Origin of the sequence: Thiomicrorhabdus sp. zzn3 (assembly GCF_029767755.1) — a bacterium.
GTDB lineage: Bacteria > Pseudomonadota > Gammaproteobacteria > Thiomicrospirales > Thiomicrospiraceae > Thiomicrorhabdus.
The window spans coordinates 1,614,141-1,657,111 of the sequence record NZ_JARUQS010000001.1; the positions used below are offsets into that span (position 1 = coordinate 1,614,141).

Below are 42,971 nucleotides of genomic sequence, written 5' to 3' on the forward strand. Positions count from 1 at the left end.
GACTGTGCAACTCGTCGATCAATTCGTCGATATCCTGCGGACTTTGAACAAAAGAAAGACCGACCAAATCCGCTTCTTGACTAATCCAGTCGAGATATTCTCTGTCTTCTCTACTCAAACCGCGCAAATCGAGTTCGCTGCGGGGGAAATTCAATCCCTTATCCTCTTTCAGGCGCACCCCGCCCAGACCGGATTCAATAATTTTGAGGAGAACACCGTCAGAACGCATTCCAACAATCTGAGCACCCAGCTTTCCGTCATCGATCCATACCGGATCACCCAAAGCCAAATTTTGCAATGCTTCCGGGGTTTGACAACTGATTTTAGCGATTTGCTGCCACTGTCCGTTCAACTCGATCTGAGTCCAGCCTCCGGCCTCTTCACCGTGACTGAGCAGAAGGTAGTCGCCGCAAAATAGACGGATATCCACCTCTCTTCCCATCCACTCGGGCAGCATAAAACGTTTAATCAATTTATAACGCTTTTTCTTTTCCCGGCGCACCCAGTCCACTTCGGTCCCCGGCATAAGATAAGCGGGTTTAAAGCACAATGCTTTCCACTGAAAAGGGCCGTGATTCTCCACCAGGACAATCTCTCGGGCTTTGCCTCGACTGTCGGTAAACAACAGTTTGTCACCCGACTTGAAACCCCTTAATACCGCATAAGGCACCGGCAAAGGCTGATAATCTTTAACGTCGGACAGAGCACCCGGTTTGCCGTGCTGATCGCTGTAAAGCAAAATCTTCGCAGGTTCATGGGTCAAGCCCAGCAAATTTCGCTGCACTTTTAAATGCAATGCGGCGGACTCCCTCTCCAATGGCCCGGTTCTCAATTTTGGCCCACACAAATCCACCATAATACGGCACGGTTTGTTCAGATCTAAGGCGAGACGACGCACACGCTCGACCATTTCCTGCCACAGCTTCGGGTTATCATGAGCCGTGTTAATACGTGCCAAATTCATACCCTGCTGCAAAAGTAGCGTTACCAACTCATCACTCCATGCCGCCTCACTCGGCAGGGTCACCATAATGCTGACTTTGCGATTTTCAGAAGCCCCGCCAAACAGCGTACGCGCCCGCTCTTCAAGCAATTCGGCACTCTGTTGCGGATCGGGACGCGGGAAATCCGATTGAGATTCCGATGCGGGCGTATTTTCTGGCTGAGCCTTTTCCAAAATCTGAAGCATAGATTGCAAAGAACTCATCACTCCCGACTCGACACGGCTCAACGACGCTAAGCCGGCTTGCATTAAAGAGGGCTGCAGATCGCTTAAATCCTCTTCCCTGAGATGCAAATAATCCAGAAGATTGCTGCGACTCATCATCACCTTTGGGTTTTGCGTTTCGGGAAGCGTCTGCAAGACGGTTTGCGTGCGCACGTCGATTTTGTGTTGCAATTCACTCAAACGGCGATATAGCGTTTCTAAGTCATTCATGTTTACTGTCCCGATACCGAAGTGCTTTACTCTTTTATAGCGAAAAAAGCCGATGACAAAATGACAAATCGGTGAACATTTATGACGACTGAAAGTCAGCTAAATCCGTTCTGGGCCATCGAAATTTCGCTTGCACTTTTCAGAAACTTTGATTCTAATCAAACCTGATAGACACGACTTAATCTGCTGTGTTTAGTTGAGGTTGCACATCGGATCAGGCCTGCTCAAAACAGACTTGTCCAAGCACCTTTCGCTCCCTTGCTTTTAAGACGGATCGCGCCCGTGAACAGTGAACATGTGAACTTAGTTTCTATCTATCTCCCGCCGGACTACAGTCGTTTCGAGATCATGCAACGCCTCGGGATTCAGCTGAAAAAAGGCATCGAAGCCTGTTTTTATGTGGAACCGGAAGATAATCGATACCTGTTCTTTACCGAATTCGACGTCATCACCTTTGTCAATTGGCCGCGTGAACAGATCGTCGAAGCCCTGCATCAGCTTGATCTGCAACAGGCAGACCGCTATGAAGAACACTACCTGTTTCAGGATTACCCGATTCGCATTCGGCCCGACACCTTATCCCCTTATACCGTAGACAATGAATGTATTGAACTGAGCGAGCTGACCTTATGGCCATTGATGATTGTCGCCCTAGTGATTTCACAAAGCGTCGGTTTGGAAAAGTTTGAACAGGAAGTCGACCACTTTTTCAATCAAGGCCGACAGATGGTCGAAACATCGGGGCGTCTCGACTGGATGAAGCGCCAGAGTTTTGCTGCCTATGCCAAACAGATCACACTGCTGCGCCATGACATGGTGCTGGATCTGTTATTACTGGACAAGCCGAATATCCTGTGGGACAACCCCGACTATGAGCGACTTTATAACCGTCTGGCCGAACTTCTGGAGCTGCAGGAACGCTTTGAAGTGGTGACCTTTAAGCTCAATACGCTTAAAGAAGACATTGCGATGATGCTGGAACTTTATAACCACCAACACAGCTCGTTTTTAGAGTGGATCATCATCATCCTGATCCTGGTGGAAGTGGTCATGGGTTTTCTAGGTATTTTTGGCGTGATTGACCATTAAACACCAATCAAAAAACTCAACAGGCCTGTTCTCTGAGGCGGCACAAGGTGCCAACGACTCTGGATAAACGGGCTCCAAGCGGGGAGCCCTTGCGACCCAAGTCTGCTTTAACCCGCTTAATACGCAGGATCAATCTGTCCGGCAATACTGGCGTTACAGCGGAACCAGCCGGCAATACTGACTCGCGCCTGCCGGGTAGGCAGCACTTCATGCGGCACCTGCTCACTCATAAACACCGCCATTTTTCCCATTTCCGGGGTAATGACCGCCAGCCGTTGAGACGAATCTTCACTATAAACCACCAGCTCTCCCCCCCAATCCGGCTGCCAGTCCGGATTTAAATACAGTACCGTCGTCACCATGCGGTTGGCTCGACCACGAAAACTGTCTAGGTGTTTTTTATAAAAATCGCCTTTTTTATAGAGCGCAAAATGACATTCATATTCCAACAAGCCTAAAAACAGTGCGCGATTGAGTTGATATTGCAATTCCGCCATCTGCTGCAAATAAATCTGCTGCGTGGTGGTGTTACCATCGAGCCATTTGATCTTGTCGCGGCGCACGTCCTGGTTGAGTTGGTGTTTATCACCACGGCCAATACCGGCCCGCTTCAGCTCACCTTCTTCATCGTAACTTTCAACTTCGGCCAACAGTGCACTGCACAAATCATCCGTTACCGCATTGGGCCATTCATACCATCCCTGTTCCACCAGGGCATCCAATAGTTGTTCAACGTGATTCTTCGTTAAATCGAGCGCCATTTCGCATTCCTCATCCCCCTCAAAATTGAGGTGCGCGAATTATGCGCCCAACCTTTTGTTTTGGCAATAAAAATAACGCCTCAGCACAACTTAGAACTAACGCCAGCGAGGCAAAGGCATATCCACCGTTGCCGCCAGAGCGGTCACCAGTTCACGCTCCACCTCAGAAACCTTGCCGTCGTATTCGGCACAGGCCAGCATCGCCTGCAAAATCCGATCTTTCAATTCCGGCGAACAGAGCGCTAGTTTGTCGCTGGCTCGCGAAAAATCCTGATCCTGATAAACGCTTATCTCGGCCATATCACCTGGATGCAAACCCGCCGTTTCCATACCCAAAGCATAGGCACGATGCGCCACCTGTCGCTGATGCGGATCAGCCAGATCATGACCATAATAGGCCAGCATGGACAGCAGCAGCTGGACTTCCACACTGACAGCGGCAAGCTTGCGATAGCGGACCCGGTAAGGCTTGGCCAAACCAAAATGCACATCCAGAACCCGAGTCACCAATCGATAAAGCGTTTGCTCATAGAGATCGCGCTGGCCATCAAATTGCATGATGGCGTCTAATGCTTGTTTGAATTGCAAGTACTGGGTTTGTGACAGGTTTTTCAACGCCGGCATGGCCAATTCGACCACCAACAAGCTGTGATCTTCACGTAATTGGCTGAGTCGAGACGGCCACTTTTGCATAACAGGCTTTAAAGCGGCCAACCAAGACGCGTCGTCAATCTCGGCAAAGACGGCGTTTAACTCAATCAGGTTCTCTGGTTGACGCTGTACGAGCAGAGCTAAAATCAAAGCCACCACTTCGGTGGGCTCATCAATCGCTTGCCGCCAGTTTTCAGAATCGCTGGATGCGTCATCACCAAGCACGGTACCCAGCGTGGCCAGCATCGCTATTGCGGCTTCACTTTGGTCAGCACCCCCTTGGCTTTTCCGCTCCCCAGGTTGAGAAGAAGACTGGACTTCAATGGGCTTGGCCGGAGGCAAAAACTGGCCGTCCCACATCGGTTGCAATTCTCGAATCCTATCCTCTAAAGGCGGGTGGGTGGCGAACAACAAATTAAAGTGGGTTTTAAAAGTCTGCCCAAAAAACAGATGTGCCGCTTCTAAAGCGTCGGTATTTTTCAGCCGGCTGCCCTGCATTTCTCCGCCAATGACTTTGAGCGCATTGGCCACTGCGTCCGGGTTGCGGGTAAATTGCACCGCCGACGCATCGGCCAGATATTCCCTCTGACGACTCACCGCCGCTTGAATCAAACGACCAAACAGCACCCCAATCCAGCCGAGTAGCCTCAATACCAAGCCGGCTAACACCACCGCGCCGCCGCCTTTGCCGCGGGAGCGTCGTGAAGAGAAACGGCGCGAAGAGCGTGAACTTTGGGTAAAAATGCGCCCGATCACCCCGACAAATTCAATGCCGCTAATCAGCATCATCAAACGGATATTCAAGCGCATGTCGCCATTTAAGATATGACTGAATTCGTGCCCCACAACACCTTGCAATTGGGCTCGATTGAGTTTTTCAATGCAACCTTGGGTCAAACCGATCACCGCATCATTTGGAGTCAGCCCTGCCGCAAAAGCGTTAATCGCGGTTTCGTCGGGCAGCAAATACACTTCCGGAACGGGCATGCCGGAGGCAATGGCCATCTCTTCGACCACATTCTGCGCGCGGCGCTCATAAAAATTGCGGCTGTTCGGCTGAAGTTTGCGACCTCCCAACGCCGACGCCACCACTCGACCGCCTTTGGAGAGCTCCCGCGCCTTGAGATACGAACTGATCAGAGCGCCACCAACCACAAACACAGTCACACCGACAAACAACCAGAGATCCTCTGGAGTCAAGCGATAAAAGGCCTCTGAAGTCGGGCCATGAGCCAAGCCGATGACGCGCAACAGAATCAATAATACCCAACTACTGACACACGCCAACGCCGCCAAGGCAACCAAATAGCTGAGCACCAGCCAGCGCGTGGCTTTACGCGCCCGGTCCTGCGAAATATAAAAGTTCATACTGGCCCTGAAAAGAATTTACGCGACGTCGACTTGCCGTGCGCTGCATCAAAACTGTACTTTGGGGGCCTGCTGAATCTGTTCACTGTCGGCAAATTCCAGCAGTTTGGCATCCATAGGGTGGCCAAAAGTAGCGGCAAACAGAATCGGCGGGAAACTTTGGCGATAGCTGTTGTAGTTCATCACCGCATCATTGAACGCCTGGCGTGCAAAAGCCACTCGGTTTTCCGTGGTGCTCAACTCTTCGGTCAACTGCATCATATTCTGGTTGGTTTTCAGATCGGGATAGGCTTCCATCACCACATTAAGACGGGAGAGCGCGCCGTTGAGCAGGCCTTCGGCCTGAGCAAGGTGCTCAATCGCAGCCGGCTCGGACGGATTGGCGGCGGCGGCTTTTAAAAAGGTCGCGGCTTCATTACGCGCCTCTATCACCGCTTGCAGGGTTTCGCGCTCGTGCGTCATCGCCTTTTTGGCCACTTCGATCAGGTTGGGAATCAAATCGTGACGGCGTTTTAGCTGCACTTCTATCTGCGCAAACGCATTTTGAAAGCGATTCTTTAAACTCACCAAGTTATTGTAAATGCTGATTAAGTAGATCAACAAAATAACAAGCAATCCTAAAATAACAAGCAAAGCAGTTCCCATAAGCCCCCCAAGGTTTACCGCCGGTTCACGCGAATCAAAAATGTAACATAAAACTGAACAGGCCTGGTTAATTGAACCCGTACCCAAAGCAAGATGCAAGTCCGACAAAGGTATTTCTTTGACCAATCTCGCATTTGGATAGACACAGTCCAACCCAAAATGACTATAATGAGAAAATTAGTATAAGCACTCACAGACTCATCACGGTTCTGTGAGCCCTTACTCAGAGAAATCAAGAGACAAAGAGGTACTCACCATGTTACGAGCACGCACTGGTATTCACATTCTGTTTTTAAGCCTGTTGACCCTGTTTGGATTTATGGCCCCGGCCTACGCGGATTCTTACAACGATACGGTTCAACGTTTTCATAAGGCCAACCAGTCTAAAGACTTTTTTAAAGACGCCTACGGCTTTGCCGTCTTCCCTACCGTGGGTAAAGCTGGAATCGGGTTAGGCGGAGCCTACGGTGAAGGTCGTGTTTACCGCGGACTGAAACACGTTGGCGACACCACTTTGACCCAATTGAGTTTCGGCTTTCAGCTCGGAGGCCAAGCCTACAGCCAAATCATTTTCTTCAAGGACAAACGCGCCTTTGACGAGTTTACCAGCGGTAACTTCGAATTTTCGGCACAAGCCTCCGCTGCCGTAATTACCGCAGGTGCAACCGCCGAAGCCTCTACCAAAGGAGTCAGTGCATCGGGCGGACTAACCCAAGACAGTAATGAAACCGCAGGCCGTTATTACAAAGGCATGGCGACCTTTATTATTGTTAAAGGCGGCTTGATGTACGAAGTGGCCATTTCAGGTCAAAAATTCAGCTACACGCCAAAAGGCGAGTGATCGACGCTCGCTAATTCGATTAATTGTTGTGGAGTGAAACGATGGATTTAAGCTTTATCGCCGATTTTTTATCTGTGATTGCCGGCTGGATGAAACCCTATCTGGGTGAAATCGGACTTTCAATGGCAGCAACCCTATTGGTTATTTATGGCGACAACATCACGCAAATGGTCAAAACCCAGATCGGCTCATTGCAGATGTTTCTCAAAATCACTCTGTTTGTGTTGTTTTGCGCATTTGGCTTCGCGCTTATCACCTCGTTCATCACTCCGTTGCTGGTCAACGTGTTAGCCGGCGTTAATGACGCCTGGCTGCCGATCGTGATCATCGGTGGTTTTTATCTACTGGGCATGGGCGCACAGAAGAAAGGCATGATTTAACCTCCCCATAAACCGAACAGGCCTGCTCAATGGACAGGCCGTTCACCTCAAGTTTCTATCCCTAGCCTAGGGCAAATACTTAAGCTTTTCGGACCTCATTAAAGAATCAGGATTTTATATGGATCAATGGAGTAAACTCTTCTGGCAAGTCGGCGCAATCTTGAGCCTGATATTACTGGTCACTGCGATTATGGCTCTTTCAACCTCCGAAAACGGCCGCTTAACGGTGGACGGTTTGCAGGGCATGTCGGGCACCTTCACCCTGCTCTATGATGCCTTGCAATGGGTGGTCTATCCGTGGCTGGGGTTAGGACTCTATCTGCTGATTCGCTGGTTTCGCCGGCGTTAACCCTTTTGGTACCTTGAGTGAAGCCAATAAAAAAGCCCGAGTGCCATCAAGAGCTCTCGAGCTTTTGTCATACCAAGGCTCCCGAAGGCGCCTCTTTGTAAGGCTTAGCTTCGGCTCGTTACCTGCACCAGGTGGTAACCGAACTGGGTTTTCACCGGTCCTTCCACAGAGCCCACTTCGGCGCTGAAGACGACCTTGTCAAACTCGGGCACCATCATCCCTGGACCAAATTGCCCTAAATCGCCGCCATTGCGGGAAGAGGGGCATTGCGAATGTTCTTTGGCCACCTCAGCAAAATCCGCACCCTGTTCAATCTGTGCTTTCAATTCATTACATTTCTCTTCCGAGTCCACCAAAATATGACGTGCCGTAGCTAAGCTCATTGCGTTTCCTTTGTATATTGAAAATAGACGTCTCTTAATCGAGATGCCTCTTTTATAAAGTCCTTTTTACAAAATTCAACTTTTTAACCACTTTTTAGCCTTTTAAGTTCCGCTTAGATGCCCTTTTCGAGCGTCTACTCACTTAATTTATGACGGAACCTGTCCTGTCCTTTATAATAGCCGCTATGAAAAATAACACAGACGTTCAAACCACTTACGCCAGCATTCCAATGCAATCGGTTGGCCCGTTCAAGCTCATCGGTGACGTTGAAACCGACGACTTGATGGTGCCGATGGCGACCTATGAAACGCCATTATGGCCGTCAGTGGCACGCGGCGCCCGCGTGACCGCCCGCGCCGGAGGCATTCGCGTGACCGTCGTGGACGAACGCATGACCCGTTCTATTCTGCTCGAAGCGCCTAATGCCGGCATCGCCGCTCTGCGCCTGCGAGAAATTCAATTGCGTCATCCAGACTTGCAGGCCGTAGTGGCACAGAGCAGCCGCTTTGCCAAACTGATCGACACTCACTTTCAGGTGGTCGGCAACTTGATTTACCTGCGTCTGGAATTCACTACCGGCGATGCCTCCGGCCACAACATGGTCACCAACGCCGCCGACCGTTTGATTCCTTGGCTATTGGAACAGTATAGCGACCTGGAGTATGTCTCCATCTCGGCCAACTACTGTACCGACAAAAAAGTGTCCGCCGTCAACGGCATCCTCGGGCGCGGCAAATATGTGGTGTGCGAAACGACGATTCCGCGCAAACTGTGCCAACGCTACCTGAAAACCACACCGGAAGCGATTACCGACCTCCACATCAAAAAAGACCTGATCGGCAGCATTGTCTCCGGAGGACTGCGTTCGGCGAATGCGCATGTCGCCAATATGCTGCTGGGTTTCTATCTGGCAACCGGTCAGGACGCCGCCAATATTGTCGAAGGATCGCAAGCGATCAATCATGTTGAAGTCACTGCAGATGGCGACCTCTATTTTTCGACCACGCTGCCCAACCTGATTGTGGGTACAGTCGGTAATGGTAAAGGCCTTGATTTTGTCGTGGATAACCTGCAGCAGCTCGGCTGCGACGACAAGCAGGCTGAACCCGGTGCCAATGCTCGCCGTTTAGCCTGTATTGCCGGAGCCACCGCGCTGTGCGGCGAACTGTCGCTGCTGGCGGCCCAGACCAATCCCGGCGAATTGATGGCCGCTCATATCAAGCTGGAACGCGCGGCCCAGAGCTGACCGTCGGAGAGTGGAATGAGCCAAATTACCCAGCGTAAACAGGATCACATCGATGCGGTTCTAAACGATCCACAGGTGGAGCGCCAACAGAGCGAATTCGACTCAATTCGCCTGGTTCATCGCGCCCTACCGGAACTGGATTTTAACACGCTGGATACTTCCATTGAATTTCTGGACCGACGCATTGCGCTTCCATTTATGATCGCCTCGATGACCGGCGGAGCGGCCGACAATCTGCAACAGATTAACCGTCACCTGGCGGAAGCCGCCGAAGCATGTCAGGTGCCGATGGCGGTCGGGTCGCAGAGAACGATGATCTTAGATTCATCGGCGCAAAAGAGTTTTGATATTCGCCGCTATGCACCGAGCGTGCCTTTGATCGCCAACCTCGGTGCGGTACAACTCAATTACGGTTTTGACCTCGATGAAGCACGCCGCGCCGTCGATTTTCTGCAAGCCGATGCCCTGTATTTACACCTCAATCCACTGCAAGAACGTATTCAGCCGGAGGGCGACACCAATTTTGCCGGACTGGCAGAGAAAATCCATCGACTCACCTCTGAGCTTGAGGTTCCGGTGATTCTGAAAGAAGTCGGGTGCGGACTCTCCGCCGCCGACATTGAACTTGGCCTGCAAGCGGGCATCACGCACTTTGATGTTGCTGGCCGCGGCGGCACCTCTTGGAGCCGAATTGAAGCACACCGTGCCGACAACAACCTCGGCCTCCTGTTTCAGGACTGGGGATTAACCACACTGGAATCGTTACAGCAGGCCCGAGACTATCAATCTCAAGCGACTTTTATCGCCAGTGGCGGCATACGAAACGGGCTGGATATGATAAAAGCTGTTATAATGGGGGGTCGGTTGTGTGGTGTTGCTGCACCTTTGCTGGCCCCGGCCATGGATTCAACGCACAGCGTGATCACACTGATTGACCAATTTAAGCAGGAATTTGCGACGGCGCAATTCCTGTTAGGTATCGGACAAGCCGATGCCCTTCACCTAAACCATTCCTTGGTTCTATCCCAGAACACTGCAAGGTGAAACGGTGAAGCGTACGCGGAATGACGCCAGACAAAATACAATAGGCCCATTCGAAAACAGACCAAATTTAAGCGAATAACGGCTTTTTAAACAGCTTGAAATATGAACGTAGGCATAGACTTAATCCATTTTTCCACTTCAGACTACTACTTAGGCCTTGATGTCTTTGCTGAAGAAAAAAATATCGACGTTGATAAATTTTATATTGGAATCGGCCAGGAAAAAATGTCCATCGCCCCGCCGGACGAGGATGTCGTCAGTCTTGCCGCGAAAGCCGCCGCCCCGATCCTGCAACAGGTCGAAAAAGAACAGATCAGTGCCATTTTGTTTGCCACCGAATCCGGAGTGGATCAATCCAAATCCGCAGGCGTCTTCCTGCACGGTCTGCTGGGGTTGTCGCCACGTTGCCGAGTGGTTGAATTCAAACACGCCTGTTATTCCGGCGCGGCGGCTCTGCAAATGGCTACGGCTATGGTGCGCGCCAATCCGAAAGAAAAAATTCTCGTGATTGCGGCCGATATCGCCAAATACGATGTCGACACTTCAGGTGAAGCCACTCAAGGCTGTGGTGCCGTGGCCATGCTGATTACCGAATCGCCGCGAATCATTGCCATTGAACCCGGTTCAGGCTACCACACCGAGGACGTCATGGATTTTTGGCGGCCTAATCAGCGCAAAACCGCACTGGTAGATGGCAAGTATTCAACCAAAGTTTACCTGAACAGTCTCAAACAGGCGTGGCAACACTTTACCGAAGAGACTGGTCGCACCTTTGCCGACATCAATCATTTCTGCTACCACATTCCATTTACCAAAATGGCTGAAAAAGCCCACCAAACCCTGGCTAAAGTTGCAGGTGTCAAACTGACTCCGGAAACATTCAAGGCACAGACTCTGCCAAGCCAAGTTTATAACCGTGTCGTGGGCAACAGCTACAGTGCTTCGCTGTTTGTCGGTTTCTGCTCCTTGCTGGATAATCTCAAAGAGGACCTGGCGGACCGTCGAGTCAGCTTTTTCAGCTACGGTTCCGGATGTGTCGCCGAATTCTTTACCGGTTTGATGCAACCTGGTTATCAGACCGTATTGATGAGCAGCAGCCATCAAACACAGATTGAACAGCGTCAACCTTTAACCTATCAGCAGTATCTGGCGTTTTACCACCAGGTCGACGATAACGTGGACAATATTGAGTTTGAACACCTGAACAAGGGGCCTTACCGCTTGGCTGGAATCAAAGATCATAAACGCTACTATGAGGCGGTGTAGCGCCAATCAGCATAACAGGGTTCAGTACATAAAGCCTGCCCTGTGAAAACGTCAACAGGATGGACTACCGGGTATTCGTGAGGAAATTGGGCATGACAACACGCTGTACCGTTCCGGCCAAACTGATTCTCAGCGGTGAACACGCAGTACTCTACGGTGTGCCCGCTCTCAGCCTGGCGATCGATCTGCCTACACGCTGTACCATCGAACACCTGCCGACAACGGATGCCCAAACTACTCCGCTTTCCTTCACGGCCAATCTCACAGATTTCGCCCAATCCAAAACGCTTTCCGCGGAGCAATGGCTAACGCGTGTTGACGAGATTAAACATCGTTTCAAGCTGTTTAAACAGGGAAAGCTATCCATCGATCAGGTTTTAAAAACGCCTTTTGACCTTATCTGGGTCACTTTGGATGCGTTTTATCAACACCACCACCTGGCCTCTGGCACCTGGAAGATTCATATTGAATCCGATTCTTTGATCGGACGGGGCCTGGGGAGCTCTGCGGCGGTCATCGTCAGCTTGCTTTCAGCTCTTAAAACACAGCACGGTCTGGCATTATCCAAACAGCAATTGCTGTCGCTCTCTAAAGAGGTGGAGACTTACCAACACGGCCGTTCCAGCGGAGTGGATCCGGCCACCTTGATCTATGCTGGTCTGCTCAAATATCGCATGGATGCCGAACCGGTACCACTGGCACAGACCTCATCCCTTCCGCTACCAGCTTGGCTGATTGATACCGGCAGACCGCAAAGCGGCACCGGCGAGTGCGTCGAATTCGTAAAACGCTTTACTGACGATGCCAACCTATGGGGATCCTTTGCTCAGGTGGAGGAGCAAATTGAACAGGCCTGGTCAGAAAACAATGCTGCCGGATTAAAAGAAGGCATCCGTATGAATCAACGTTTGTTAAAGCAGGTTGGTGTCGTCCCGAACTCCATCGATGGTTTCATTCAACGCTTGGAAAACGACTATGATGCGGCAGTCAAAGTCTGCGGTGCCGGTGCCATCTATGGTGCCAGTGCCGGCATTCTGCTCTGTTTGAGCGACCAAGATCCGACAGAGCTTTGTCAGCAGAACCACTACCGCTGCTATCGGATTCAGTCTCAAAGCCACGGAGTGCAATGTGAAACCCTCAATTAAAGAACCGTTCGACAACTGGATCAGCCGCGCTCCCGCCAACCTCATGCTGCTCGGCGAACACAGCGTAGTCTACGGCCAACCCGCGTTGGCGTGCAGCGTGGACCGTTTTATTGAAATGGAGTGGCAACGCACGGACGACAGTATCATCTGCATCGATTCCGCTCTTGGGCAATACAGTTTTACCCTCACGGAACTGAAAAACGAGAGTAGCAAACTGGATCACCCCAAGCTACGCTTTGTGCTGCATGCGTTAAAAACCTTTGCCGGCGATCTTGAGCACGGTTTGCAAATTGAGATCCGCAGTGAATTTTCAGATACCATCGGGTTAGGCAGTTCCGCCGCAGTCCTCGCCGCGACGCTGGTCGGGCTAAACCAAATCACCCAACTGAATCATGACCTGGCCGCCCTGTTTGCGCTGGGGCACCAAATTATTCTGCAAATTCAAGGACGTGGTTCCGGCACGGATCTGGCGGCGAGCCTCAACGGCGGTGTGCTGTTTTTCGAACCTCAAAATTCGAACAGGCCTGCTCAATTTCACTCCATCGAACAACATCCGCTTGAACGGATCACGCTGATTTACAGCGGTTACAAGACCTCAACCGCCGAGGTATTGCAGCATGTCGCCGAACATTGGCAGTCACAGCCCGATTTACTGGAGCAACTTTATGCGTTGATGGGCAACACCACACGTCAAGCCATGCAGGCGTTGACTGAAGGGCAGTTCAAGGAGTTTTTTGCACTGTGCAACGTCTATCAAGGATTGATGGATGCTTTGGGGGTTAGCGACGCAACTCTGTCACAACTGGTTTATCAACTGCGCGCCAGAAATAACATTCAGGCCGCCAAAATTTCCGGTTCCGGGCTGGGTGACTGCGTCATCGGTTTCGGCAGCCTGGATACTCACAACGCGCCGAGCTCTCAATCTAATCCTCTTTTAAACGATTACTTACAGCTTGACGTTGGAGTCACGCCTGTTGGCGCCCACTGTGACCCTCTGACGACAAAACGTTCAGCTGACTAACTCATATAAATAATGGCTGCAAAATAACGACTATGAAAGACTTCTCTCAAAGCGCCTCACTTTCGCCACAAGCTTTTGTCAACCAGGTGATTGGTCACCGTAGCGGTGTGAATGCCTTCAGCCAAGCCAAAAGCCGCGGTTTTGGCGAAGCGCCGGTCAATATCGCTTTAAGCAAATACTGGGGAAAACGGGAAACCTCCCTCAACCTGCCGATTAATGGCAGCGTTTCCATCAGCTTACCGGGCCTGGGCACCCAGACAGAACTGGCGCTTTCCGAGGGAAAACACGACCAAATCGTGCTCAACGATCATACGCTTGAACCGCACGCAGCCTTTGCTCAGCGCTTGAGTCGTTTTTTGAACCTGTTTCGCCCGACAGAACACACCATTTTCCAGGTCGACACCCATAACACGGTACCCACGGCGGCCGGACTGGCATCCTCCGCCTCCGGCTACGCCGCCCTAGTACTGGCCCTGGACGACCTGTTCCAATGGCAATTGTCCACAGACAAGCTCTCTTTGCTGGCCCGACTTGGCAGTGGCAGCGCCTGCCGCTCACTCTATCCGGGGTTTGCTATTTGGCACCGCGGTGAGCGCAGTGATGGATTGGACAGCTATGCAGAAGCGATCGACACCACTTGGCCCGATCTGTGTATTGGCTTACTCAAAGTGGATATTGGCGAAAAAGCCGTAGGCTCTACCGTCGGCATGCAGCAAACCGTAGAAACCTGTGAACTCTACCAGGCCTGGCCGGAACAAGCGGAAAACGATCTGAAAAGCATCCAAGCCGCCATTCTTGAGCAGGATTTTGAACGTCTTGGACAAACGGCAGAACACAACGCCATGAGCATGCACGCGACCATGATGGCGACTTGGCCGCCTATCCTATACTGGCAACCGGAATCAGTAGCGGCCATGCAACAGGTTTGGCAACTTCGCCAGCAGGGAGTTGCGGTCTACTTCACCATGGATGCCGGACCGAACCTAAAACTGTTGTTCCTAAAACAAGAAAAGCCTGCAATTATGCAGGCTTTTGGAAAGATTGACGTCATTGAACCGTTTGCAATTTGATCACAAATAGGTTCTTCACTATCGGCTTGGCTACTTCACAATAGAAAGACTGGGCTTTTTGCCGTTTTTGCCGTTTTTCGTCGCCTTAGCGGTTTTGTCTGACGAAGAAGCGTCGCCCTCGGATGCCTTCTCCGCCGATTTGACCGCACTTAGGGTCGTGGCTCGAGAGGTCTCATGCTCACCTTCGATCTCATCGGGATAAGGCTCTGGAGGAAATGGCATCCCTTGACCGTTTTCACGCGCAAAAATCGCCAATACGGCTTCAGGTGGAAAACCGACTTCCTGCTCAATGCCCTGGAAACGGGCCTTGAATGAAAACCAATCATTATGCATCTGCAGGCCCACCACGGCCGAAGGCGAGACATTCAGCACAATCACGCCGTCCTGGGCGAACTGCTGCGGCACACGAATCCCCGGATAATTAGCATCCACCTGAACGTGCGGAGTCCATTCATTGTCCACCATCCACTCGTACATTGCGCGGATAATATAAGGACGATTGGAAATCATCAGATGACATCCCTCATATCCAACTCGTCGTCCGACAAGCTTTCGGAGAACATCTCTCTCTGCATCACTTTCTCGGCGTAATCCAGAATCGGCTTGGCTGATTTTGGCAAATCAATGCCCAATGACGGCAAACGCCATAGCAGCACCGCCATGCTGATATCCACCAAAGAATATTCATCGCTCATAAAGTACGGCTTGTGCTCAAACACAGGAATCAGTTGAATCAAACGCTCCAGCAAGTCACGGCGTGCTTTCTTAACGGCCTCTTCATCTTCGCTTTTGGTCACCGTCTCCACCAGCGGATACCACTCACGTTCAATTTGACGCAGCATTTGACGCGCACGGGCTTTGGAAATCGGGTCTACAGACATCAATGGGGGATGCGGGAAACGCTCATCTAAATATTCAATAATGACTTGCGGATCGTACAAGACCAGATCGCGATCCACTAGGGTTGGCAAAGTACCATAAGGATTCAACTCCAACAAATCTTCCGGAAGATTATCTTCTTCAACCGAAACAACTTCCAAAGGAATATCTTTCTCTTTGGCTACCAAACGCACGCGGTGCGAACTTGGGCTTTTAGGATCAGAAAACAGCACCATTACAGAACGTTTGGTAATTGGAATATCGGTCATGCAAGCACTCCTATGCAAAGCAAAAATTAGACAAAACAGTTCTTACTAGTATACACCCCTTGTCAAGTCCCTGATTTAGCCGAAAAAATCGCAACAGCTGATTCCGCATCATGATTTTGCTTTATCCCTAAATCCCCCCCTGTTTCTCCTCAATCCATCCGGAATGATTTGGCATTGATCGCAAATAAAGAACACTGTATTTCAGGATTGGAGGTTTTTCCCTATCGAAAAATTCAATAAAGTTTGCACTACTACACTCCAACGATAGGAAAACACCATGACAACACAGACCGATCACGCTTATACACTGCTTCGCATTGACGCCAGTGCACAAGCAAACGATGCATCACAATCCAAAAAGCTGGCCGACCGTTTTCAACAGGCCTGGTTAAAACAACATCCCGAAGGGCAAGTCATTCATCACAACCTGGCCGACATGTCCCTGAAACATATCAACTCGGACTTTATCGGCGCCATGTACACCCCCGAAGCACAACGCAATGATGCACAAAAACAGATCTTGGCCGAATCGGATCAGTGGGTAGCAGAACTGAAAAACGCCGATGCTCTGGTGATCAGTACACCGATGTATAACTTTTCCATTCCCTCTTATCTGAAAAGCTATCTGGATACGGTGACGCGAGTTGGAGAGACGTTCCGCTATGGTGAAAACGGACCAGAAGGATTACTTAATATTCCCAAAGTGGCAGTGATCATGACTTCAGGTGGTGACTACACCCAGCCACCCTTGGATGCGATGAACTTTGTCACCCCTTATCTGCAAACGGTCTTGAGCTTCAACGGCCTGGATAACGCCATAATGATTGAAGCCCCTGGCATGAATATGGGAGGCGAAAAACAATTGCAGGGACTGAAACACGCCGAAGAGCAGATTGATCAGCTGTTTAACGAACCGTTAAATTCGCGTCAGTCGGCTTAGGCTTGCTGTATGCCGAACGCCATGCCCTGTTGAATATTATTCAAAGCTTGCTGTAACGCGAACAATCGATCTACTCCCAAGGCGACGCCGCTGCAATCGGGCAGCGGTCGCGCCTCTAGCGCCTGCAGCAGATTTTCATCCAAAGGGACACTCGGCAATCCCAACTCGGCGCGCTGTGCCAGAGAGGCTTCAAAGCGCTGACGGTAGGTGTCGGCATCGGCTAACTCATGATAGCCGTTTGCCAACTCCATGCCATTGACAAACACCTCAAAACGCTCGGCCACTTGCGGGTCATCCTCACACAACTGTGCCAAAGCGGCATCACGTGCCGGATAGTGATAAAGCAACGTAATGCCCATCTTGCCCTCGACCAAGCCCAGATTGGGTTCAATCACCTCAGTCAGCACCAGCTGCTCCCATAACGCTTTGTCGTCGGCATCCACGCCGACCACATCCGCTACTTGGTGAGCCTTGAGTACCGCTCGACACGTCTCGGCCGAGGCGGTGAAAATATCTTCAACCCCTGCATAACGCCGAAAAGCGTCCTGATAAGAGATCGACTCCACCGCCAAATCGCCGAGAACGGTTTTCAACAGGCCCGCGACCTCTTCCATCAGATCAAACATGGAAAAACCAATTCGGTACCACTCGAGCATCGTAAATTCGATTTGATGGCGCGGACTCAAGTCCCCGTCCCGGAACACCTTGCCGAGATAAAAAATATCCCCGCTGCCGGCGCACAACAGGCGTTTCATCGGATATTCCGGCGAAGTGTGCAAGTAAAATCGCTGCCGTTGCGCCTCACCGGGAAGGCGCACCTCCGTCGACAGTGCATGCAGATGCACATCCGGCACCCCTGCAGCAGACAGAATCGGCGTATCCACCTCGGTCACACTCCGGGCATAAAAAAACGCCCGCAGCGTTTGCACCAGCTGCGAGCGTTTTTTAAGGCGATCCGCCAATGAATGGGTTGTTAGTCCCGCCTTATTTGGCACGCGACACGTACTCGCCTTTTTCAGTGTTGACGATAACTTTTTCACCGATCTGGACGAACAGTGGAACTTGAACCACCGCGCCCGTTGACAGAGTCGCTGGTTTACCGCCGGTTCCAGCCGTATCGCCTTTCAGCCCAGGATCGGTTTCGGTGACTTCCAACGTCACTTGCTTGGGTGGCGTCACCGAAATCGGCTGACCGTTAAACAACGTCACCGTGCACATATCCTGCTCGATCATCCACTTGCTGACATCGGCGACTGCCGCTTCAGAAGCTTGGTATTGGTCGAAAGTTTCAGGATCCATAAAGTGCCAGAATTCACCGTCATTGTAGAGATATTGCAATTCGGTATCGACGACGTCAGCGGCATCGACTTTCTCACCGGACTTAAAGGTGTTTTCCAATACGCGACCCGTCATCAGGTTGCGGTATTTTACCCGGTTGAACGCCTGGCCTTTTCCTGGCTGAACAATGGTGTTTTCAATAATTGAGCAAGGCTGACCGTCCATTAAGAACTTCAAACCGGCCTTAAATTCGTTGGTGCTGTAAGTTGCCATATCTTTACCTGAGGGTTTACCTTAAAATAATCATTTGCAAATCCAGTTATTTTAACCGAAAACCCCACAAACAGAAAACCAAACCGAAAACACACTGCAAGAACCGCCTAAACGATATCAAATCAGCGCTTAATCATAATGGATACCAAACTCAAGCAACTTTGCCAAACCCTGCAACTCGACCCCGCTTCCCTCGGACTGGTAAAAAGTAACTTTCCATTTAAGGCGCACGCGGATTTTATTGAGCAGATTGAAACCGGCCAGCCAGACGACCCGCTTCTAAAACAGGTTTTACCGATTGAGGCGGAGTCGCAGGTTCATCCTGAGTTTTCGCACGATCCGGTTGGCGACCTGAAGGCCAACCCTACACCGAGCTTAATCCACAAATATCACGGCCGGGTCTTGCTGATGGCCAGTCCGCGCTGTGACATTCATTGCCGCTACTGCTTTCGTCGCCACTTTCCGTATGAAGCCCAGATCAACCAACGCCACTGGGACAGCGCACTGCAAACCATTGCCGCTGATGAAACCATTCATGAAGTGATTTTAAGCGGCGGCGACCCGTTTACCTTGGGGGAAACCGCTTTAGTGACACTGATTGAAAAAATCGAAACCATTAAACATGTCCAAACGTTGCGCATCCATACGCGTACGCCGATCGTGGCACCAAGCAAAGCGCCGATAGACGCCTTTTTAAACTGGGCACAGCAGAGCCGGCTGAATAAAGTAATGGTGGTGCATTGCAACCACCCGCATGAACTCAGCAATAAAACTCAATATTGCCTTAACGCTTACCGTCAGGCCGGATTTCAACTGCTGAATCAGAGTGTGCTGCTCAACGGGGTAAACGATCGTGAAGATATCCTAATCGAATTGAGTCACAAGCTGTTTGCACAAGGGGTTTTGCCCTACTATCTACATCAACTTGACCGGGTTCAAGGAGCGGCACATTTTGAAGTGACGTTGCAACGCGCGCAGGCATTGATGGAAACACTCAGAAAGCAACTGCCAGGTTACCTGGTGCCTAAGCTGGTCCAGGAAATGGCCGGCGAGCCCTACAAAACCCCGCTTTGATATCAACTTTTTTCAACCAGCTGCTAGACAGGCCTATTCCAAACCGTATTTGGCTTTAAAACCGCAATTCCCCTGCGGCAACCAAGCCGGCCCCGTATAGTATTTTTCATACACCGGTTCGAGTATCTTTTCCCGATAATAAGCGTAGTTAAACTTCTGTCCTGTTACCAGATAATAGATCACGCTGGCATCGCCGCTTTTAAGCGGCTTCAATGCCGTTACGTTTAGAGATTCAAAAAACGGTTCGATTTTTTTCAGGTCTTTCTGACTCGTTACAAATAGAGTTAAGTCGGTGCCATCCAGAGCCTTGAAATCGGTCAACTTATCGTCTTCGCGGCCGTATTTGGAGCGACTCATAAACACATGAATATCGTCGTTACCGCAGTAGTAAGCCAAGGTGGATTGACTGCTGTAATCCAAGGTAAACAGCGTCTGTTGCGGCAGTTGCTCGCACACTTGTTCGGTCTGCAGATACAATGCCACCTGATGCTGCTGCGCCGGCGACACCACCCGTTCCACAAACGGCAACAGCCCCAGCAGCACCGCCGCGATCAGCAGCGACGACACCCCGTTAAACACCAGCAAGCCCTTAAGTCTGGCGGATGACAATCCGGCATACAACAGATACAGAATTGGGATGGAAAGCAGCGGCCAGTGCAAGCCGACCGGATTGGAGAGACTCACCACCAACAAGACCAACAATAGCGGCAAGGCAGCATAGAGTACCAGCGGCTGTAGCCAGGCCTGCTCACTTTTAGCAAAGCTGCGATACGCCTTTTCTTTGACCCAGTCATAAACGCCTTTTGGCGACAGCATCGCGATCAACATCGCAATCAAAACCGCGGTATTGGTCAAGTCAATCTCGCTGTCACGGGTGCGCGAAAAGAAGTTAAACAGAACATTGTTCCAGCAGTGCGTCCAGTTAAACCACAGGTTTTCGGCGACAAACGCGAGTACGATCAGCGCCATCACCAATGGGCGCTTCCAGCCGTAACGGCGCGCATAGACCACACTGAAAACCAACAGGCCTGCCAGCATAAAGGCGGCGAAGTACTTGGACAAAAACGCCAAGCCTAAAAATAGTCCGCCCCACAAAACCGGCCACAATGACGAACTGTGCAACGCGCGTGCAAAGAAGTAGAAACCGAGCATGGCGAACAGCGCCAGTACGGTGTCATTGGCATTAATGACAAACATCAAGGAGACCGGCGAAACAAAAAACGCCAGCGCCACGTAGAAAGCGCGTTTGGCGGTGGCATGACCCACGCCCGAATGGTTGTCTTGCGGAACAAAAACCAGCAGGCGATAAAGCAGCCAACTCATCAATACCGAAGCCGCAAAGGCAAAACCTCGGTAGACATAAAGATGATCGCCAAGCTGACTCAAGACGGCATTGACCCAGCCGACAGCCGGCGGATGATCGTAATGCCCCCAAGCGGGATTTTGCCCCCACCAGATAAAGTAGGCCTCGTCTCCGGTCAGCGGAATCCACACCAGCAATGCGACTTTCAAGACAATAAACGCCCCGATCAAACGCTTTTCAAAAACGGACAGGCCTGCCCAAAGTTGAGCCTTGGAAGGAGAGGCTAAGGAAGAATCGGAACGCACCACGATTCCTTAAAAAACCAGAATGTAAGAAACGCTGTTAAGCACAAGTGCACTGACAATGCCCACCGCAATGCCGGCGAGGATTTCCAGTTTGGAATGTCCCATACGTTCCCGCAGAATCGTATGCTCCACCCCCACATGCAGGTTCAGCGCATTGATGCGCTCGGCATGGCGGCCGATTTGACGGCGCAGACTGTTGGCATCCAGCATCACCACAAACGCCACCCCAACGGCAACGCCAAAGGCAGGATGATCCAGACCTTCGCGCAGTGCAACCATCGCCGCGACACTGCTGACAATCGCGCTGTGGTTGCTCGGCATGCCGCCGTAACCGATCAGATCAAACGCCAAACGGCGCTCGCGGATGCAGTTAACCGCAAATTTGGTGACGCCGGTGACCAGCCAGGCAAAAAACGGGGTCAACGCATAGGTTAAATCCATGTTCGCTTTACCTCTCCATCATGCGATTATGCGGCCGCAGGCCACAGGGCCCAGACGGATGCAATCACCCAGCCTAAAACCGTCAGCATCAATTGTTTATCCGCCAACAAGGCATCGGTCGGGGATTCGCCTTCGCCGATAAACTCCACAATGTACCAGTAACGGAACAGACCAAACAGCACAAACGGCACTGTCACCACCAGCTCGGGGCGCGCCGACATCACAAAAAAGCTGTAGAACAACAAGGCGCCGGTGGCGGAAATCTCTGCAAACTTATCGACAATCGACACCGAATACATTTTTAACACCTTGCGCGCGCCATCGCCGCTCTGCATTAACTCCTGGCGGCGTTTAATCGCCGCCAGAAACAGCGCCAAACTCAAGGTGGTGACAAACATCCAGGAAGAGACCGGGACCTCAATCGCCATGGCGCCGGCATACACCCGCAACACAAAGCCGATGGCGATGGTAAAAATATCCAGCACCGGCTGGTGTTTCAAAAAATAAGAGTACGCCAGATTGAGGAGCAGATAGGCGAGAATCACCGCCATCACTTGCGGCTGTAAAAACACCCCGCCGATCAACAGCGCATAAAGCCCTAACAATAATGTCACCGCTTGACCTGGCTTGACTTGACCGCTGGCCAGCGGGCGCTTCAGCGATTTAACCGGGTGCTTACGATCATCCTCAATGTCGCGCAGATCGTTGACAATATAGGTCGCCGACGACGCCAGACTGAACAGCACAAACGCCAGTACCGCCTGTGAAACCGCTTCCCACTGCAAAAACAGACCGGCAAAAATCAACGGCGCGAACACAAAACCGTTTTTAACCCATTGACGCGGTCGCATCAATTTGAAAAGACCGAAAAGCGCCGCGGACGAAACCGATTTATTCGCCGTGTGATCGGTGTTAGAATTCATGACAATTATTGAACCTTGGATAAACCGTGAACAGCCTCGTTCGCAGCGACTCTTTTCATGTATTGCCGCAAAATGCGCAAAGAGCCTGCAAAGAACCATCACTATGAAGATTGCGCTAATTTACACGATTTTTGCGGTCATCGCCACCGCCGCCAACATTCTCAGCCAGGATATCACCCTGCGACTTTACAGCGGTCTGTATACGATCACCCTCTCCATTCTCGTCGGAACTGCGGTCGGCCTGGTGGTAAAGTATGTCCTGGACAAAAAATACATCTTCCAATATCAAACCCAAAACCTGCAACACGACAGCCGCACGTTCATGCTCTATAGCTTGATGGGCGTGTTGACCACGGTCATTTTCTGGGGCTTTGAGTTCGGCTTCGACGCACTGTTTGCCACCAAAGAGATGCGCTACCTCGGCGGCGTCATCGGCTTGGCGATCGGCTACTTTATCAAATACCAGCTCGACAAACGTTTTGTATTTGTCCACAAGGAAGCCACCCCATGACGCCACTCTACAATCAGCTTCCTCAGCAGAGCGTCAGCGGCTGGGGACAGTATCCGAAAATGGAATCGGTACAGATTGCCGTGCACTCCAAACGCAAAATCCGCGAACTGTTTTCAGAGACGAAACGCAACGGCCTCGACCAATATGGCTTGATCACCCGCGGTCTTGGCCGCAGTTACGGTGACAGCGCTTTGGCCGAGCAGATTCTGCACACCGAACACCTCAACCATTTTATGCAATTTGATGCCGACAGCGGCGACTTGACCTGTGCCGCCGGCGTCACCTTGGCGGACATTCTGGACATTTTCGTGCCGCGCGGCTGGTTTCTGCCTGTCACCCCCGGCACCAAATTCGTTACCGTCGGCGGCGCCATTGCCAGCGACGTCCACGGCAAAAACCATCATCTTCACGGCTGCTTCAGCGAGCACGTTTCCTCCTTGAAACTGGTCGTTGCTTCCGGCGAAGTGATGTCCTGTTCACCGCAGGAAAACGCCCCGCTGTTTCATGCCACTTGCGGCGGCATGGGACTGACCGGGGTGATTGTTGAAGCCACCTTGAGGTTGATTCCGATTGCAAGTGCACTGATTGCCGAATCGAGCTATAAAACCGCCAATCTGGAAGAGACGCTGACGCTGTTTGAAGAACACGACAACGCCACCTATTCCGTGGCCTGGATCGACTGTCTGGCCACCGGCAAAAAACTGGGGCGTTCGCTGCTGATGCTGGGCGAGCATGAAAGCCGTGAAGAAGCGGTTAAAGAAGAACAATCTCAGGAATCAGCACTGCAAGCCCACAAAAACGGCAAAATGAACGTGCCCATAAATATGCCGTCGATGCTGCTAAACCGCTACTCCATCCAGGCGTTCAACACCCTCTACTACCACAAGCAGACGCGCACCCATCAAACCCGCAGCGTGCATTACGATCCCTACTTCTATCCGCTGGACGGTCTGCATAACTGGAACCGCCTCTATGGCAAAAACGGCTTTGTGCAATATCAGTTCGTCATTCCAAAGTCGGCAGGCCTGGTCGGTATGAGCCGCATTCTGGAAGCGATTACCCGCTCCAAACGTGGTTCGTTTCTGGCGGTACTCAAAGCCTTCGGCCCGCAAAATCAGAACTATTTGAGCTTCCCGGTGGAAGGCTATACTCTGGCACTCGACTTTAAAATCTCACCAGGCCTGTTTGAATTTCTGGACGAGCTGGACCGCATTGTGCTCGATTGCGGCGGACGCCTCTATTTGACCAAAGACGCTCGCATGTCCGAAGCCACCTTCAAACAGAGTTATCCGCAATGGGAAGTGTTTCAGGAAGTGCGCAGCCAATACGGTGCCGACCGTCTGTTCCGTTCACGGCAATCGCAACGTCTTGGACTGTAGCCTCGGACTGTAAAGAGACGGCCATTCAATAGCAAAGATTTCAGGAACCAATCATGCAAAAAATACTCATCATCGGCGCCACCTCCTCCATTGCCGAAGCGACCTTAAGACTCTATGCCCACCAGGGGGCAGAACTGTATCTGCTCGGGCGTGACGAGGAAAAATTAGAAACCCTAGCCAATGACGCGAAAATCCGCGGGGCCGCCGAAGCGCACTGGGCCAAACTCGACGTCAACGACATCGATCAGCATGCAAGCGTCTTGCAAACGGCTTTTAGCAGCGTCGGCACTTTCGATGTGGTGCTGATTGCCCACGGCACCCTGCCGGATCAACAGGCCTGTCAGGAGTCGATTCATACCACCTTGCGCGAACTCAATACCAACGCCATCAGTACCGTTTCGCTGCTGACCTGGCTGGCCAACCAGATGGAAATTCAAGGTTACGGCACCCTGGCGGTGATTACCAGTGTGGCCGGGGACCGCGGTCGCCAATCCAATTATGTGTACGGGGCCGCCAAAGGGATGGTATCGATTTTCTTGCAGGGGCTGCGCAACCGTTTGGCTTCCAAGGACATTCAGGTGCTGGACATCAAACCCGGTTTTGTCGACACGCCGATGACCGCCGGTTTTAAAAAAGGGCCTTTGTGGGCCAAACCGCAGACCATTGCTCAAAGCATTGTCAAAGCGATCGACAAACAACGCGATACGCTCTACACCCCGTTTTTCTGGCGCTGGATTATGCTGATCATCCGCAATATCCCGGAATTTATCTTTAAAAAAATGAAGCTCTAGTCACACCTGGAAGCTCGCAGAGTTAGTCTGCATCGAATCTGTATCTGCCTTGCAAATACAGTAGAATAAAAACTTTGCTCAAAAACGAATGATTTTTCTATGATTAACCTGATTCTTTGCGGCGGTTCCGGTACTCGTCTGTGGCCGGTCAGCCGAACTCTCCTTCCCAAACAGTTTGTGCCGCTTTTCAACGGCGAATCGCTGTTTCAGAAAACCGTGCAAAGAAACCAGCCGTTCTGCGAGCGCTTTGTGATTGTCTCCAATCAGGAACAATACTTTCTGGCGCTGGATCAGATGCAAGCGCTCAACCTAACGCACACGCCGCAGTTTGTTCTGGAACCGGTCGGACGCAATACCGCACCGGCGATCGCGCTCGCCTGTCTGTCTCTGGATCCCGAAGAACTGGTGTTTGTCACTCCGTCGGATCACCTGATCAAACAGCAGAACGCTTATGAGGCGGCGGTCACAGAAGCTGCCGCGCTGGCCAGACAAAACCAGCTGGTGACCTTCGGCATTCAGCCGGGCTATGCGGAAACCGGCTTTGGCTACATTGAAGCCGATGGCCATGAGGTTCGCTCCTTCAAGGAAAAGCCCTCTCAGGAAACCGCGGAATCCTACCTGCAACAAGGCAATTATTTCTGGAACAGCGGCATGTTCTGCTTTAAGGCCGGCGTCTTTCTGGAGGAGCTGAAAACCCATGCTCCAGAGATGTACGACGCCTGTGTTACCGCCTATGAACAGAGCGAAAAAGGCGATTTCCTGCGCATTCCGCTGGCGGCCATGCTGGCGATTCCGGAAAACAGCATCGACTACGCGGTGATGGAACACAGCGATCAAGTCAAAGTGGTGCCGAGCGACATCGGCTGGAGCGATGTCGGCAGTTTTGAATCCTTGAGCGAAGAACTGCCGACCGACGCCGATGGCAATACCCAAGTCGACAACAGCATTCTGTTGAATGCCCAAAACAACCTGATTATCGGCGACCAGCGTTTGATTGCGCTGCTCGACGTGGAAGACCTGATGGTCATCGACACCGATGACGCGCTGCTGATCGCCCCCAAAGGGTCCGGGCAGAAAATCAAACGGGTAGTGGAAGAGCTTAAAGCCCAAGGCAGCGAACTGCCGATGATTCACCAGACCGCGCACCGTCCGTGGGGCACCTATACGGTGCTGGAATCGGAAGACAAATACAAAATCAAACGCATCGTAGTCAAACCCGGCAAGCGCTTGAGCCTGCAAAAACACCTGCATCGCAGCGAGCATTGGGTGGTGGTTTCCGGCACCGCCACCGTCACCGTGGGCGAAAAAACCCAACTGGTGCGCCCGAACGAGTCGACCTATATTCCGATCGGCGAAGTACACCGCCTGGAAAACAACGGTCAGTTGGACCTGGTATTGATTGAAGCCCAGGTGGGCGAATACACCGGAGAAGACGACATTATCCGTTTTGAAGACAGCTACGGCCGCACTTAATCCCCCTAATTGACCATGACTGAAATCCAGCAAACCTTGCGCGCAACCAGACTCCTTCCCCACCATGCGGCGATCGCTTTGGTGGCCTTGATGACCCTTGTCCACATCGCACTCGCTTTTGTGGCCGAGCTGGGCGGCGATGAGGCGCACTATGCGCTTTACGGCCTCATGCCGGACTGGAGTTATTTTGATCATCCGCCCCTGGTCGGCTGGCTGCAAATCATTCCGATGTGGCTGTTTCCTTCCGACTGGGGTGCGCGCATTGTGCCGATCGGACTCTATGTTGCGCTCAATTGGCTGCTCTACCGGTTAACCCTAAGCCTGTTTCTCGCCTTACCCCTTCGGGCGGCGAGTTCTTCGCCTGCTTCCAACCAGCAAACTGAACAGGCCTGTTCGGTTTGTGACTGGCGCGGTTTCTGGAGTATTGCCCTGCTCAACGGCACCCTGATGTTCCCATTAATGGGCTTTGGCATGCTGCCGGATGACCCTCTTTTAGTCATCGTTCTCGCCCTGGTATGGCTGGTGTGGGAGATGTTAAAAACCGAACAGGCCTCTTTAAAACAGTGGCTGCTGCTCGGAATATTGGTCGGTTTGGCGGCGCTCTCCAAATACACCGCCGTCACCTTGGTGGTTTCTCTACTGGCCGTCTTGATCATCGAAAAACGCTGGCAGTGGCTGACCGATAAGGGACTGTGGCTGGCGGTCTTGGTTGCGCTGCTGGTGATTTCACCACTGATTTACTGGAATGCCATCCATGATTGGGCGTCATTTGTCTACCAACTGAATCACGGCACCCACAACCCAGACTGGCGACTGGAGCGCCTGTTGCGCTCTCAGGCGGCACAGTTTGCGGTGTATCTGCCGCTGCTGTTTCTACTGGGCTGGTGGATGCTGTTTGCCCGCCACAACTACCGCAGCCGACCGCACCGCCTGTTGCTGCTGTTTGCCCTGCCGGTATTTGCCCTGTTTCTGTGGAGCTCGGGACGTGAAGAGAACTTACCGCACTGGCCTTCATTGGCTTGGCTGTTGTTGATCCCACTGGTAGTCGATTGGCTGTGGCAACGCCGTCAACGTCTTATGATCCGCGGCTTGGTCTATTTGCAAATCCTGTTTAGCGTGATTTTAGTCACCCTGCTGCACAGTCTGATGTTCAGCTCCTGGATTGCTTTTGACGATCACAAACATCCGCTACAGGGTGAACTTGGCTGGGAAGCGGCGGCGCAAACCGCTACGGAATTGCAAACTCAACTGACAAATGAGTCAAATCCGGCACAACCTCTGCCGCTGTTTGTCTCCAATTGGAGTTACGCCAGCCATCTGACGTGGTATGTGCGCCCGCAACCTGTGTACGTCACCACCGGCAAGCAGACCCAGTTTGAATTTTGGTTTGGTCGTGCCGCCCCCGGCATGGACGGCCTGCTGGTGGTGCCGCATTACGAGACGGTGCCACCGCAAACCAACAGACCCAATCGTTTTGAGCAGTGCGAACCGGTAAAAACCCTGCCAATCGAATCAAAGCACTCTATAATAGTGAGCTACTATTTTTACCATTGCCGCAATTATTTGCGTTGATCAATATCGCCATTAAGCTTTAAGGTTAATAAGCAGTTAACAAGCATCCACCGGAATTCTATGAAAGTCTCCATCATTGTCCCCACCTATCAGGAAGTTGAAAATCTGCAGCCGCTCAGTGAGATGATTCAAGCCGAGCTCAACGGTCTGGATTATGAAATTCTGATTATGGATGACAACTCCCAGGACGGTTCGATTGAAAAGGTCGCAAAGCTTAGCCTGCTACATCCGATCCGCATTATCACCCGCACGGAAAATCGCGGGCTTTCTCCTGCGGTCATCGACGGTTTCGATGAAGCCCAAGGGGATATTGTGGTGGTAATGGATGCCGATCTGTCGCATCCGGCGAGCGCCATTCCAAAGATGGTGGCACTGCTGGAATCGGGCGAAAGTGATTTTGTGCTTGGCTCACGCTATGTGCCGGGCGGCAGCATTGACGAGAGCTGGACCCTTTGGCGTTATATTAACTCTGCGGTCGCGACCCTGCCGGCCCTGCCGCTGACACGCGTTAAAGACCCGATGTCCGGTTTTTTTGCACTGCGCCGCAAAGACCTGCCATCCAGCCATAAATTGTCGCCTATCGGCTACAAAATCGCTTTGGAAGTCATGGTCAAAGGTGACTTCCAGAAGGTAACCGAAGTACCGATCCACTTTGTCGATCGCGTGTACGGGGAATCCAAACTGACGCTGGGCGAACAGATCAAATATCTGCGCCACCTGCGCCGCCTCTATCAGTACAAGTTCAAAACCAAGGCGGAGTTCTTCCAGTTTGCGTTGGTCGGCAGCAGCGGTTTTATTGTCGACCTACTGGTCTATTTAGTGCTGCAGATGTTCGGCCTGTCACATACCGTGGCGCGAGCAATCTCATTCTGGCCGGCGGCAACCTGGAACTGGATGCTCAACCGAGTCATGACCTTTAACCACCGTGAGAAAACACGCAAAGCGACTCAATGGAGCGCGTTTGTCACCAGTTCACTGCTCGGGTTTTCGGTCAACTACGGGACCTATTACACCCTCACAACCTATGTGCCTTTCTTCCAGGAACATATGATTTTTGCGCTGATCATCGGGGTCTTGATGGGAATGGGCTTTAACTTCACCATTTCCAACCTGTTTATCTTCCGCAAACTGCGCGAAGAGGTGCATGACGAATCCAAGCACTGAATGCAGCAGGCCTGTCCATGGTAAAGAGTATTAATGTACCGGCCGAAAGGCCAGTTGCTGTTGGTTCATCTGCTCGAATGCCTCCAAAAGCGGCTCAAAGGATTGATTTTCTTCCAGTCCGCTGAGAACTTCGTAGATCGCCTCAATCGTAGATAAAGACTGGTCATTCTTCTGCTTACGGATACGATAGGCAGAGGTCCGCTGTGGATGTAATGTCAATCTGGGAAGCGATTGCAGCTCCGGATTGAGCATCATCATTTTATGAGTTTTGCGCCAAGTTCCGTCAAGCAGCAGGATTTTGACCAACGGCCCCTCTTCTCCGGCGCACCTTAATGCTTGCTTCAATTCAACCAGACTCCTAGTTTCCACTGGCTTAGAGGCGGCATGATCTCCAAGTTCGGGATAGAGCAGATAGACTGTACCTTGCTGGAGCCAGTCGTGAAAATCGCCTACGTCGGAAAAGCGTTCCCCTTCCCAGAGGCGGCAGTGTGACAAACTCAGCGTCGCGATTATGGCCGTACCTTTAATCTGCTTGACTTCGCTCGGGTGCTGTAAAATACCAATTTCCACCCGGTTTTCCAGCGGCGTGATAAATGGACAGAGGCAAACTTTTTCAGGGCGACCGCAGCGTTCGCAGACTTTTCTGGACATGATAAGATGAATAATGAAATCAACAAAGAAGCATTACTTTACCAGAAAATCCTGCCCAATAGCGGGACACTAGAATCACGAACAGCCCTCGCTCTGCTCAACCATTTTTTAAAACGTCACCAGCAACCATCTGCGGGACGCGGCGACTTAAACTTTATCGTCAAGGATGGCCCAAACGTGATTGGCTGTGCTCGTCTTCTGCCATTGGCGCATAACACGTCGACCAGATTTGCTGAAAACAATTTTTGGCTACGCGGGGTATTTGTCACTCCGCAGTACCGGCATCAAGGCATTGCCAGCGCCCTTTTACAGTTTATGCATCAACAGCTTGAACAAGCAGATTTATCCGCACACACTATTTACGCTTTCCCCTACGAACACTTGCAAAGCTTTTACCAACCACTTGGTTATGAACTCTGTGAAACAGAAAGGCTGCCTGTATCATTGCGACAACGTTTTGAACAGGCCTGTCAGCAGAATAAAAAATGGCTGTGCATGATGCGACAGACGAGAATAGAGTGAAATGCTTTCCTGAAAAACATGAAGACAAACTGCTGATTAAAGGGGCTTTTCTGCGTCACTGGAGTCAAAGTCATTTAGCGCATCCATGCCGCCTTCTGCTTCGTCCAGAAGGTGTTTGGGAATCTCTTTTTTGGTCTTACCGGCCAGTTCCTTAAGCATTTCCGCCTGACGCACTAGATTACCCGAACCACTCATCATCTGCTTGCGTGCAGTTTGATAGCTGTTGTGTGCAGTATCGATCTGTTTACCGACACGCTCGAAGGTTTCGACAAAACCGACAAACTTATCATGCACATCTGCAGCTCGCTTTATTAACTTGACGGTATTTTCACTCTGACGCTCATAGCGCCAAAGCTGTTCAATGGTTTTTAGAGTTGTAAACAGCGTAGTCGGCGTTACCACGGCCACCCGTTTTTCAAACGCATTTTCAAACACTGACGGATCAGATTCGATCGCCATCAGATAAGCCCCTTCCACGGGCACAAACATCAGGACAAAATCCGGTGCGTTCAGCCGCTCCAAATGTTCGTAGCGTTTGCTTGCCAGGGTATCAATATGGGCTTTGAGACTGTTCAAGTGCTGTTTAAGCGCTTTAGTCCGTGCAGCTTCCGATTCGCTGTTCAATGCTTGCTCGTAATGCAACAGAGAAACTTTGGAATCGATAATAATGTGTTTATGATCGGGTAAGTTGAGAATGACATCCGGGCGCAGACGGCGCCCTTCATCGTCCACAAAAGATTTTTCCCGTTCGAACTCAATCCCTTCGCGCAGACCGGAACGTTCCAGCAGACGCTCCAGAATCAACTCTCCCCAGTTCCCTTGGGTTTTGCTATCGCCTTTCAAAGCTTGAGTTAAATTCTGCGCCTCTTGGGACATTTTGGCATTCAAACTTTGCAGCTGCTTCAACTGTTCAGCCAGACCGGCACGGCCTTCCAGATCCTCTTTATGAACATGTTCTACGCGCTGCTGAAAAGACTCCAGCGCCGCTTTCATCGGCTTCACGACCGATTCCATGTTCTGTCGGCTGTGCTCGTTAAACTGCTGCTGTTTACTGTCAAAAATCTGATTAGCGAGCACTTTGAATTCATTGGCCAACTGTTTTTTGGCCTCCTCAAGCAATTGAATCTTCTCTTCAGCCTTTTGTCTTTCAAGCTCTAAGGTCGCGTTCAATTCAGCATTCGCTTCGCCTAAGCGTTGCTGCTTTTGATTGACAGCTCTCAGCTCATCCTCTTTGTGCTGCAATTGGCTAAGCAGAGTTTCCAGCTGCTTTTCCAGCTGCGCTACGGTTCCTTCTAGGGGTTTGAGTTCAGAAATAAGACGCTGTTGCTCAGCGACTTGAGATTCAAAGAAATCTAATCTGGCAAGCTGTTCGGCTTGAGAAGCATTGTGAACATGACACTGATCCAGTTGCCGTTTCAAACGTTGGGTTTTTAGCACAAAGACTGCAGATAATAACCAACCAAGGGCGATAAGAACCCAAATAAGAAAACTGGATTCGTTCATTTTTTAGGTGTGCTTTCAGATTTAACCGGAGGTGTATTCACTGTTTTGACGTCTTTTAAGGTACGCTCAATCGTCTTTTGGTTCGCTTGCAAAATTTGCTGTTTGGCATCAGCCTTCCGCGTTTTTGCATCCAGCTTATAGGTTTCCACTATTTTATTGCTGCGCGGTAGATAGGTACTGCCAACTGGAACAAAAACCTCACCTCGCGTATCGACTTTGAATTGTGCTCCCTTGGGATTGCTCTGTGGATATTCAATGTTTACATGTTTGGATGGTATCTCATTAAATTTGTCATTAACACGCACCCATTTTTTGCCTTCGGGCGTTTCGATGACGGCAGAGACCGTTAATTTTCTGGGCAAAATAATGCGTTTTTTTGACTTTGTTGCCGAACCACTCTTCTTGACCGGAGGCTCTTCTTTTTCATCTTCAACCTGATTGACCTTTAAACTCTTTAGGTAAGCCAATCGTTCAGCATCGATTTTGGCACGCTGCTCAGGGGTCAACACGACACGGTTTAACTCCTCCTGCTCTTGAGCTTGCGTATAAGGGGAAAACAGACAGCATACACCGATTACGACCAGGCCTGCCCAATGTGTTGGCATATCGTTGAGTGAAAATAAATTCATAATATTTTCCTTCCAAGCCTTTGCGCGTTACAGATTCTTAGCCAGTTTTGAATGCGTATGGAATACCACTAAGGAGCACTCTGTATCAATATTACCAGATTCAGGATCAAACGCAGGCTGAATAAACTCCTTTCCGTCCCACTCATCTTTCGTTTTCTTGACTTCCTTATCATCATGCAGCGTATAACTGCAATGATCTACCAAGTAAAAGGGAGAGATACGCTCATTAATGGCATTGAGCAATTTGGGCAGATCGCCATCATGCTGCAAAGCCATATTAAGGTTGAGGCGACTAAAATAAAAAAAGCCTTTATCCACTGTGATACCGCTGAAACGGTTACTGTCCAATGCCTGCTCCGGGGTAAACTGGAAGGTAAACTCTGGCATAACCAAGGTCTTTTGCATCTGAATCAGGGAGTCCGCCCAAAAAACGCGATCCTGCTGCTTAACAATCCCTTTTCGCACCAAGTCCTTATATTTTTCACCATATTGTTTATAAAGCTTGACCTGTTGCTGCAAAAAGTTAACCTGGCTACGAAGAGAGTTCAGTTCTCTAAACTTAACCGTTTCTATCTTTTTAAGCTCTTGCTGCTTCTCAGTCACGAGCTGCCACAAGCCGGCGAAAATCCCAATGAGAATAGCCATGACTAGCAATGCTTTAAGATAAAACTTTTTGATTACCGAGAGTGAAAACAGATTACTTAGACTTTCCATCATGCACCCTCATCTTAATTTTAAATGGCAAAGCAATGACCTCGGCTTTTTCCATGGACTCCATATCGATGGTCACGGCCTGTTTTAAGTTACGGTTCAACGGCTCTAACGTGAGCTGCACATCCTGCAAACTAGGAACGTTTTTTAAATCTTCCACTAATGCATCGACCCATGCCACCGGTTCTTTAAAATAATCTTTGTATGGAAAAACCCAACCATCAACCTCTACTTCAAAGGTATGACTGTCTAAACGATCTTTTTGTTTCCATTCCACCTTAACGAGTTGAGTATGCTCATGCTTAGCGAACACATCACTGATCGGTTTTACTTTGAAACCAACTGTACGCTCTTGCTTTAAGCCCAAGATCGCTTCTGAAAAGTCAACCGAAGCCTTGATTTCCTTAGCATCAATTTGCAGATCTACTTCTTTTTGCAGTCGTTCTTTTTCTGCAATGTGGTTTTTAATTTGTTGATCCAGCAGTTCCAATTTATATTGGCTAAGGTAGGTGTTAATGCCCATCACCGATGCATAACTCAATAAGGCGATGGCCAACAAACTGTTTGCTGCAATTAAGGTTCGCTGCGCTCCAATTGAGAAACGCATGCGCGCGGCATATTCATTTGAGTAAAACGGCGCGATAGAGTGATTAATGACAAATTCTGCCAACATCGACGAGGCATAATAGGCTTTGGAATCTCTAAGACCGCAAAGTGTTCGTTTAAAGTCAATGCTGCCTAATGTCATTGCATGAAAAAGCGTGTTCTGCATCTCATCTTCAGAGATAATCAAGCCTTCACTCAAAACGCGCTTTTCCAGCTCAAACAAGTTCAACTCATCGCTGTCCAGGAAGATATAACCAATGGAATGCTGATCCTTAATCAGACTTTGATTGTAGATATAGTTGCGAGCCAGCTTGGCTTCATGAATCAGTGCTGACTGAACTCCATGCGGATCCATCTCATCTACGTCAATTTCAATTAAACGACTGATTCGCAATTTTCCTTCATTAAAGAAAGTTTGGCGATAACTGGTTTTGCCATGTCTCGAAATAATAAAGTAAGGGCGCTCAAACTCTTTATTATTTAGTCCGAGCTCTTTCTTTAAATAACGCTCAGCGTACTGCGCTAACAAAAATGGCGCCGACTGGATCGCTTCAAGTGTTACTTCAAACTGCTCCAAGGCTGAAAAAAACTGCATCAAATGCGAAGGGGCAACAATCGAAGCCGTCATCATGAACTCTTCCGCCCGGCCCTCGGGGTTGGTCTGCGTGATACCCGTCCATTGAGTGTTCACAAAATCAGCGCCTTCCGCCTTTAAGCGCTCCGTCACCCCTTTCTGAACAGATGCCTTTTCCCACAGATATAATCGCGGATAGGGGTCGATGGAAATGTCCTCATCAACCAAATCAAAGATCACGGTAAAGCGCATTTTTTTCGGGGAATCGACAAGCCAGTCTTCAAAATCCTGAAGTTCTTCCCAAGCGAAAAACTTCGGTTCCGCCAGAAAACGACAGTTTTCGGAAAAGGCAACTATGCCTTGATCATTTAAGTAGAATACGCCCTTCACAACTGTACCTTCGATATGGTGTCATAAATTGGACCAAGTACCGCGAGCATGATCCAACCTACAATAAATCCCATCACTAATGTCAAAATAGGCTCAATTGTAGGTTCGATTTTTTCGATCAATTCTTTGGCTTCTCGATCGTACAAATAACTGATATTTTTAAGGGCCTCGTCCATTTGACCGCTGTTTTCTCCAACCCTCACCATTCGAATCGCCATCGTTGGAAAGACTTCGGCTTCCTTAAAAGATTCATGGATAGATTTACCTTCCTTAATCAGTTCTACCGCAGTATCGATATTCTTTTCCAGATAGGTGTTGCCTGCCACCGTAGCGGTCATTTTTAGGCTGTCTGTAAAGCTGACCCCTGCGCCATACATCACTGCCAGTGAATTCGCGATACGAGCCAACTTTAATTTATGAATCACCGGGCCTATGATGCTGAGATTTAAGACCATCTTATCCGTCTTCAATTTAAAGTCATCTGACTTGCTTCTCCATGCTTTCAAAGCAACATAAAACAGAGTTGGTACGATAAAAATTTCCAGAAGATGCCCGCTGATAAAATCTGAAGTTGCAATCAGCGCCACTGTCGCTATCCCAATCTCTCCTCCCATGGACTTGATGAATCCAAGCAGTTCTGGTACCACCAGCACCATCATTAAGATGACAACCGCGATGACTACGGTAGCCACAATTGAGGGGTAAATCATAACTTTCTTGGCTTTAGATGCGAGCTCATCTTCCCACTTCAACATATTGGCCAGATCTTCTAAGATCTTGTCTAATCGCCCAGTATTTTCACCGACAGACACCAGGGAGACATAAACATTACCAAAAATATGTTCATAATCCCTCAAGGCATCAGAAAAGGTAGCACCACCCTGCATTGCATCAAAAATTCCAGCCAACACCTGTTTAACCTGGTCATTTTCATAGGAATCACGTAAATCTTCGATCACCTCCATAAGTGGAACACCGGCTTTCAGCAATTGTTCAAACTGAAAAGTGATCGCAATGATGTCTTTACGTTTTATTTTGGGCTGACCAAGGCCAAACAACCCAGGAGTTTGCTTCTTACCACTAATTAGATTTATGTCTTTTTTCAGTAACCGTTGATTGAGTTCGTGGAGATTCGCCGCCGGCATCACTCCACTTACCCGCTTGCCAAAACGATTAATTCCTGTATAGCGATAATTCTGCATTTAAATCGACCTTTATAATAATTCGGTCAAATTCACAACACGGCTGACTTCTTCAACTGAAGTTTTGCCCTGTTTCACCCACCGTAAACCACTCTTAGCCATGGTTGAGAAACCATTTTTCAACGCTTCATCCAAAATCGCATGCTGAGATTCACCCGCGAGTAACATATCATCCATTTCAGCGGTAAATCTCAAGGTTTCTAAAATCGCCAAGCGCCCTTTGTATCCTGTCTGATTACATTTGTCACAGCCTTTTGCCCGGTACAAAGTCATTTCCTGATCCGGAGAAAGCCCCATGATCTGTCTTTCGAAAGTTTCGGCCTCATAAGGCTCTTTGCATTTTTCACATAATCGCCGTGCCAAGCGCTGTGCAACGACACCGATGATATTTCCAGAAAGAATCGAGGGGGAAACCCCAATATCAATCAGTCTTGGAACGGCTCCAATGGCAGAGTTCGTATGCAATGTTGCAAATACTTGATGCCCCGTCATTGCTGCCCTCAAGGCCATTTCGGCCGTTTCCGGATCTCGGATCTCACCAATCAATATAATATCGGGATCTTGTCTTAACAGCGCCCTTATCCCTGCGGCGAAATCCATGCCAATCTCTTCATTCACCGCCGTTTGGCGGATCATCGACATTGGGTATTCAACAGGATCTTCCAGCGTCATGATATTTACCCCCACTTGATTCAATTCATTTAAAATTGAATAAAGTGTGGTGGTTTTCCCGGAACCGGTCGGCCCGGTTACCAACATAATTCCAGTTGGCCTTGCCAACATCAACTTCAATTCCTCGTAGGATTCAGGATCCAACCCTAATTTATCAAGAGGGACAATCCCTTTCTCCCGATCCAAAATCCTTAAAACAAAGTTTTCACCATGTGACGTTGGTAAAGATGAGACACGAAAATCAATACGACGCCCGTGTACAATCAAATCCATTCGTCCATCTTGCGGCAAACGTTGCTCAGTTAAGTCAAGACGAGACATTACTTTTAATCGTACAACCAGGCCTGACCAAAACGATTTATGCAGTAGGCGAACCTCTTGTAAAACCCCGTCAATTCGGTAACGGATACGAATATAGTTTTCTTCGGGCTCAAAATGCACATCTGAAGCGTTCCTTTTGACGGCATCGGTTAGAATACTGTCAACCAAACGCACCATCGGCTGAGAATATTCTCGTGCTTCGGACAGCCGGTTAATGTCGATCTTACCTGTTTCAAGCTCCCTAAGAATTCCATCAATCGATAGCTCATAACCGTAGTAATTGTCGATTGTGTTAGAAATTTCTTTTTCAACGCCCAATGATGGGACAATTTGAATATCAGGTTTTTGTATGTGTCTCTTAAGCTTATCGAGCAATAAAATGTCATCAGGTGTCGCCATAGCCACCTTCAGAACATTATCTTGAAGACTGATCGGCATCACCGTGTAATTTCGGGCAAACGACTCCGAAACCAGACTGATGGCTTTGGCATCCGGCACAATGCCGTTCAGGGAAACGGATTCAAAGCCAACGGATTCGCCAATCGCTTCGCTGATATCTTCTTCGGATAGGAAGCCTAAACGAAATAAGGCTTCACCTAATTTCTTGCCTGTCTTTCTTTGCTCAGTTAATGCGATTTCTAACTGATCAGGCGTAATTTTTCCATCTGCAATCAGACGCTGTCCTAATAGCGCTGGATGTGTCATAGTTCCTTCTGCCCGAGAAACTGCTTAATTGTTGCTAACCTAAGTTTTATTTGTTCTGAGTCAAAGCTCACTGACTGTGTATTTGCATGCACTAATGCCAAGGTGTAATATTTTTCAGCCAACACATATTTACCCAACCTATCCAAACTTATCGCTAAATTGACAAGATAATCTGAATTTGAATCATCTAAAGAATAGGCTTGGAAAAAATAGGCTTGAGCTTTCTCCCAATCAGTTTCCTGTGCATAAATATTTCCTAACGCATAATTAAGAATCGCGGACTGAGGGTGTTTACTTAGAACGCGTTTAATCTCTCTCTTCCACTGCTCACCGCTCAAACTCCCGCTGTTTAGTGCAACCACTGCTTCAAAAGCATGTAAATTGTCGGGAGCAATCTCAAGCGCTTTATAGTATTGTTGGATAGCCCTTTCAACATCGCCCTGCTGCGCATAAACTGCGCCAAGACCATTCCAAGCTTCAACACTTTCGTCATTTACAGCTAAAACTTCTTCAAACTTCTGTTTTGCCAGAGGATAGTTCTGTGCATACAAGGCATCGTACGCTAGATTCAGCGAGGATTGACCCACAGAGCTTTTAACTTCAAGCATACCGCTCGTTACACTCACTGGCGTCACGACTGGCTTCCGGATGGTTTTTGAAGGCGGTGTGGGTTCTGTCTTGTTGTTCTCTATCGTTTTAGAACCAACATCCTCCTGTTCCTTTACGATATGGCTAATTTCTATATTTTGAGACTCTTGCGCACCGTCAGATCCGGCTGACTCAACTGTATCTTTACCCTTTTCTTCGGCATCGCCAACTTCAGAACGATCGAGAGTGGCGACTTCAACCTCTTCCTTTTTCTCAACTGCAGGTTTGGCAAGCTCCAGTGGTGCCCGAACTATCTCATACTTACGCATACTCTGTTCAAGCTTATTATTTTGATCTTGAAAATAAAGAAGACTAAACAAGCTCAACAAGGTCAAGACAAATAACGACAAAAAGCTGTATAAAAGAAAGGTGGAAGAACGCCCGAAAAACACGTTGCGAATCGATTTAGTTAAACTGGATTTGAATCGCTGATTAGTCGTAAGAATGGCGTTGTTTTGTGGCGTTTCTTCAAGCTCGACCTTGTCAGAGATATTTGGCGTGGCTGAAGCCGACATTGGACGTTTATCCGCTTCCTTATACCCAGGAAGTTGACTTAAACTCCATTCGTAGCTTTGATCTTCTTGCGACTCATTCTGATCATTTCTACCTTGATGAGCCGAAGAGATGTCATTAATGCCACTTTTGGAATTTTCTGATTCGTCACTACTCTCTTCAAGATCGGCATTCTCTGTAATATCGCTTGGCGACTCTCCGGCACCAACAACGTCTTCAGCTTCATTTGAAACGAACACTTCATGTGATTTTTTTACTGACTCTTCTGCTTGCGGGTATTCCCCCCTATTTTCCAGAGGACTTACAGCATCAATAGCTTCCAAATCATCAATTGATAGCGAAGGGAGATCCGCTTCGTTTGTAAGTAAATCCTCCTCAGCTAACTGCAAGCTCGATTTATTCTCTGAATCGTGTTCTTTTTTGCTCTCAGAATAATTCTTATCGAGTTCATCTTTAAGCTGTGTCGCTACATCCGAGTTGTTTTCCTGGTCTTGAAAATTAAACGCAATACCAGATTCCTGCTTATTATCAGGCTCAATAGCAGCTTCCGTCGCTACACGGACGCTTTCATCAGCCGCCTCATTCTGTTTCTTATTCTCAGCAGCTTTTTTCAAGGCTTCAAGTAATACACTCACGGCTTCTACCGCCTTTCACAACTTAAAAACTTCACAGTTAGTGATTAGGTTAATTTCGTTCAGTCTTCAAAAACTGTCGTAGAGAAGACAAATCTCCATTGTCTAAGTCTGGATTTTTGACGACTACAGGACGTATAAAAATAACCAGCTCGCTTTTTTTAGCATAATCATCTTTATAGGAAAAAATATCACCCACAAAAGGCAGCTCATTTACCCATGGAACAGCATTTTTATCATTTGTGTTAGAGTCTTCGATCAGACCACCGATTACAGCCGTTTGCATATCCTTTAATTTCAGAACCGATGCCATCTCTCGCTCTTGAATAACAGGAATTCGACTGACAATGTTTTCACGCGCCAAATCAGGACTTGGGTCGTTAACATACCCCACTATTCGTGAAATAGTCGGTCTAATATTCAATGACACATCATCCCCATCACTAACAAAAGGGGTTACACTCATCATAAACCCAACCGGGACGGTATGAACCTCAGTTTCGTAAGTTGTCACGCCAGCGCTTGTAGAGGTTGCCGCCTCTCTATTCACTTCAATCGTAAAATAAACTTCGTTGTTAACCACTTTCAATAACGCAGTCTGGTTGTTAACAGCCATGATCTTAGGGCTAGAGAGAACCTTGGTTTTACCGAACTGTTGAAGCATTCGCAGTCCGAGATCCCAATCACCACCAATTCCCGTAAAATTAAATGCCAAGGCTGAGTTAGATGCTAACGATGTCGAAATCAAGTTTTGGCTTAATACACCACTTCCATCATCCGATTTAACCAACGTAGACCAATCGATACCAGCTTGGTATTGATCCGACAATTCTACTTCTACCACTGTCGCTTCAATCAGAACCTGCTTTTCTGCACGATCCATTACCTGGTCTAAGTATGTTTTAACTGCTCTATGCTCGGCACCTGTTGCATAGATAGTAATAACGCCCGCTTCTTCATTAATTACCACATTTTGATTTAACGCTTTACCCGCACTCCCTGAACCGGTTTTTACAGCCTGTCCTTGTGCAAGGGTTCCAGATTTAACGATTCTGGATAAGTTTTCTTCAAGCTTTGCCCAGAAGTCATGTTCTGACACAACCTTGATATTAGCGGCACTACCACCTGTTGACGCACTGCCTGCAGACGTACCAATACCGGATGGACCACCAACAGACATCTTCATATCGATCGTATCTTGACTGACTTTCTTAAGATTAACGTAATCTATGGAATAATTATCCCAATAGGGTTTATCAGGTTTCACAACGATACTTCCTGGCTTGATCTCATATAAAAAACCAAGCTGAATTGAAATTCTTTTCAAAATGGTATTCAAATCCTGATTGATTGCATTAATGGTTACAGAACCATCTACGCCGGCGTGTAAATCCAATTGTTTATTAGAGTCTTGTGCCAATTTCAACAGTAACTCCGACAAAGGAATATTTACCGCAGAGACAGAATACTTTCTTACCGAGTGCTGAAAGTTAGGTTTAGGAGGAAGCACCGCCTTTTTAGTTACAATGCTTGGGATGTCAGCATTAGGCTGACTTTGTGGCCCTATAATTTCTTTCTTTTGCAAATGTCCAGCCAGAGCAAATTCACTATCAACAGGAGGTGAAACAGGCTCTCGATTAACTTCCGATGTTGCACAGGAAACCAATATTAATGCAGAAATGACAGCAATTGACACAGAACGAAATATTTTGAATGAAATAGAGTAATTCATGACATATCCCAGCTACTTAAAGTTGCATTAGTGGTTTCTAGATCTTTTAATACCTGCCCCACAGGTGAAATAAAGGGTTGGCTTTTTTTAACACTGGCTGGCAGACCAGACAATTCTTCGACTAAATAGCTATAGCTATCTGAAAATAAATATAGAAACTTAACTCGGTATTTTTTCGCATTTTGATTCAAGTCTAACACAATCTTTAAATTAGAAGATAGCATTTTATAGCGCTCATAAAAGGCTTTGGCCTTAGCATAATCCTTTAGATTTACCACCGACAACTGAATTCCATATCTCACATCATTATTGCTAGAAAGCCATTCTTCAGCGTTTAAATGATCAATGGCCAATCTTTTACCTATTTCATACGGTAAATCCTGTTTCTCTAAATAAGTCGTTATCAAAGTTTCGTCTGTGGATTTCTTGGCCTTCTCGGCTGCTGTTACCTTAACGTTTGACCGCAACTCGGAAGCAGGTGATTCATCAACTTGTTTTTTTAAAGAATCGGTATCACTAGTTTGTTCAAGCTGCTGCTCTTTTTTATCAGTACCGACTGTTTTCGGACTATTTTGATTAACTGAAAATACAGAGCTAACGGAATCCTCAAAACGATACAAACTTATAACCACTCCTACAATAAACACTAAACCTAGAATCAAAGCATATGGTAACTTGCGTTTAATATGGGTGTTCTCGTTAGAAATGTTTTTAAAATGTTTCTTATGCAGTTTAGATTCACCACTGCCATAAACCGCCATCAATAATTGATCTGCAATTGTATTAATCGATCGTGGCAATCCTTTAGACAAAGTATGAACAAGACGGGAATATTTACGATTGAAAAAGTCCAAACCATTATAAGAAGCCTGCCTCATTCGATAATTCAAATAGGCCTGGACTTCTTCAGGTGTGAGTGCAGGGACATGTATATTGTATGAAATCCTATCTTTAAGCTGCCTCAGACTATGCTGGGATAACGCTTTATCGAGCTCAGGTTGGCCAAACAAAACAATTTGGATTAATTTATCCGTATCGGTTTCGATGTTGCTCAATAAGCGAATTTCTTCTAACGCATCTTCAGACATTGATTGGGCTTCATCAACCAACATTATTACCTGTTTACCTGCCGCATGAAAATCTACCAGGGCATTTCTAAGGGATTTGATAAGCAGATACTTTGGCCAACTTGGATCCGCTACTACTTCTAATTCATCCGCAATATGAAACAAAAGGTCTTTCGCAGTTAAGTTGGGTGAATTGATATAAACAATACGAAAACTGTCATCCAGAGAGTCGGCTAATAACCTTAAAAGCGTTGTCTTGCCACATCCAACCTCACCCGTGACTTTTACAATTGCATCACCTCTTTTAATCACATATATAAGCGCATGCAGAATCTCAAGCCGGGAAGCCTGCTCATAAAAAAAATGCTGATCCGGTGTGTTTTTGAATGGAAGTTTGGATAGACCGAAGTGTGTCTTATACATAATCTCTGCTTTGAAATACTGTTCATATACCTATTCTTAGCTAAAAAGCAGAAAAAATAAAGCGACTTGGAGAAATTTAAGACATAAAAAAACCCGCTAGCGATAGCTGAGCGGGTTTTAGGAATATAAGCTTGGCGATGACCTACTCTCACATGGGACCTCCCACACTACCATCGGCGCTAAGACGTTTCACTTCT

The 42,971-nt window shown here is 48.9% G+C and carries 41 protein-coding genes (1 of these 41 only partly in view); 19 read left to right on the forward strand and 22 right to left on the reverse strand.

Annotation, left to right across the window (positions count from 1 at the left end; genetic code table 11):
* A protein-coding gene (locus QCB44_RS07465; RefSeq protein ID WP_279409086.1) for a pyruvate kinase crosses the window boundary here: on the reverse strand, positions 1–1,438 show its 5' portion. It extends 434 nt beyond the left edge of the window; only the first 1,438 of its 1,872 coding nucleotides appear in the window; its start codon is at positions 1,436–1,438; its stop codon lies off the left edge, out of view.
* A 282-nt stretch (positions 1,439–1,720) separates the two neighbouring features.
* On the opposite strand from QCB44_RS07465, the gene QCB44_RS07470 reads away from it, so the two are divergent.
* Positions 1,721–2,527: an RMD1 family protein gene (locus tag QCB44_RS07470; RefSeq protein ID WP_279409087.1), complete on the forward strand. Its 807-nt coding sequence runs from the start codon at positions 1,721–1,723 to the stop codon at positions 2,525–2,527.
* A 116-nt stretch (positions 2,528–2,643) separates the two neighbouring features.
* On the opposite strand, the gene QCB44_RS07475 is transcribed toward QCB44_RS07470, so the two are convergent.
* From QCB44_RS07475 to QCB44_RS07485, 3 genes are all read right to left on the reverse strand, one after another.
* Complete coding sequence (locus QCB44_RS07475; protein ID WP_279409089.1) at positions 2,644–3,288, reverse strand: 2OG-Fe(II) oxygenase; 645 nt, start codon at positions 3,286–3,288, stop codon at positions 2,644–2,646.
* A gap of 96 nt (positions 3,289–3,384) precedes the next feature.
* Positions 3,385–5,307, reverse strand: a complete 1,923-nt coding sequence (locus QCB44_RS07480; RefSeq protein WP_279409090.1) for a M48 family metallopeptidase — start codon at positions 5,305–5,307, stop codon at positions 3,385–3,387.
* 48 nt (positions 5,308–5,355) lie between these two features.
* Positions 5,356–5,910: a LemA family protein gene (locus QCB44_RS07485; protein WP_279409092.1), complete on the reverse strand. Its 555-nt coding sequence runs from the start codon at positions 5,908–5,910 to the stop codon at positions 5,356–5,358.
* A 298-nt stretch (positions 5,911–6,208) separates the two neighbouring features.
* Between QCB44_RS07485 and QCB44_RS07490 the strand changes: the two genes are divergently transcribed.
* The 3 genes from QCB44_RS07490 to QCB44_RS07500 all read left to right on the forward strand — a co-directional run bounded on the left by QCB44_RS07490 (position 6,209) and on the right by QCB44_RS07500 (position 7,522).
* Entirely contained in the window at positions 6,209–6,793 is a 585-nt protein-coding gene (locus QCB44_RS07490; RefSeq protein WP_279409094.1) for a lipid-binding SYLF domain-containing protein, read from the forward strand.
* 41 nt (positions 6,794–6,834) lie between these two features.
* Positions 6,835–7,173, forward strand: a complete 339-nt coding sequence (locus QCB44_RS07495; RefSeq protein ID WP_279409096.1) for a DUF3392 family protein — start codon at positions 6,835–6,837, stop codon at positions 7,171–7,173.
* A gap of 118 nt (positions 7,174–7,291) precedes the next feature.
* Positions 7,292–7,522 (forward strand): hypothetical protein, encoded by a 231-nt coding sequence (locus QCB44_RS07500; RefSeq protein ID WP_279409098.1) that lies wholly within the window; start codon positions 7,292–7,294, stop codon positions 7,520–7,522.
* 104 nt (positions 7,523–7,626) lie between these two features.
* On the opposite strand, the gene QCB44_RS07505 is transcribed toward QCB44_RS07500, so the two are convergent.
* Complete coding sequence (locus QCB44_RS07505; RefSeq protein WP_279409100.1) at positions 7,627–7,905, reverse strand: peptidyl-prolyl cis-trans isomerase; 279 nt, start codon at positions 7,903–7,905, stop codon at positions 7,627–7,629.
* 185 nt (positions 7,906–8,090) lie between these two features.
* Between QCB44_RS07505 and QCB44_RS07510 the strand changes: the two genes are divergently transcribed.
* From QCB44_RS07510 to mvaD, 6 genes are all read left to right on the forward strand, one after another.
* Positions 8,091–9,152, forward strand: coding sequence for a hydroxymethylglutaryl-CoA reductase (locus tag QCB44_RS07510; RefSeq protein ID WP_279409101.1), 1,062 nt, complete (start codon positions 8,091–8,093; stop codon positions 9,150–9,152).
* 15 nt (positions 9,153–9,167) lie between these two features.
* Positions 9,168–10,196, forward strand: coding sequence for a type 2 isopentenyl-diphosphate Delta-isomerase (fni, locus tag QCB44_RS07515; RefSeq protein WP_279409102.1), 1,029 nt, complete (start codon positions 9,168–9,170; stop codon positions 10,194–10,196).
* A 102-nt stretch (positions 10,197–10,298) separates the two neighbouring features.
* Positions 10,299–11,462 carry a hydroxymethylglutaryl-CoA synthase gene (locus QCB44_RS07520; RefSeq protein ID WP_279409103.1) on the forward strand — a complete coding sequence of 388 codons (1,164 nt, stop codon included), beginning with the start codon at positions 10,299–10,301 and terminating at the stop codon, positions 11,460–11,462.
* Positions 11,463–11,554: 92 nt separating this feature from the next.
* Positions 11,555–12,607, forward strand: coding sequence for a GHMP kinase (locus QCB44_RS07525; RefSeq protein ID WP_279409105.1), 1,053 nt, complete (start codon positions 11,555–11,557; stop codon positions 12,605–12,607).
* Positions 12,591–13,628: a mevalonate kinase gene (gene mvk / locus QCB44_RS07530; RefSeq protein ID WP_279409106.1), complete on the forward strand. Its 1,038-nt coding sequence runs from the start codon at positions 12,591–12,593 to the stop codon at positions 13,626–13,628. The genes QCB44_RS07525 and mvk overlap by 17 nt, the downstream gene beginning before the upstream one ends.
* 32 nt (positions 13,629–13,660) lie before the next feature.
* Positions 13,661–14,698, forward strand: coding sequence for a diphosphomevalonate decarboxylase (gene mvaD / locus QCB44_RS07535; protein WP_279409107.1), 1,038 nt, complete (start codon positions 13,661–13,663; stop codon positions 14,696–14,698).
* A 30-nt stretch (positions 14,699–14,728) separates the two neighbouring features.
* Here mvaD and QCB44_RS07540 read toward each other — a convergent pair whose 3' ends face one another.
* Positions 14,729–15,208 (reverse strand): ClpXP protease specificity-enhancing factor, encoded by a 480-nt coding sequence (locus tag QCB44_RS07540; RefSeq protein ID WP_279409110.1) that lies wholly within the window; start codon positions 15,206–15,208, stop codon positions 14,729–14,731.
* Complete coding sequence (locus tag QCB44_RS07545) at positions 15,208–15,846, reverse strand: glutathione S-transferase N-terminal domain-containing protein (protein WP_279409111.1); 639 nt, start codon at positions 15,844–15,846, stop codon at positions 15,208–15,210. Before QCB44_RS07545 ends, QCB44_RS07540 begins: the two co-directional genes overlap by 1 nt.
* 277 nt (positions 15,847–16,123) lie before the next feature.
* On the opposite strand from QCB44_RS07545, the gene QCB44_RS07550 reads away from it, so the two are divergent.
* Positions 16,124–16,786 carry an NAD(P)H-dependent oxidoreductase gene (locus QCB44_RS07550; RefSeq protein ID WP_279409113.1) on the forward strand — a complete coding sequence of 221 codons (663 nt, stop codon included), beginning with the start codon at positions 16,124–16,126 and terminating at the stop codon, positions 16,784–16,786.
* Here the strand turns inward: QCB44_RS07550 and epmA are convergent.
* Complete coding sequence (epmA, locus tag QCB44_RS07555) at positions 16,783–17,781, reverse strand: EF-P lysine aminoacylase EpmA (RefSeq protein ID WP_279409114.1); 999 nt, start codon at positions 17,779–17,781, stop codon at positions 16,783–16,785. The two genes, QCB44_RS07550 and epmA, sit on opposite strands and share 4 nt — an antisense overlap.
* Positions 17,771–18,337: an elongation factor P gene (gene efp, locus QCB44_RS07560; protein WP_279409116.1), complete on the reverse strand. Its 567-nt coding sequence runs from the start codon at positions 18,335–18,337 to the stop codon at positions 17,771–17,773. The genes epmA and efp overlap by 11 nt, the downstream gene beginning before the upstream one ends.
* A 138-nt stretch (positions 18,338–18,475) precedes the next feature.
* On the opposite strand from efp, the gene epmB reads away from it, so the two are divergent.
* Entirely contained in the window at positions 18,476–19,411 is a 936-nt protein-coding gene (epmB, locus tag QCB44_RS07565; protein WP_279409117.1) for an EF-P beta-lysylation protein EpmB, read from the forward strand.
* 33 nt (positions 19,412–19,444) lie between these two features.
* Here epmB and QCB44_RS07570 read toward each other — a convergent pair whose 3' ends face one another.
* The 3 genes from QCB44_RS07570 to QCB44_RS07580 are packed head-to-tail and all read right to left on the reverse strand — an operon-like array spanning position 19,445 to position 22,383.
* Positions 19,445–21,019: a glycosyltransferase family 39 protein gene (locus QCB44_RS07570; RefSeq protein ID WP_279409118.1), complete on the reverse strand. Its 1,575-nt coding sequence runs from the start codon at positions 21,017–21,019 to the stop codon at positions 19,445–19,447.
* Positions 21,020–21,028: 9 nt separating this feature from the next.
* Positions 21,029–21,460, reverse strand: coding sequence for a divergent PAP2 family protein (locus QCB44_RS07575; protein ID WP_279409120.1), 432 nt, complete (start codon positions 21,458–21,460; stop codon positions 21,029–21,031).
* A 26-nt stretch (positions 21,461–21,486) separates the two neighbouring features.
* Positions 21,487–22,383: a decaprenyl-phosphate phosphoribosyltransferase gene (locus tag QCB44_RS07580; protein ID WP_279409122.1), complete on the reverse strand. Its 897-nt coding sequence runs from the start codon at positions 22,381–22,383 to the stop codon at positions 21,487–21,489.
* Positions 22,384–22,486: 103 nt separating this feature from the next.
* On the opposite strand from QCB44_RS07580, the gene QCB44_RS07585 reads away from it, so the two are divergent.
* From QCB44_RS07585 to QCB44_RS07610, 6 genes are all read left to right on the forward strand, one after another.
* Positions 22,487–22,894: a GtrA family protein gene (locus QCB44_RS07585; protein WP_279409123.1), complete on the forward strand. Its 408-nt coding sequence runs from the start codon at positions 22,487–22,489 to the stop codon at positions 22,892–22,894.
* A complete protein-coding gene (locus tag QCB44_RS07590) occupies positions 22,891–24,273 on the forward strand; it encodes an FAD-binding oxidoreductase (protein ID WP_279409125.1) in 1,383 nt (460 codons plus the stop codon). The genes QCB44_RS07585 and QCB44_RS07590 overlap by 4 nt, the downstream gene beginning before the upstream one ends.
* 53 nt (positions 24,274–24,326) lie before the next feature.
* Positions 24,327–25,064: an SDR family oxidoreductase gene (locus tag QCB44_RS07595; protein WP_279409126.1), complete on the forward strand. Its 738-nt coding sequence runs from the start codon at positions 24,327–24,329 to the stop codon at positions 25,062–25,064.
* Between the two features lie 99 nt (positions 25,065–25,163).
* A complete protein-coding gene (locus QCB44_RS07600; protein WP_279409128.1) occupies positions 25,164–26,537 on the forward strand; it encodes a mannose-1-phosphate guanylyltransferase/mannose-6-phosphate isomerase in 1,374 nt (457 codons plus the stop codon).
* A gap of 15 nt (positions 26,538–26,552) precedes the next feature.
* A complete protein-coding gene (locus QCB44_RS07605) occupies positions 26,553–28,109 on the forward strand; it encodes a glycosyltransferase family 39 protein (RefSeq protein ID WP_279409130.1) in 1,557 nt (518 codons plus the stop codon).
* A 60-nt stretch (positions 28,110–28,169) separates the two neighbouring features.
* Positions 28,170–29,273, forward strand: coding sequence for a glycosyltransferase family 2 protein (locus QCB44_RS07610; protein ID WP_279409133.1), 1,104 nt, complete (start codon positions 28,170–28,172; stop codon positions 29,271–29,273).
* A 30-nt stretch (positions 29,274–29,303) separates the two neighbouring features.
* On the opposite strand, the gene QCB44_RS07615 is transcribed toward QCB44_RS07610, so the two are convergent.
* Entirely contained in the window at positions 29,304–29,924 is a 621-nt protein-coding gene (locus QCB44_RS07615; RefSeq protein WP_279409135.1) for a DTW domain-containing protein, read from the reverse strand.
* A gap of 6 nt (positions 29,925–29,930) precedes the next feature.
* On the opposite strand from QCB44_RS07615, the gene QCB44_RS07620 reads away from it, so the two are divergent.
* Positions 29,931–30,446 carry a GNAT family N-acetyltransferase gene (locus QCB44_RS07620; RefSeq protein WP_279409137.1) on the forward strand — a complete coding sequence of 172 codons (516 nt, stop codon included), beginning with the start codon at positions 29,931–29,933 and terminating at the stop codon, positions 30,444–30,446.
* A gap of 36 nt (positions 30,447–30,482) precedes the next feature.
* Here the strand turns inward: QCB44_RS07620 and rmuC are convergent, their stop codons facing one another.
* The 9 genes from rmuC to QCB44_RS07665 form a co-directional block, all read right to left on the reverse strand.
* Positions 30,483–31,883 carry a DNA recombination protein RmuC gene (gene rmuC / locus QCB44_RS07625; RefSeq protein ID WP_279409138.1) on the reverse strand — a complete coding sequence of 467 codons (1,401 nt, stop codon included), beginning with the start codon at positions 31,881–31,883 and terminating at the stop codon, positions 30,483–30,485.
* 62 nt (positions 31,884–31,945) lie between these two features.
* On the reverse strand, positions 31,946–32,578 hold the full coding sequence (locus QCB44_RS07630) for a hypothetical protein (protein WP_279409141.1): 633 nt from the start codon (positions 32,576–32,578) through the stop codon (positions 31,946–31,948).
* A gap of 27 nt (positions 32,579–32,605) precedes the next feature.
* Entirely contained in the window at positions 32,606–33,223 is a 618-nt protein-coding gene (locus QCB44_RS07635; protein WP_279409142.1) for a hypothetical protein, read from the reverse strand.
* 52 nt (positions 33,224–33,275) lie between these two features.
* Positions 33,276–34,859 (reverse strand): hypothetical protein, encoded by a 1,584-nt coding sequence (locus tag QCB44_RS07640; protein ID WP_279409145.1) that lies wholly within the window; start codon positions 34,857–34,859, stop codon positions 33,276–33,278.
* Positions 34,856–36,061 (reverse strand): type II secretion system F family protein, encoded by a 1,206-nt coding sequence (locus QCB44_RS07645; RefSeq protein WP_279409148.1) that lies wholly within the window; start codon positions 36,059–36,061, stop codon positions 34,856–34,858. Before QCB44_RS07645 ends, QCB44_RS07640 begins: the two co-directional genes overlap by 4 nt.
* Positions 36,062–36,073: 12 nt before the next feature.
* Positions 36,074–37,759: a GspE/PulE family protein gene (locus QCB44_RS07650; protein ID WP_279409150.1), complete on the reverse strand. Its 1,686-nt coding sequence runs from the start codon at positions 37,757–37,759 to the stop codon at positions 36,074–36,076.
* Positions 37,756–39,555: a tetratricopeptide repeat protein gene (locus QCB44_RS07655; RefSeq protein ID WP_279409152.1), complete on the reverse strand. Its 1,800-nt coding sequence runs from the start codon at positions 39,553–39,555 to the stop codon at positions 37,756–37,758. Before QCB44_RS07655 ends, QCB44_RS07650 begins: the two co-directional genes overlap by 4 nt.
* A 49-nt stretch (positions 39,556–39,604) precedes the next feature.
* Positions 39,605–41,284 carry a pilus (MSHA type) biogenesis protein MshL gene (gene mshL, locus QCB44_RS07660; RefSeq protein ID WP_279409153.1) on the reverse strand — a complete coding sequence of 560 codons (1,680 nt, stop codon included), beginning with the start codon at positions 41,282–41,284 and terminating at the stop codon, positions 39,605–39,607.
* On the reverse strand, positions 41,281–42,774 hold the full coding sequence (locus QCB44_RS07665) for an AAA family ATPase (protein ID WP_279409154.1): 1,494 nt from the start codon (positions 42,772–42,774) through the stop codon (positions 41,281–41,283). The genes mshL and QCB44_RS07665 overlap by 4 nt, the downstream gene beginning before the upstream one ends.
* Between the last annotated feature and the right edge of the window lie 197 nt (positions 42,775–42,971).

Excerpts from the sequence above, each read along its gene's own strand:
- QCB44_RS07475 (WP_279409089.1), bottom strand. The coding sequence starts at position 3,288 with ATGGCGCTCGATTTAACGAAGAATCACGTTGAACAACTATTGGATGCC.
- QCB44_RS07480 (WP_279409090.1), bottom strand. The coding sequence starts at position 5,307 with ATGAACTTTTATATTTCGCAGGACCGGGCGCGTAAAGCCACGCGCTGG.
- QCB44_RS07490 (WP_279409094.1), top strand. The coding sequence starts at position 6,209 with ATGTTACGAGCACGCACTGGTATTCACATTCTGTTTTTAAGCCTGTTG.
- QCB44_RS07495 (WP_279409096.1), top strand. The coding sequence starts at position 6,835 with ATGGATTTAAGCTTTATCGCCGATTTTTTATCTGTGATTGCCGGCTGG.
- QCB44_RS07500 (WP_279409098.1), top strand. The coding sequence starts at position 7,292 with ATGGATCAATGGAGTAAACTCTTCTGGCAAGTCGGCGCAATCTTGAGC.
- QCB44_RS07505 (WP_279409100.1), bottom strand. The coding sequence starts at position 7,905 with ATGAGCTTAGCTACGGCACGTCATATTTTGGTGGACTCGGAAGAGAAA.
- QCB44_RS07510 (WP_279409101.1), top strand. The coding sequence starts at position 8,091 with ATGAAAAATAACACAGACGTTCAAACCACTTACGCCAGCATTCCAATG.
- fni (WP_279409102.1), top strand. The coding sequence starts at position 9,168 with ATGAGCCAAATTACCCAGCGTAAACAGGATCACATCGATGCGGTTCTA.
- QCB44_RS07520 (WP_279409103.1), top strand. The coding sequence starts at position 10,299 with ATGAACGTAGGCATAGACTTAATCCATTTTTCCACTTCAGACTACTAC.
- QCB44_RS07525 (WP_279409105.1), top strand. The coding sequence starts at position 11,555 with ATGACAACACGCTGTACCGTTCCGGCCAAACTGATTCTCAGCGGTGAA.
- mvaD (WP_279409107.1), top strand. The coding sequence starts at position 13,661 with ATGAAAGACTTCTCTCAAAGCGCCTCACTTTCGCCACAAGCTTTTGTC.
- QCB44_RS07540 (WP_279409110.1), bottom strand. The coding sequence starts at position 15,208 with ATGATTTCCAATCGTCCTTATATTATCCGCGCAATGTACGAGTGGATG.
- QCB44_RS07545 (WP_279409111.1), bottom strand. The coding sequence starts at position 15,846 with ATGACCGATATTCCAATTACCAAACGTTCTGTAATGGTGCTGTTTTCT.
- QCB44_RS07550 (WP_279409113.1), top strand. The coding sequence starts at position 16,124 with ATGACAACACAGACCGATCACGCTTATACACTGCTTCGCATTGACGCC.
- efp (WP_279409116.1), bottom strand. The coding sequence starts at position 18,337 with ATGGCAACTTACAGCACCAACGAATTTAAGGCCGGTTTGAAGTTCTTA.
- epmB (WP_279409117.1), top strand. The coding sequence starts at position 18,476 with ATGGATACCAAACTCAAGCAACTTTGCCAAACCCTGCAACTCGACCCC.
- QCB44_RS07575 (WP_279409120.1), bottom strand. The coding sequence starts at position 21,460 with ATGGATTTAACCTATGCGTTGACCCCGTTTTTTGCCTGGCTGGTCACC.
- QCB44_RS07580 (WP_279409122.1), bottom strand. The coding sequence starts at position 22,383 with ATGAATTCTAACACCGATCACACGGCGAATAAATCGGTTTCGTCCGCG.
- QCB44_RS07585 (WP_279409123.1), top strand. The coding sequence starts at position 22,487 with ATGAAGATTGCGCTAATTTACACGATTTTTGCGGTCATCGCCACCGCC.
- QCB44_RS07590 (WP_279409125.1), top strand. The coding sequence starts at position 22,891 with ATGACGCCACTCTACAATCAGCTTCCTCAGCAGAGCGTCAGCGGCTGG.
- QCB44_RS07595 (WP_279409126.1), top strand. The coding sequence starts at position 24,327 with ATGCAAAAAATACTCATCATCGGCGCCACCTCCTCCATTGCCGAAGCG.
- QCB44_RS07600 (WP_279409128.1), top strand. The coding sequence starts at position 25,164 with ATGATTAACCTGATTCTTTGCGGCGGTTCCGGTACTCGTCTGTGGCCG.
- QCB44_RS07605 (WP_279409130.1), top strand. The coding sequence starts at position 26,553 with ATGACTGAAATCCAGCAAACCTTGCGCGCAACCAGACTCCTTCCCCAC.
- QCB44_RS07610 (WP_279409133.1), top strand. The coding sequence starts at position 28,170 with ATGAAAGTCTCCATCATTGTCCCCACCTATCAGGAAGTTGAAAATCTG.
- QCB44_RS07615 (WP_279409135.1), bottom strand. The coding sequence starts at position 29,924 with ATGTCCAGAAAAGTCTGCGAACGCTGCGGTCGCCCTGAAAAAGTTTGC.
- QCB44_RS07620 (WP_279409137.1), top strand. The coding sequence starts at position 29,931 with ATGAATAATGAAATCAACAAAGAAGCATTACTTTACCAGAAAATCCTG.
- QCB44_RS07630 (WP_279409141.1), bottom strand. The coding sequence starts at position 32,578 with ATGAATTTATTTTCACTCAACGATATGCCAACACATTGGGCAGGCCTG.
- QCB44_RS07635 (WP_279409142.1), bottom strand. The coding sequence starts at position 33,223 with ATGGCTATTCTCATTGGGATTTTCGCCGGCTTGTGGCAGCTCGTGACT.
- QCB44_RS07645 (WP_279409148.1), bottom strand. The coding sequence starts at position 36,061 with ATGCAGAATTATCGCTATACAGGAATTAATCGTTTTGGCAAGCGGGTA.
- QCB44_RS07650 (WP_279409150.1), bottom strand. The coding sequence starts at position 37,759 with ATGACACATCCAGCGCTATTAGGACAGCGTCTGATTGCAGATGGAAAA.
- mshL (WP_279409153.1), bottom strand. The coding sequence starts at position 41,284 with ATGAATTACTCTATTTCATTCAAAATATTTCGTTCTGTGTCAATTGCT.
- QCB44_RS07665 (WP_279409154.1), bottom strand. The coding sequence starts at position 42,774 with ATGTATAAGACACACTTCGGTCTATCCAAACTTCCATTCAAAAACACA.